The sequence below is a fragment of the Collinsella sp. LCP21S3_A3 genome, from assembly GCF_052118905.1.
Classification (GTDB): Bacteria; Actinomycetota; Coriobacteriia; order Coriobacteriales; family Coriobacteriaceae; genus Collinsella.
Genome location: NZ_JBQKGH010000008.1, coordinates 1 through 57,009 on the forward strand (window position 1 = coordinate 1; position 57,009 = coordinate 57,009).

At 59.8% G+C, this 57,009-nt stretch carries 51 protein-coding genes, 1 pseudogene and 1 riboswitch (1 of these 53 only partly in view); of the genes and pseudogenes, 25 read left to right on the forward strand and 27 right to left on the reverse strand.

All coding sequences use genetic code 11. The annotated features are described in order from the left end of the window. Positions 1 to 208 precede the first annotated feature (208 nt). From ACTQ0H_RS05520 to ACTQ0H_RS05530, 3 genes are all read left to right on the forward strand, one after another. The gene (locus ACTQ0H_RS05520; protein ID WP_441538297.1) at positions 209 to 1,969 is read left to right on the forward strand and encodes a TerB N-terminal domain-containing protein; all 1,761 of its coding nucleotides are present in this window, start codon (positions 209 to 211) and stop codon (positions 1,967 to 1,969) included. Then, positions 1,962 to 3,260 (forward strand): ATP-binding protein, encoded by a 1,299-nt coding sequence (locus ACTQ0H_RS05525; RefSeq protein ID WP_427794933.1) that lies wholly within the window; start codon positions 1,962 to 1,964, stop codon positions 3,258 to 3,260. Before ACTQ0H_RS05520 ends, ACTQ0H_RS05525 begins: the two co-directional genes overlap by 8 nt. A 116-nt stretch (positions 3,261 to 3,376) precedes the next feature. Beyond that, positions 3,377 to 5,821 (forward strand): DEAD/DEAH box helicase, encoded by a 2,445-nt coding sequence (locus ACTQ0H_RS05530; protein ID WP_441538294.1) that lies wholly within the window; start codon positions 3,377 to 3,379, stop codon positions 5,819 to 5,821. Positions 5,822 to 6,025: 204 nt separating this feature from the next. On the opposite strand, the gene ACTQ0H_RS05535 is transcribed toward ACTQ0H_RS05530, so the two are convergent. The 4 genes from ACTQ0H_RS05535 to ACTQ0H_RS05550 all read right to left on the reverse strand — a co-directional run bounded on the left by ACTQ0H_RS05535 (position 6,026) and on the right by ACTQ0H_RS05550 (position 10,519). Next, positions 6,026 to 6,901, reverse strand: a complete 876-nt coding sequence (locus ACTQ0H_RS05535) for a spermidine synthase (RefSeq protein ID WP_441538292.1) — start codon at positions 6,899 to 6,901, stop codon at positions 6,026 to 6,028. Continuing rightward, positions 6,902 to 8,809, reverse strand: coding sequence for an elongator complex protein 3 (locus tag ACTQ0H_RS05540; protein WP_441538290.1), 1,908 nt, complete (start codon positions 8,807 to 8,809; stop codon positions 6,902 to 6,904). 97 nt (positions 8,810 to 8,906) lie between these two features. Continuing rightward, positions 8,907 to 9,803 carry a DUF4097 family beta strand repeat-containing protein gene (locus ACTQ0H_RS05545; protein WP_195838579.1) on the reverse strand — a complete coding sequence of 299 codons (897 nt, stop codon included), beginning with the start codon at positions 9,801 to 9,803 and terminating at the stop codon, positions 8,907 to 8,909. Further along, positions 9,803 to 10,519, reverse strand: a complete 717-nt coding sequence (locus ACTQ0H_RS05550; protein ID WP_441063717.1) for a helix-turn-helix domain-containing protein — start codon at positions 10,517 to 10,519, stop codon at positions 9,803 to 9,805. Before ACTQ0H_RS05550 ends, ACTQ0H_RS05545 begins: the two co-directional genes overlap by 1 nt. A gap of 267 nt (positions 10,520 to 10,786) precedes the next feature. Here ACTQ0H_RS05550 and ACTQ0H_RS05555 point away from each other — a divergent pair, with 267 nt between their 5' ends. The 3 genes from ACTQ0H_RS05555 to ACTQ0H_RS05565 all read left to right on the forward strand — a co-directional run bounded on the left by ACTQ0H_RS05555 (position 10,787) and on the right by ACTQ0H_RS05565 (position 15,609). After that, positions 10,787 to 11,659 (forward strand): class I SAM-dependent methyltransferase, encoded by an 873-nt coding sequence (locus tag ACTQ0H_RS05555; protein WP_441044870.1) that lies wholly within the window; start codon positions 10,787 to 10,789, stop codon positions 11,657 to 11,659. Between the two features lie 119 nt (positions 11,660 to 11,778). Then, entirely contained in the window at positions 11,779 to 12,660 is an 882-nt protein-coding gene (gene trmB / locus ACTQ0H_RS05560; RefSeq protein ID WP_154517108.1) for a tRNA (guanine(46)-N(7))-methyltransferase TrmB, read from the forward strand. Positions 12,661 to 12,927: 267 nt separating this feature from the next. After that, complete coding sequence (locus ACTQ0H_RS05565; RefSeq protein WP_441547891.1) at positions 12,928 to 15,609, forward strand: DEAD/DEAH box helicase; 2,682 nt, start codon at positions 12,928 to 12,930, stop codon at positions 15,607 to 15,609. Between the two features lie 79 nt (positions 15,610 to 15,688). Here ACTQ0H_RS05565 and ACTQ0H_RS05570 read toward each other — a convergent pair whose 3' ends face one another. The 6 genes from ACTQ0H_RS05570 to ACTQ0H_RS05595 all read right to left on the reverse strand — a co-directional run bounded on the left by ACTQ0H_RS05570 (position 15,689) and on the right by ACTQ0H_RS05595 (position 20,812). Then, the gene (locus ACTQ0H_RS05570; RefSeq protein WP_441547892.1) at positions 15,689 to 17,446 is read right to left on the reverse strand and encodes a DUF2130 domain-containing protein; all 1,758 of its coding nucleotides are present in this window, start codon (positions 17,444 to 17,446) and stop codon (positions 15,689 to 15,691) included. 149 nt (positions 17,447 to 17,595) lie between these two features. Further along, positions 17,596 to 18,141, reverse strand: coding sequence for a metallophosphoesterase (locus ACTQ0H_RS05575; protein WP_441547893.1), 546 nt, complete (start codon positions 18,139 to 18,141; stop codon positions 17,596 to 17,598). Positions 18,142 to 18,207: 66 nt separating this feature from the next. Continuing rightward, the gene (locus ACTQ0H_RS05580) at positions 18,208 to 18,387 is read right to left on the reverse strand and encodes a hypothetical protein (RefSeq protein ID WP_441057136.1); all 180 of its coding nucleotides are present in this window, start codon (positions 18,385 to 18,387) and stop codon (positions 18,208 to 18,210) included. A gap of 17 nt (positions 18,388 to 18,404) precedes the next feature. Further along, positions 18,405 to 18,731: an HIRAN domain-containing protein gene (locus ACTQ0H_RS05585; protein ID WP_117655201.1), complete on the reverse strand. Its 327-nt coding sequence runs from the start codon at positions 18,729 to 18,731 to the stop codon at positions 18,405 to 18,407. A gap of 123 nt (positions 18,732 to 18,854) precedes the next feature. Further along, positions 18,855 to 20,234, reverse strand: a complete 1,380-nt coding sequence (locus ACTQ0H_RS05590) for an aldehyde dehydrogenase (RefSeq protein WP_441547894.1) — start codon at positions 20,232 to 20,234, stop codon at positions 18,855 to 18,857. A gap of 8 nt (positions 20,235 to 20,242) precedes the next feature. Further along, positions 20,243 to 20,812 (reverse strand): iron-containing alcohol dehydrogenase, encoded by a 570-nt coding sequence (locus ACTQ0H_RS05595; protein WP_441547895.1) that lies wholly within the window; start codon positions 20,810 to 20,812, stop codon positions 20,243 to 20,245. 353 nt (positions 20,813 to 21,165) lie between these two features. Here ACTQ0H_RS05595 and ACTQ0H_RS05600 point away from each other — a divergent pair, with 353 nt between their 5' ends. Continuing rightward, positions 21,166 to 21,726 carry a ferritin family protein gene (locus tag ACTQ0H_RS05600; RefSeq protein WP_154517090.1) on the forward strand — a complete coding sequence of 187 codons (561 nt, stop codon included), beginning with the start codon at positions 21,166 to 21,168 and terminating at the stop codon, positions 21,724 to 21,726. 250 nt (positions 21,727 to 21,976) lie between these two features. Here ACTQ0H_RS05600 and ACTQ0H_RS05605 read toward each other — a convergent pair whose 3' ends face one another. After that, positions 21,977 to 22,849: a hypothetical protein gene (locus ACTQ0H_RS05605; protein WP_441538281.1), complete on the reverse strand. Its 873-nt coding sequence runs from the start codon at positions 22,847 to 22,849 to the stop codon at positions 21,977 to 21,979. A 547-nt stretch (positions 22,850 to 23,396) separates the two neighbouring features. Continuing rightward, entirely contained in the window at positions 23,397 to 24,827 is a 1,431-nt protein-coding gene (pdxR, locus tag ACTQ0H_RS05610; protein ID WP_441063708.1) for a MocR-like pyridoxine biosynthesis transcription factor PdxR, read from the reverse strand. Positions 24,828 to 24,972: 145 nt separating this feature from the next. Here pdxR and pdxS point away from each other — a divergent pair, with 145 nt between their 5' ends. Both pdxS and pdxT read left to right on the forward strand, forming a co-directional pair. Next, positions 24,973 to 25,863 carry a pyridoxal 5'-phosphate synthase lyase subunit PdxS gene (pdxS, locus tag ACTQ0H_RS05615; protein WP_022094325.1) on the forward strand — a complete coding sequence of 297 codons (891 nt, stop codon included), beginning with the start codon at positions 24,973 to 24,975 and terminating at the stop codon, positions 25,861 to 25,863. 20 nt (positions 25,864 to 25,883) lie between these two features. Beyond that, positions 25,884 to 26,471, forward strand: coding sequence for a pyridoxal 5'-phosphate synthase glutaminase subunit PdxT (gene pdxT, locus ACTQ0H_RS05620; RefSeq protein WP_441048504.1), 588 nt, complete (start codon positions 25,884 to 25,886; stop codon positions 26,469 to 26,471). A 391-nt stretch (positions 26,472 to 26,862) separates the two neighbouring features. Here pdxT and ACTQ0H_RS05625 read toward each other — a convergent pair whose 3' ends face one another. Then, positions 26,863 to 27,762 (reverse strand): hypothetical protein, encoded by a 900-nt coding sequence (locus tag ACTQ0H_RS05625; RefSeq protein WP_427719775.1) that lies wholly within the window; start codon positions 27,760 to 27,762, stop codon positions 26,863 to 26,865. A 214-nt stretch (positions 27,763 to 27,976) separates the two neighbouring features. On the opposite strand from ACTQ0H_RS05625, the gene ACTQ0H_RS05630 reads away from it, so the two are divergent. Continuing rightward, a complete protein-coding gene (locus ACTQ0H_RS05630) occupies positions 27,977 to 28,387 on the forward strand; it encodes a peptide deformylase (RefSeq protein WP_154517072.1) in 411 nt (136 codons plus the stop codon). A 226-nt stretch (positions 28,388 to 28,613) separates the two neighbouring features. Here the strand turns inward: ACTQ0H_RS05630 and ACTQ0H_RS05635 are convergent, their stop codons facing one another. Beyond that, entirely contained in the window at positions 28,614 to 30,095 is a 1,482-nt protein-coding gene (locus ACTQ0H_RS05635; RefSeq protein WP_427747912.1) for an aminotransferase class I/II-fold pyridoxal phosphate-dependent enzyme, read from the reverse strand. 202 nt (positions 30,096 to 30,297) lie between these two features. After that, the gene (locus ACTQ0H_RS05640) at positions 30,298 to 31,155 is read right to left on the reverse strand and encodes a LysR family transcriptional regulator (protein WP_370450624.1); all 858 of its coding nucleotides are present in this window, start codon (positions 31,153 to 31,155) and stop codon (positions 30,298 to 30,300) included. A 118-nt stretch (positions 31,156 to 31,273) separates the two neighbouring features. Here ACTQ0H_RS05640 and ACTQ0H_RS05645 point away from each other — a divergent pair, with 118 nt between their 5' ends. The 3 genes and pseudogenes from ACTQ0H_RS05645 (at position 31,274) to ACTQ0H_RS05655 (ending at position 32,796) form a co-directional block, all read left to right on the forward strand. Further along, on the forward strand, positions 31,274 to 32,185 hold the full coding sequence (locus ACTQ0H_RS05645) for a DMT family transporter (RefSeq protein WP_427747886.1): 912 nt from the start codon (positions 31,274 to 31,276) through the stop codon (positions 32,183 to 32,185). A gap of 267 nt (positions 32,186 to 32,452) precedes the next feature. Then, positions 32,453 to 32,593: pseudogene (locus tag ACTQ0H_RS05650) on the forward strand (KUP/HAK/KT family potassium transporter); the annotation flags it as partial. Positions 32,594 to 32,634: 41 nt separating this feature from the next. Continuing rightward, positions 32,635 to 32,796: a hypothetical protein gene (locus ACTQ0H_RS05655; RefSeq protein ID WP_441069386.1), complete on the forward strand. Its 162-nt coding sequence runs from the start codon at positions 32,635 to 32,637 to the stop codon at positions 32,794 to 32,796. 79 nt (positions 32,797 to 32,875) lie between these two features. Here the strand turns inward: ACTQ0H_RS05655 and bsh are convergent, their stop codons facing one another. Then, a complete protein-coding gene (bsh, locus tag ACTQ0H_RS05660) occupies positions 32,876 to 33,841 on the reverse strand; it encodes a choloylglycine hydrolase (RefSeq protein WP_427719772.1) in 966 nt (321 codons plus the stop codon). Positions 33,842 to 34,085: 244 nt separating this feature from the next. Next, on the reverse strand, positions 34,086 to 34,505 hold the full coding sequence (locus ACTQ0H_RS05665) for a peptide deformylase (protein WP_154517060.1): 420 nt from the start codon (positions 34,503 to 34,505) through the stop codon (positions 34,086 to 34,088). Between the two features lie 193 nt (positions 34,506 to 34,698). Here ACTQ0H_RS05665 and ACTQ0H_RS05670 point away from each other — a divergent pair, with 193 nt between their 5' ends. After that, positions 34,699 to 36,012, forward strand: a complete 1,314-nt coding sequence (locus ACTQ0H_RS05670; RefSeq protein ID WP_441547896.1) for an NCS2 family permease — start codon at positions 34,699 to 34,701, stop codon at positions 36,010 to 36,012. Positions 36,013 to 36,148: 136 nt separating this feature from the next. Next, on the forward strand, positions 36,149 to 36,814 hold the full coding sequence (locus ACTQ0H_RS05675) for an alpha/beta hydrolase (protein WP_427719770.1): 666 nt from the start codon (positions 36,149 to 36,151) through the stop codon (positions 36,812 to 36,814). A gap of 58 nt (positions 36,815 to 36,872) precedes the next feature. Here the strand turns inward: ACTQ0H_RS05675 and ACTQ0H_RS05680 are convergent, their stop codons facing one another. The 4 genes from ACTQ0H_RS05680 to ACTQ0H_RS05695 form a co-directional block, all read right to left on the reverse strand. Then, entirely contained in the window at positions 36,873 to 38,207 is a 1,335-nt protein-coding gene (locus ACTQ0H_RS05680; RefSeq protein WP_441547897.1) for a uracil-xanthine permease family protein, read from the reverse strand. A gap of 122 nt (positions 38,208 to 38,329) precedes the next feature. Further along, entirely contained in the window at positions 38,330 to 39,463 is a 1,134-nt protein-coding gene (locus ACTQ0H_RS05685; protein ID WP_441547898.1) for a 5-methyltetrahydropteroyltriglutamate--homocysteine S-methyltransferase, read from the reverse strand. 148 nt (positions 39,464 to 39,611) lie between these two features. Then, positions 39,612 to 40,508 (reverse strand): LysR family transcriptional regulator, encoded by an 897-nt coding sequence (locus ACTQ0H_RS05690; RefSeq protein ID WP_441547899.1) that lies wholly within the window; start codon positions 40,506 to 40,508, stop codon positions 39,612 to 39,614. A 10-nt stretch (positions 40,509 to 40,518) separates the two neighbouring features. Further along, the gene (locus ACTQ0H_RS05695; protein WP_441547900.1) at positions 40,519 to 41,427 is read right to left on the reverse strand and encodes an HAD-IIB family hydrolase; all 909 of its coding nucleotides are present in this window, start codon (positions 41,425 to 41,427) and stop codon (positions 40,519 to 40,521) included. Between the two features lie 160 nt (positions 41,428 to 41,587). Continuing rightward, positions 41,588 to 41,698: riboswitch (TPP riboswitch) on the forward strand. A gap of 51 nt (positions 41,699 to 41,749) precedes the next feature. Here ACTQ0H_RS05695 and thiM point away from each other — a divergent pair. From thiM to ACTQ0H_RS05710, 3 genes are read left to right on the forward strand one after another with little or no spacing between them, the layout of a single operon-like run. Continuing rightward, positions 41,750 to 42,589, forward strand: a complete 840-nt coding sequence (thiM, locus tag ACTQ0H_RS05700; protein ID WP_370450622.1) for a hydroxyethylthiazole kinase — start codon at positions 41,750 to 41,752, stop codon at positions 42,587 to 42,589. Positions 42,590 to 42,592: 3 nt separating this feature from the next. Then, on the forward strand, positions 42,593 to 42,934 hold the full coding sequence (locus tag ACTQ0H_RS05705) for a thiamine-binding protein (protein WP_427719764.1): 342 nt from the start codon (positions 42,593 to 42,595) through the stop codon (positions 42,932 to 42,934). Further along, complete coding sequence (locus ACTQ0H_RS05710; protein WP_441547901.1) at positions 42,931 to 43,626, forward strand: thiamine phosphate synthase; 696 nt, start codon at positions 42,931 to 42,933, stop codon at positions 43,624 to 43,626. The genes ACTQ0H_RS05705 and ACTQ0H_RS05710 overlap by 4 nt, the downstream gene beginning before the upstream one ends. Before the next feature lie 356 nt (positions 43,627 to 43,982). Here the strand turns inward: ACTQ0H_RS05710 and ACTQ0H_RS05715 are convergent, their stop codons facing one another. Further along, positions 43,983 to 44,852, reverse strand: a complete 870-nt coding sequence (locus ACTQ0H_RS05715) for a patatin-like phospholipase family protein (protein WP_427719865.1) — start codon at positions 44,850 to 44,852, stop codon at positions 43,983 to 43,985. A gap of 258 nt (positions 44,853 to 45,110) precedes the next feature. On the opposite strand from ACTQ0H_RS05715, the gene ACTQ0H_RS05720 reads away from it, so the two are divergent. From ACTQ0H_RS05720 to ACTQ0H_RS05735, 4 genes are all read left to right on the forward strand, one after another. After that, a complete protein-coding gene (locus ACTQ0H_RS05720; protein WP_441547902.1) occupies positions 45,111 to 45,734 on the forward strand; it encodes a flavodoxin family protein in 624 nt (207 codons plus the stop codon). A gap of 185 nt (positions 45,735 to 45,919) precedes the next feature. Further along, positions 45,920 to 46,261: an arsenate reductase family protein gene (locus tag ACTQ0H_RS05725; RefSeq protein WP_055252194.1), complete on the forward strand. Its 342-nt coding sequence runs from the start codon at positions 45,920 to 45,922 to the stop codon at positions 46,259 to 46,261. Positions 46,262 to 46,347: 86 nt separating this feature from the next. Then, the gene (locus tag ACTQ0H_RS05730) at positions 46,348 to 47,478 is read left to right on the forward strand and encodes a GTP-binding protein (protein ID WP_441547903.1); all 1,131 of its coding nucleotides are present in this window, start codon (positions 46,348 to 46,350) and stop codon (positions 47,476 to 47,478) included. A 93-nt stretch (positions 47,479 to 47,571) separates the two neighbouring features. Beyond that, entirely contained in the window at positions 47,572 to 48,171 is a 600-nt protein-coding gene (locus tag ACTQ0H_RS05735) for a tRNA (cytidine(34)-2'-O)-methyltransferase (protein ID WP_441547904.1), read from the forward strand. Between the two features lie 112 nt (positions 48,172 to 48,283). Here the strand turns inward: ACTQ0H_RS05735 and ACTQ0H_RS05740 are convergent, their stop codons facing one another. The 3 genes from ACTQ0H_RS05740 to ACTQ0H_RS05750 form a co-directional block, all read right to left on the reverse strand. Further along, on the reverse strand, positions 48,284 to 50,797 hold the full coding sequence (locus tag ACTQ0H_RS05740) for an excinuclease ABC subunit UvrA (RefSeq protein WP_441547905.1): 2,514 nt from the start codon (positions 50,795 to 50,797) through the stop codon (positions 48,284 to 48,286). 93 nt (positions 50,798 to 50,890) lie between these two features. Then, entirely contained in the window at positions 50,891 to 51,907 is a 1,017-nt protein-coding gene (locus tag ACTQ0H_RS05745; protein ID WP_441547906.1) for an AAA family ATPase, read from the reverse strand. A 93-nt stretch (positions 51,908 to 52,000) separates the two neighbouring features. Further along, positions 52,001 to 54,004 (reverse strand): GTP-binding protein, encoded by a 2,004-nt coding sequence (locus tag ACTQ0H_RS05750; protein ID WP_441547907.1) that lies wholly within the window; start codon positions 54,002 to 54,004, stop codon positions 52,001 to 52,003. Positions 54,005 to 54,249: 245 nt separating this feature from the next. Between ACTQ0H_RS05750 and mscL the strand changes: the two genes are divergently transcribed. Continuing rightward, complete coding sequence (gene mscL, locus ACTQ0H_RS05755) at positions 54,250 to 54,675, forward strand: large conductance mechanosensitive channel protein MscL (RefSeq protein WP_441547908.1); 426 nt, start codon at positions 54,250 to 54,252, stop codon at positions 54,673 to 54,675. A gap of 118 nt (positions 54,676 to 54,793) precedes the next feature. Here the strand turns inward: mscL and ACTQ0H_RS05760 are convergent, their stop codons facing one another. Next, positions 54,794 to 55,282 (reverse strand): N-acetyltransferase, encoded by a 489-nt coding sequence (locus tag ACTQ0H_RS05760; RefSeq protein ID WP_154517003.1) that lies wholly within the window; start codon positions 55,280 to 55,282, stop codon positions 54,794 to 54,796. Positions 55,283 to 55,359: 77 nt separating this feature from the next. Here ACTQ0H_RS05760 and ACTQ0H_RS05765 point away from each other — a divergent pair, with 77 nt between their 5' ends. Further along, positions 55,360 to 55,656: a hypothetical protein gene (locus ACTQ0H_RS05765; protein ID WP_427747514.1), complete on the forward strand. Its 297-nt coding sequence runs from the start codon at positions 55,360 to 55,362 to the stop codon at positions 55,654 to 55,656. Between the two features lie 48 nt (positions 55,657 to 55,704). Here the strand turns inward: ACTQ0H_RS05765 and ACTQ0H_RS05770 are convergent, their stop codons facing one another. Then, a complete protein-coding gene (locus ACTQ0H_RS05770) occupies positions 55,705 to 56,409 on the reverse strand; it encodes a class I SAM-dependent methyltransferase (RefSeq protein WP_441547909.1) in 705 nt (234 codons plus the stop codon). Positions 56,410 to 56,849: 440 nt separating this feature from the next. Here ACTQ0H_RS05770 and ACTQ0H_RS05775 point away from each other — a divergent pair, with 440 nt between their 5' ends. Continuing rightward, on the forward strand, positions 56,850 to 57,009 hold the 5' portion of the coding sequence (locus ACTQ0H_RS05775) for a hypothetical protein (protein WP_427728325.1). Its footprint extends 242 nt past the window's final position; only the first 160 of its 402 coding nucleotides appear in the window; its start codon is at positions 56,850 to 56,852; its stop codon lies off the right edge, out of view.

The window sequence follows — 57,009 nt, forward strand, 5'->3', positions numbered from 1 at the left end:
TCCGATCTCCCGGGGCCGGCCGATCCGGCCCTCAGGGTATCGGGTTCCCACATTCATCCGCACATGTACGGATGAATGTGGGAGGTGTTCGGATGAAGTTGATAATCAAGGTTGTTCTAAATCTATCTACGTAGCGGTTTCTCGAACACCTGTTTGATGCTGTGCTATGATATGAGGTCACCGAAGCTGCGTTAGGAGAGGAGAAGCGGTGGCCGACCGGGACGTCAAGATGCTCATCGAGCGCATTATGGCCGAGGCCCGGACCCATCAGTCCGCCCGCTTCTCAAACGAAATCTATGCTGACGAGCCGATTCTCAAGACCGGTCGACAGATGCAGAACTTCCTCCCCGACCAGTACCGCAAGATGCGCGAGATATCACGCTGGCAAGATGATCCCAAAGGCGGCGCGGGACGTTGGCTATCGGAGGCGGAGCTCTTTTACCGCCAAGGCCTGCTGATGGCCGACTTCGAGGACGATTGTCCCTACAACGGCACCTTTAAGTCGTACTTTCCCACCTACAATGCCATGAGCGATCGACAGTTGCGCGGCTACTTTACCTGGCGTGCCCAAGTGCGCCGCGGAACTGTCGAGGAAACGTCTACGTCCTTTGCCTTCCTGTATCTCTATGAGCTGATCTGCGGCATTGGCGTAGATGACCCACTCGATGGCTTTAGCAAGATCAAGGCCTTTTGGAACGCCTATCGTGCCTTCGAGCCCGGCATCGACCGGTTTGCACGCGTGTGGTTGCAAGATTACGCCGTTTTCCACGGGCTCGACCCCAAACTGCTTCGCGACTCTAAAACCGTCATGTTCGATAACGCCCTTATCGAGCTGCGGCGCGCGGCTCGAGACCTTGCACCTGCACCGACGCCGTCGGACCTGGCGCCTGCGCGTCGCAAGACCTCCGAGCCTACGCTCCCCCTCCCGCCCGACGAGGCGGGCGAGGAGCGACTCATGGCCGCTATCAACGCCCTCTCCACGTATAACCTCGATAACTCTAGACTCGATCGCAGCCACCATCGCGACCTACGCCACGTGGCATGTGCCGTGTACGTCCGCATGGCGCGCTACTATGACACGCATCGAAAGACCGGTATCGTGGCGAGCTTGTTTGGGGAGGAGACGGCCATGCCCTATACCATGTTTGCCTCGGCCGTGTTCTTTGCGCCCGAGCGCCACGAGGACTGCGAATACCGCCTTGACCCCATCCATATCTACCGCTGCCAAAACGGTTTTTGGGAATGCATGCGAATTCACGGCAGCAGGCAAAAGAGCAGCAAGCTTGGTGAGATGATGCGCGCCTGCGACCAACGTCTGCGCCTGGCCCTAGCCCCCGCCCACCCCCTGAAGGAGGAGAAGGTCCCCAAATATCTGGCCAAAATCATCGATGACGAGATCGTGGCATGGCTTTCGTGGGATGCCGCACACCAGCCCATCAAGATCGATATCGATTTGAGCCAGCTGGGGCACATTCGGAGCGCCGCCGCGCAAACGCGTGAAGCGCTTTTGATTGATGAGGAGCGCGAGGACGGCATGCCCGTGGAAGCCGAGGCAACGCTTATCGAGCAGCCGGGCCGCGAGTCTGCGCCCGGCATGACTGCCGAACCTGGCGAGATGACCATTCAGCAAGACGAACCCGACGAGCCGACTGTCTCCGCCGAAGAGTTTGGCGTCATGGCACCGCTCCTCGTGTCTGCGCCCGCACCCGCAACGCCCGCGTCTGCCGAAGCTACGAACAAACTCGCGCCCGCCGAAGATGCCTTTCTTCGCGCGCTCCTCGAGCAAAACACAGCGCAAGCGACATCGGCAGTGGAGAGGTCGGGCCAGAGCGAGGATATGCTCGTCGACAGCATCAACGAGACGCTCTTTGACCTGGTGGGAGACACCGTTATCGAGTTCGGCGCGGCAGGACCGCAAATTATCGAGGATTACGAAGCAGACGTGAGAGGATACCTAGACCATGAGTGATACCGCATCCGCAGCACCCCGCGTGCCCAAGCGCGTCGCTGCCGTCATTCTCAACTCACTCAAGGGCGGTGTGGTCCCGCGCATCGGCCTTCCCTATATCACCGTAGGGCGCGAGGTCGAGATCCGCGCCCTGCTCACCGATTTGAGTCTCATCGCCGACGGTGGCGCGAGCTTCCGGTTTCTGGTCGGTCGCTACGGCGCAGGCAAGAGCTTTTTGCTCCAGACCATCCGCACGCACGCCATGGGCGAGGGGTTCGTCGTCGCCGATGCCGACCTGTCGCCCGAGCGCCGCCTGCAGGGCGGTCAGGGGCAGGGCCTTGCCACCTACCGTGAGCTCATCCGCAACATATCGACCAAGACGCGCCCCGAGGGCGGTGCGCTCAACCTTATTCTGGATCGCTGGGTCGCCTCGTGTGCCGACGTCGACGAGTCGGTCGTCAATGCCCAACTGGCCCCGCTCGAGGAGATGGTCCACGGCTTCGACTTCGCCCGCATGCTCCGCCGCTACCGCACGGCCGTATCCGAGGGCGATGAAGAGGCCATGAGCCGCATAACCAAATGGATCCGCGGCGAATACCGCACCAAGAGCGAGGCTCGCGCCGAACTGGGTTCCTCAACCATCATCAGCGATGACGACTGGTACGACTACGTTAAGCTCATTGCGCGCTTTTTGGTCTGCAGCGGCTACAAGGGCATGCTGGTGCTCATCGACGAACTCGTGAATCTGTATAAGATTCCCAACGCGATCACGCGCCAATACAACTACGAGAAGATCCTGACCATGTACAACGACACGCTCCAGGGCAAGGCGCAGTACCTGGGCATGATCATGGGCGGCACGCCAACCTCCATCGAAGACCGCCGCCGCGGCGTGTTCTCCTACGAGGCCCTGCGCAGCCGACTCGCTCAGGGCCGCTTTGCACGCGAGGACCTTAAAGACATGCTCGCGCCCATCATCCGTCTGCAGCCACTCACCTACGAAGAGTTGCTGGTGCTGATCGAAAAAATCATGCAAATTCACGCCGGCTACTTTGGCTGGACGCCCACGCTTACCGAGAACGACCTGGTGGACTTCCTCAAGATTGAGTTCGGTCGCGTGGGAGCCGACACGCATCTGACGCCGCGCGAAGTCATTCGTGACTTTATCGAGCTGCTCGACATCCTATGCCAAAACCCCAACGCCAACGTGGCCGAGCTGCTGCAAAGCGTCGGCGGTGACGCGCCAGCAGCCGCAACAGACGACACCGGCACCGCAGGCGCCGACCGCAACTTCGCCGAATTCGCCATCTAACCTGCCAAAAAGGGACAGGTTTATTTTGGCAGGTTTTATCTGGGCAAACATTGAAGCAGTCATGCAGTAAGCCACTGCCCGCCGCGTTGAGAGATTCGCTTTTGAAAGGAGGCCCCGTGAACGCCTTTGACCGCTACGCCCCGTTTATCCAAGACTTCATCTACTCCCACGATTGGGAGAGTCTCCGCTCCATTCAGGTTGCGGCGGCAGATGCCATCTTTAACACACAAGACAATGTGCTCCTGACGGCATCCACGGCTTCCGGCAAAACCGAGGCGGCCTTCTTTCCCATCCTGACCGAGTTTTGGGAGAAGCCCCCCGCGAGCGTGGGCGCCCTCTACATCGGCCCCCTCAAGGCGCTCATCAATGATCAGTTCGTCCGCCTTAACGACCTCTGCGAAGAGGCCGATATCCCTGTCTGGCACTGGCATGGCGATGTCTCGCAGTCGCACAAGGCTAAGCTCATCAAAAAGCCGAGCGGCATCTTGCAGATTACGCCCGAGTCACTCGAGGCGCTCCTGATCCATAAGCACATGGCGATCCCGCGCATGTTTTGCGACCTGCGCTATGTGGTCATCGACGAGGTCCACTCGCTCATGCGCGGCGACCGTGGCGGGCAGACGCTCTGCCTTATCGAGCGACTCTCGCGCATGGCCGGCGTGCAGCCTCGACGCATTGGCCTTTCGGCCACCATCGGCGACCCCGAGCGCACGGGCGCTTTTCTCTCACAGGGAACGGGACGTGACTGCGTTATCCCCCGTTTTGAGGAACCGCGCCGCGTGTGGCGCATCTCCATGGAGCACTTCTACAACTCGGGTCCCCAGGCACAGCAGCGGGGATTCGAGAGCATGGGTCCTCAAGAGGCCGAAGTGCTTGCCTCCGAGCGCATTGAGGCAGCGGCACCCACGGCGCTGCCGGCCGACACCCAAGGCACGAGCCACAGCGGACAGCCCACACAGGACAAGCGCCGTCAACGTCGCAAACGGGCACAGGGTAAGGCTAGCTCCGGGAACCGCTGCACTTCCTCGGCCCCCGAGGGCGAAGTCGACATCCCCCGGGCCGCCGAGCAAGCGCTCCTCAACCCCACCGACACCGCACCCGACAACGCCGATCCCGGCATGGGCTATATCTTCGAACACACCCGCGGGCGCAAGTGTCTGGTCTTTGCCAACTCGCGCGAGGAGGCAGAGGCCGTATGTTCCATGCTGCGCAGCTACTGTGAGAGCCGACACGAGCCTGACCGTTTCCTCATCCATCACGGCAATCTTTCGGCATCGTTGCGCGAGACGGCAGAAGAGCTCATGCGCGATGAGGAGCAGGCACAGACGACCGTCACCACCTCTACGCTTGAGCTTGGCATCGATATCGGCCGTCTGGAGCGTGCGTTTCAAATCGATGCGCCATTTACCGTCAGTTCCTTTTTGCAGCGAATGGGCCGCACGGGACGCCGCGACCTTCCGCCCGAGATGTGGTTTGTCATGCGCGAGGAAGAGCCCGAGCCGCGCACGATGATGCCCGAAACCATTCCGTGGAAGCTCCTGCAGGGCATCGCACTCGTACAACTCTATCGCGAGGAAAAGTGGGTCGAGCCGCCCGAGCTCGATCGACTCCCCTACAGTCTGCTCTATCACCAGACTATGTCGACGCTTGCCAGCACCGGAGAGCTCACGCCGGCAGAACTTGCCCAGCGCGTGCTCACGCTCAGTTATTTCCACCGCGTCTCAGCCGATGACTATCGCGTGCTGCTGCGTCACCTCATTAAGATCGACCATATCCAGGTCACCGAGGGCGGCGGGCTCATCGTGGGCCTCGCGGGCGAGCGCATCATCAACAATTTTAAGTTCTACGCCGTGTTCCAGGAAAACGAGGAGTTCACCGTCCGCAGCGAGTCGGCCGAGCTGGGCACGATCGTCAATCCCCCACCGCCCGGTGAACGCATCGCCATCGCCGGGCACTGCTGGATTGTCGAGGAAGTGGACTGGAAGCGCCATACCGTCTTTGCTACGCAGGTCAAGGGCCGTGTGCCGGCTTACTTTGGCGACTGCCCCGGCGACATCAACACGCATGTACTCGAGCGCATGCGTAAAGCGCTCAACGAACATGCCGCGTATCCGTACCTTATGGGCAACGCGCGAGCCCGTCTGGCGCAGGCTCGCCATACGGCCGAGATTTCGGGTGCGGGCACTAGGCCACTCATTAACCTGGGCGGCGACACCTGGGTGCTCTTCCCCTGGTTGGGCAGCTATGCCTTTTTGGCGCTCGAGCGCATGCTCAAGATTAAATGTGCCGCGGAGCTGGGCCTTCGCGGACTCGACCCGTCGCGCCCGTACTTTATGCAGTTTAAGATGAAGGCCGACGAAGAGACGTTCTTTGAGGTACTCGCCGCCGAGGCCGAGAAGGACTTCGATCCCATCGAGCTCGTCTATCCCGGCGAGGTGCCTTACTTTGATCGTTACGATGAGTTCGTTCCCGAAGAGCTCGTGCGTAAGGGCTTTGCCGAAGGCGTGCTCGACATAGATGGCATGAAGCAGCGTGTCCGCAGCTGGCGCGACCACGCATAAAACGGGGCTGACTATATGAGCAGTCAATTTGGGACGGGGCTATTTTAGCTGCCCTTGCAGGTAAAGCGAAAGGTTTGGCCGATTAGTGGCAGGGATAGCTAAAATAGCCCCGTCCCAAATTGACTGCTCCCGATGTGGAGCGAGCCGGCATCCGAAAGCAGCTAAAAAGCCCCGTCCCAGAAAGACTGGTCGCAGAAAGACGCGCTAGTCGTGAAGGACGGCGCCGAGGAAGTCGGCGTCAAAGGGCACGGCTTCGGCAAAGGCATAGTTCCCGTCGCTGGCGATGAGCAGGTAGTTTTCCTCGCCGCCGAACTCTGTATCGCCACAGGGGACCACCCAGGCGTGGGCGAATACCTCGAGTGCCGTGGCAGCGCAGTCGCGCAGGAACGTTACATCGCCCCCCTCGTTTGCGCTCACGATATTGGCGACGTAGATACCCCCGGGGTTCAGGCTGCCCCGCACTAAGCGCAACGCCTCAACCGTCGCCAGCTCGCGTACGGGCTCGGCACCGCCAAAGCAATCGCTCACGACCACGTCGTAGCGACGATGGCCCACACTCGTCACACCCAGATACGAGCGAGCCTCAGCGGTTATCACCCGCAGGCGATCGCCCGCCGCGCGCTCTAGCTCGTCTAGGTAGAACCAGCGGCGCGCCAGGCGCGTAATCTCTCCGTCATACTCGATAACGTCCATGCGCAGGCCCTCGTGCGACATCAGCGCAAATTTGGGATAGGCAAACCCGCCGCCACCTAGCATAAGCATACGGCTGATACCGTGACCATAAACGTCACGCATCGCATCCTCGGCCTCAAACACGTCGTCAAACGCGCGATAATACGCAAAGACGGGCTCCGCCCAGCGCTCGCCGACGTAACTCGCGCTTTGGTAGACACCGCCTTGCACCAATACGCGGACTTCATCGCCGCCCTCATCGTGCACGCGTTTCACACGCGCCAATCCATTGCGGGTTCGCGCGACCTGCAGGCAGGCAGCGCGAACAGCGACGGCAGCCGCGCCCAGCGCCGCGGCTCCCAGAGCAACGCCGGCAACAACGCCGGCAGAAACACTCGGCTTGTTCATCTAGAGCTCCTTTTGCAGATAAAGGCCATGGTCATAAAATCCAAGATGGCGATAGTACTCGCGCGTGCCAATCGCGCTGATCACGTTGATGTGCGTATAACCCGCATCCCGGGCAATCTCGCACGCACGCTCTACGAGCAAACGCCCCAACCCGTGATGCTGCGCCGCCTGGCCCTGGTCGCCCACGCGCGCCGCCATGCCGTACACGTGCACCTCGCGAATCATCGCCTCGTCCGGCGTCGTCGGCAACTCGTCCGAATGCGCGGCAACAAACGAATGGTCGGGCAGCGACAGGCGCAAAAAGCCCGCAATCTTGCCCTGCGGCGTCACCCACTGCAAAAAGCGCTCGTGCGTCACCGGCGTCTCGTACGCTACATCCTCGTCAAGGGTCAGCTCATCCAAGTCGGCACCCGCCGTGCTGATCTCGCGATAGCGAATCTCACGCACCGTCGCACCGTCACCCCGAGCAGCCAGGCGGTTCTCGACGAGCTGACGCAGGTTGGGCTTCTTGTTGCCCACCATAATGTCATCGGAGCTAAAATCGCGGATCATGCGGCTGATACGGCAGAACGGCGGCGTCACCACGATGTCATCGGCTAGCACGTCGAGTAGCTCCTCCTCGGTATAGGGGCGCCACTCGCCGCGCTCGTAACAGCCCACCAGACGCGAGCCCTCGATGAGCGCGCACGGGTAGACCTTGACCTCGTCGGGCATAAAGGCCCCCTCGGTCATAAAGCGCTCGTAGTCGCGCTTGTCCCCCTCGGGTGTGGCGCCCAGCAAGTTGAGCATAAAATGCGCGTGGATCTTAAAGCCAAACAGGCGCGCAAGCGAAAACGCCCGCTCGATTTGCCCCACCGAAATGCGACGCTCGTTGATATCGAGCAGGTACTGGTCGAGGCTCTGGATGCCCATCTGGATCTTGGTGCAGCCCAGGCGGCGGATGAGCGTAAGCGCCTGCGGCGTTATGGCATCGGGGCGCGTCTCGATAACGAGTCCCACCACGCGATGCTTCGCCGTCTCGTTGATGCGCTGCTGACGCTCGAGCTCCTCCATCGTTGCCGTCTGCCACTCGGTGACCTCGCCCCACGGCGTACCAGGGCCGTACAAACGACGCACCGCACGGTTATAGCCGCCCACGACAGCATCCACACGCTCCTGCTCGTCGGCAACGCCGGCAGCGAGCTCGGCCTCGTCTGTCGCAATGCCGGCAGCCCGATAGCGCTCGCGGCGCTCCGCTACCACCGGCGGCAGGGCATCGGCGGGTGCATCGTCGAGCAGACGCCCCGCCTCGGCACGGCTGATGCCCGGACGCGCCAACATGGGGTTGGCCGCCACGCCGGCGACGGCATCGTCATTGAGCGCACGGAAAAGCTCCGACATAAACCATGTCTGATAGCCTTCCGGATAGTCGCTCCAGGTGCCACCGAGCACAATGAGCTCAATCTTATCGGTCGCATGCCCCATCTGCGAAAGCGCGGTCAAACGAGCGCTCACCTGCAGATACGGATCGAAGCAATTTTGCTCCGCACGGGCGCACGCGGGCTCGGCATGCAAATAGCTTTTGGGCATACGCAGGTCGTTGGGGCAAAACAGGCAATCGCCCGAGCACGGCCACGGCTTGGTGATGACGGTAATGGTCGCTACGCCCGAAGCCGTGCGGCGCGGCTTCATGCGTAGCACCTGCAGCAGTTGACGTTCCAGATCGGAATCGACATTCCACGCAGCCCAACGAGCCGGATCCTCACGTTTAACCCGCTGGTAGAACGGCAGCAGACGGCGCTTGGCCAGATCGCGCTTGTCGGCACCCTCACGGCGTGCCTCGGCATGTATCAATTTGACGAGCGCCTTGTCGTCCACGGTCTCGCCGCGACGCAAGGCTTTAAGTATGTTCAAGATAATCTGTTCCATGCCCCCATTGTAAAGGCAAAGGCGCCGGAGCCCGTCACGGCCCCGGCGCCTTCATCAAAGAGCACGCCTATATGTACCGATCTCCGAAAACCGCGTGTCACTCCGGATCAAACGACATGTCACCCGAACCGACCTCAAAACGATACGTGGCAGACTTATCGCCGTTATCGAATTCAAGATTCAAAATGGTCTCGCCGTCGTAGCCAAGCGGAAGGAAATCGCTCTCGAAGTCGCCGCTGCCCAAGGTGACGCTCGCCTTAAAGCCCGTCGAGTTCGGAACCGTCATCTCCACATCGCCCGAGCCCACACTCACGTCCATCGACTTCGCGGGGGCCTGGTAAAGCTCGAACGTCACATCGCCCGAACCGACCTCAGCGCTGAGCGCATCAGTCACGCTGCCCGAAAACTCTACATCTCCCGCACCCAGGAAAAGGTCGAAACCATCACAGATGACACCGGCAATCTGCAGATCACCCGAGCCCACGTGCGCGTTGACTCCCTTCAGATGTTCGGCAACACGGCGTGGCAGCTCAACCGTAACTGAGCGATCGATTGCCTTACCGTCATCACTTCCAAACTGGGAAACCTTGAGCGTCGAGTCCTCGACGGATGCGATGTTTTGCGTCGCGGCCTTGGAGGCATCCATACCCTCGGCAACGCGCCCCCGCTCTATAACGCGAGCCTTGTTGCCATCAACAACCTTGACGTCCACCGAAGCCGCATTGATATCGAAATCGAGGTAGCGGAACTCATCGGCATCAAAAGTCACACTCGAAAGTTGCTGAGGCCGAGCGGAATAGTTACCGCTATTCAAGGAATCGTCCTCGTCAAACATATCGTCAAAATCAGACAAATGGCCAGATAGAATACCGGTCGTACGCACCATATCGGAATGAGCCAATAGCCGCGAAATGCCAAAGACAAGCCCAATGATGAGCACAAACGCTCCGACGCCAACGCCCAAGCGTACCTTGGATTCATGCGAAAGCTTCATCATTCATCACCCTCTTTGGCAATCGGCTCAGCGGTGGTCGCGGTAGCCACGTCAGCATCAACCGCAGCGGAAACATTCCGAGCCCTAGCCGTCACCGGCGCCGGACCAACCTGAATATCACCGCGCGCCCAATCGCCATCGAGCGCACGCGCCACCCAGTGATAGATGGGAATCGTAAAGAAGATCAGCGCGGCAAAGGGGCCGGCGCCAAACGGGAACATCAGCAAAAAGAACAGCAGCCAGCACACGGCCCAATACGGGAACGACTGGAACGGGCCCTTCACCGGAGTCGAGCCAACTGCGCCGCCACTCGTCGCCTGCGCCGTAGCAGCATTGGCGGCCTGCGCACTCCAGCTTGCCGCTTGCGCCGCCTTGGCCGCAGCATCACTCGCCTGTGTTGCCGCCTCGGTGGCACGTGCCGCCGCCTCATGGGTGCGTGCGCGCTCCGCGGCCTCGGCCTCGCGCTGGCGGGCGCGGTCCTCGTTCTCAAACTCGATATCGTCCTCGATCTCATCGCTCGGATTGAGCAGCTCGTCCAGGCTCACGCCATAGAGCTTGGCGAGCGAGATCAGGTTCTCGGTATCGGGCGAGCTCTCCGCGCGTTCCCATTTGCTGACCGCTTGGCGCGACAGTCCCAGCTTTCGTGCCAGCCCTTCTTGACTAAAGCCTTTGCTGCGGCGAAGGTCGGCGAGCCGCTGCGCAGTTTCTACATTCATGGTTCCTCCTATGTGATGCCAGCCGTGCCGCCGGACCGTTTTTGTTCTTAAGGCGCCTTGCACAGTTAAAAATCTATCCGCCACCGCCAAAAGCATGCCACCTATTCTAGTGAGATTTTTGACAACCGGCGGTTGCGGGTGCATGTGAGCTGCGGAAATGTGTCCAAACAAAGCAATGGCACCTAGCCCGGTTGTCCCCGTTGCGGCGTTAACGGTAGTATGGTCGTACTGTTAATTCCGCACCGCCAACGGAGGGAGTCCCGCGCCGTGAACCGCGATTTCGCCTCATCGCTCATCCAGCTCAACAACACGTTCTATCGCGAGCACTCCGCCTCCTTTTCCGATACGCGTCAGGCCCCGTGGCCCGGCTGGGTGCGCACCATGGATATAGCGCTCGGGCAGCTCGACGTCGCCACAATCGAGCATCCCGTCCGCGTCTTCGATCTCGCCTGCGGCAATATGCGATTCGAGAACTTTGCCGCCGGCGGCGCACTTGCCGCCAAGGGCGTCGACGGCGCAAACTCCTCGGCAGATGCCAGCTGCCCGTTTGAGTTCTATGGCGTCGACTCGTGCCAAGACCTGGCTATCGATGCGCACGGTCACGCCCTGCGCATTCCCAACCTGCACTTCCAGGAACTCGACGTGCTCGATGCCCTCATGAAGCTCAACCCCGCCGAGGCGCCCGACGCGCTTTTCGACGCCCCGCTCGCCGACATCTCGGTCTGTTTTGGCTTTATGCACCACGTGCCGTCGTGCGAGTACCGCGTACGCGTGCTCGACGCCCTGGTGCGGCAGACGCGCCCGGGCGGCATCATCGCCATTAGCTTTTGGGAGTTTATGAACGACGAGCGCATGGCGCGCAAGGCCGTTCGCGCCGAGGCCCGCGCCGAGCTCACCCCGCCGTTTGAGGGTTACGATTCAGCGCAGTTTGAAGCCGGCGACCACCTCATTGGCTGGCAAAACGACCGCCACGCCTACCGCTATTGCCATCACTTTGACGATCAGCAGATCACCGACCTGGTGCGCGGCGTTCGCACGTTCTACAAGAGCGGCGAGGTCCCCGTACGCGAGCTTGAGCGCTTCCATGCCGACGGTCGCAGTGGCGAGCTCAACCGCTACGTGATTCTCAAGCGCCTGTAGGCGCCGACGACTCGCCGTCGAGCCGCACCGCGTCTTTCGGGCAAGCTATGCCTACCCTTTTTTCAACCCATTAACGGAACGCGCAGCTATGCGTTCCATACTTATGACCAAGGAGCCTCATGGGAGCCGTCCACGTTCGCACGCCTAAGAACTTTGTGCTCGAAGAGCGCCTGGAGCGCTACGCCGATGCGATTGAGACGAACCCTGAAATCTATGCCGGAGATTGGCGCGAGGCCTGTGCGCCCGCAGGCAGCAAGTCTTTCGAACACCTTCACCTGGATCTTGGCTGCGGCAAGGGAACGTACCTTGTAGAGCGCGCGGCCCACGAGCCAAACACGCTCTTTATCGGCATGGACCAGGAGCCCATCTGCATCGCCTATGCCGCACAGAAAATCTGCGAGCAGGAACTGACCAACGCACTCGTCCTGCCCCGAGGCGCCGCATCGTTGCCGCAGCTGTTTGCCACAGGCGAGCTCGATGCCATCACCATCAACTTTCCCACGCCGCAGCCTAAGGCCAAGTACGCCAAAAAACGACTCGTCCATGTCGACCATCTGATGCTCTACCGTCCGCTTTTTTCAGCCGGCGCCACCGTCACGCTGCGCACCGACAGCAAGCCATTGCGCGACTACGCCCTGGGGCAGTTTGCCGCGGCCGGCTACGACACACTTTGGGTAAGTGACGACGTTCGCCGCGACCATCCCGAGCATCCCGAGACCGAATACGAGCGCCGCACGCGCGAGATGGGTGCCGCCGTCTATGGCATTTGCGCCACTCCCGACGCGCTGCCCAGCGATGAACAGCTCACGGCGGGGCGCGCGCAGGAGCAAAGCCTTGCGTGCTACCTGCCCGACAATCTCGATGAGCTCACCTACGTGCCCCTCGGCATGGAAGAGGCCGTCGAGAACTTTAAAAACCGCGCCCGCAAGGGCAAGAAGCGCTTACCGCAGGAGTCCCAGGGGCCTCTGATGGTCGCGGCTTCGGCAAACAAGCGCAAATAGGCGCCAGCAAACGACCCTCAAATCTAAGTGAGTAGACTTTTTTGCAATAGCCAAGCACAACCCGCATAACCAATACTAAAACCGCAGGTAGAGCCTTTGTGCAAAAGCCATGTGCTCGCGATATTGCAAAAAGTCTACTCACTTAGCTGGCAACTGCACCAAACAGCTGGGCAGAACGCCCATTTCCTGCATTTTCTTGCCTGCGAACGCATCGATGCGACGCTACGCCATAATAGTTGGCGGACAATCGCGAGAGAAAGCAAACACATGGCACAGACCACGACAGATACCGCCGCCAGCACCGTCTCCGGTGCCGGCGCCGCCAGCTCGTTCTCGGGCGGCACGGGAACCGAAGCCGAGTTTGGCTCGCTCGGCGCGCTCTCTCCCACCTGGTGGGAGCCCGAGGACGGCAGCGAGCCCGAACCATGGCTCACGCCCGATCAGGCCTTCGAACGCTTCTTTGAATGGACGAGCGACCGTGGCATTGAGCTGTGGGATCACCAAGAAGAGGCCCTCATGGACCTGGCCGCCGGCGATCACGTCATTTTAGGCACACCGACCGGATCGGGTAAATCGCTCGTCGCGCTGGGCATGCTCTTTATGGGCATGGCTCAGGGCAAGCGCTGCTATTACACGGCCCCCATCAAAGCCCTGGTCAGCGAGAAGTTCTTCGACCTGGTACAGGTACTCGGCCGCGATAACGTCGGCATGATCACCGGCGATACGCATATCAATACCAAGGCGCCCGTCATCTGCTGCACGGCCGAAATCCTTGCCAACGATGCGCTGCGCGAGGGCGAAGATGCCGATGTTGGCTGCGTCGCCATGGACGAGTTCCACTACTTTGCCGACCCCGACCGCGGCTGGGCCTGGCAGGTACCGCTGCTCACCCTGCCCCACACGCAGTTTATGCTCATGAGCGCCACGCTCGGCGATGTCACCGCCATCGCCGCCTCGCTCGAGGAGCACACCGGCGCTGCTTGCGACTTGGTTGTCGATGCCCCGCGTCCTGTTCCGCTGAGCTACGACTATGTGACGACCTCCCTCGAGGGCACGGTCGAGCTCGCCATGCGCCGTGGCGAGGCCCCGCTCTATATCGTGCACTTTAGCCAGGATGCCGCCCTTGCGACGGCACAATCGCTCGCCAATTTTGGCATCGCCAGCAAGGAGCAGCGCGAGGCCATCAAAGAAGCGGCAAAGGGAACGAGCTTCTCCACGGCCTTTGGCAAGATTCTCAAGCGCCTGCTTGGATGCGGCGTCGGCGTGCACCATGCTGGCATGTTGCCGCGCTATCGCCTGCTGGTCGAGCGATTGGCGCAGCAGGGCCTGCTGCCCGTCATTTGCGGCACCGACACACTCGGCGTCGGCATCAACGTACCCATCCACACCGTGGTGCTCACCGCGCTCACCAAGTTCGATGGTTACAAAATGCGTCGTCTGCGCGCCCGCGAGTTCCATCAAATTGCCGGTCGCGCCGGTCGCTCGGGCTTCGATACCGAGGGCATGGTAATCGCCGAGGCACCCGAGCACGAGATCGAGAATGCCAAGCTTATGGCCAAGGCGGGCGACGACCCCAAAAAACTCCGTAAGATTAAAAAGAAAAAGCCCCCCGAGGGCTTTGTCTCCTGGAACAAGCAAACTTTTGAGCGCCTGATCGAGACGCAACCCGAAACACTCAAGCCACGCCTGCGCATCACGCACTCTATGGTGATTAGTGTGGTCGAGCAGGGCGGCAATGCCCGAGCCCGCGTACACGACCTCATCGAGACAAGCCTGCAGACCCCCGAAGAAAAGGCCAAGCTCGAGGTTCGCGCCGACGAGATCTTCGCCACGCTCATCGACTCCGGCGTCGTCGTGCGCACCGAGGTGCCGCCCGCACCCGACGCTCCGGCTGACGCCGCGCCGGACATCGACTACGCGCTGACGGTCGACCTGCCCGAGGACTTTGCGCTCGACCAGCCGCTCTCGCCGTTTTTGCTTGCCGCGCTGGAGCTGCTCGACCCCGAAAGTGAGACCTATACCATGGACCTCATCTCGATGGTCGAGGCCACGCTCGAGGACCCCAAGCAGGTATTGCGTGCACAGGAGCGCGCCGCACGCGATCGCGCTATGGCCGAGATGAAGGCCGACGGCATCGAGTATGAGGAACGCTTGGAGCGCATTCAAGACGTCACGTACGAAAAGCCGCTCGAGGATTTGCTCGACGCCGCTTTTGACAAGTACTGCCAGGAAGTGCCCTGGGCAAACGACTACCAGCTCTCTCCCAAGAGTGTCCTGCGCGATATGCTGGAAAGCGCGAGCGATTTTAAGGGTTACATTCAAAAGCTCGGCATCGCCCGCTCCGAGGGCATTTTGCTTCGCTACCTGGCAGAGGCCTACCGTTCGCTCGACCGCACCGTACCCATCGAGAAGCGCGACGAGCGCCTGCGCGACATTATCTCGTGGCTGGGCTTTGTGGTGCGCTCGGTGGACTCGAGCCTGGTGGATGAGTGGGAGAACGCCGGCAACCCGGCAGCCCTCGATGCCGCGCCGCCACAGGGCATCGACGAGGTCGTGGCGGACCGCCGCGGCTGCACGCTGCTGGTGCGCAATGCGCTCTTCCGCCGCGTGACCCTTGCCGCCCGTGAGCACGTTCGCGACCTGGGCGAGCTCGACGACGACTGGGGCATGAGCGAGATCCGCTGGCAAAAGGCCCTCGATGCCTACCATGAGCAGCACGAGGAAATCCTCACCGACGGAGATGCCCGCAGCGCCGCGATGTTTTCCATCGATGAGTCCGACGAGAAGACCACGCACGTATGGCACGTGCACCAGATCTTTGCCGACGAGGACGGCGACCACGACTTTGGCATCATGGGCGATGTCGATCTGGACGCCACGCAAGACGGCGGTGAAGTCATCTTCAAAAACTACCGCGTCGGCTTTATCGAAGACCTGCTCGAGGACTAGTCGAACATATTGGAACGAAACGAAGCGGGGCCGTTGGCAATATCGCCAGCGGCCCCGTTTTTGCACTATACGCTATGCCTTACTCGGTATCCTCGACCTCATACGAATCCGCCTCGGCTGGCTCATCGTTTGTCTCTGGCGCAGCCCCGCGCGCCTCGTCAAACGCCGCCTTCATGGTCTTGTTGCCCCACGTGAGCTTGCGAATGGTAAGATCGTCGGCCTTCTTGTTGGCTAGGCGCAGATTGTTCTCGGAGGATAGCAATGCCTCCTTGGTTTTCTGCAGATGGCTAATCGTCTTGTCAATCTCATCGATTGCCGTTTGGAACTTGCGGCTCGCGATCTCGTAGTTGCGACCGAAATCATTCTTGAACTTCTCCATCTTGGCTTCGAAGTTCGTGACGTCGATATTCTGCTGTTTGTACTCCGCTAGCTCCTGCTTATAGCGCAGTGAGCCCATGGCGGCGTTGCGAAGGAGCGTGATCATGGGAATGAAAAACTGCGGGCGAATCACGTACATCTTCTCGTAGCGATAGCTCACGTCGACTATCCCTACGTTATAGAGCTCGCTCTCGGGCTCGAGCAGCGTGCAGAGCACCGCGTACTCACAGCCTTTCTGGCGACGGTCGTGATCGAGTTTCTTAAAGAAGTCCTCGTTTTTATGCTTGGTCGCGGTCTCGTCGTTTTCGTTTTTCATCTCGAACATAATCGAAATGACCTCGTTGCCGCTCGCGTCGCACTCGCGGAAGATAAAGTCGCCCTTGGTACCCTCGGACGCATCGTTATCCTTCTCGAAGTACGCGTTGGGAAATGCCGTCATGCGCAGACGGTTAAACTCGGTTTCGCAATGCTGCTCGAGCGACTCGCCCACCATCTTGGTGGACAGGCGGACCTTCATGTCCTTAAGGCGCTCGATCTCTTCATCCTTGTAGCGAATCAGGTCATCGCTCGCGCGCTTGGCCTGCGCAAGCTCGAGCTCGTGTGCCGCCTTGGCCTGTTCCTCGCGAGAATCGCGCACCGCCAGCTCGCTCGTCAGTTTGGCACGCGCCTCATCGCGCTCTCGCTCCGCCGCGGCGACCGCCTTCGACAGCTCCATTTTTGCAGAAAGTTCTTGCTCACGAAGCTGTGCACGAAGGCCCTCGGCCTCGCGCTCAGACTGAGCCTTTGCGGCGGAAAACTTCTCTTGTACCTTCGCACGATAGTCAGCAAGCGCGCGCTCGGCCTCGCTGCGAGCGGCATCGAGCTCACGCTGCGACTCTGCCGCAGCAGCGGCAAGCGCCATCTCCTGGGCCTTGTCCGCCGCGGCAAGCCTGGCCTGCAGCTCGGCAATCTGAGCATCACGTGCAGCTAAATCGTTTTGAGCGGCATTGCGCGCCGCCGACTCGACGAGCTTGGCTTCGTCATCTTTGCGCTCCAGCTGCGCACGCAAATTGTCAATCTCGCGCTGGAGTTCGGCATTCTCCTTTTGAGCGTTGGCTCGTGCCTCTACCGCCGCGCGCTGGCTTGCACTCTCGCGCTCTGCGGCAGCGCCCTCGAGCTTGGCGCGCAGCTCGGCGAGCTCGGCATCGCGCTTGGCAACCTCTTGTGCCAGCTGTTGAGCTGCAGCGTTCTTCTGCTCGGTAAGCTGAGCGTTGCGCTGGGACTCTGCCTCTTGCAAGGCAGCCATCGAACGCGAGCGCTCAAGCTCCAGCGCTTGCTCGCCCTCGCGCTGGACCGCCTTCACACGCTCATCCAGGTCGCGCGAAAACTCGGCATCGCGCACTTGCTTGACGATATCCGCATAGCCGGATGCATCGACCTTAAATACTTCGCCACAATGTGGGCACTTGATCTCGTTCATAGCAGCTCCTCGAAGGACGCAAATTTCAACCGCCTACACTCTACCGCGCCGCACGGACAAAAAGGTGCCGCCACCATAATGGCAACGGCGCCAGAACCGCCACAAAGGTGCCCGTCCCCTTTGTGGCGGTTTGTGTGACGGTTCGAGAATTACAGTCCAAAGAAGCCTAGGATTTGGTCACGGCTTACGGGCTTGTACTCGTTGGCATCGAGGCCGACATCGTAGCGAAAGATAGGACGTTCGCGATCGCGGTTGCGCGTATTGGTGCGGTCTCCCCTGCTGTGGATATGCCCGTGCAGCATAATGGCGCCACGCGCCTTGCCGTTCCAGCTGAGCATGGGGTAATGGCTCATAACCAGACGATGGCCCTTGGCATAGCCGGGAGCAATCTCCAGGTAATCACGCACGTCTTCCCAAATCTGCGGCACGTCGGGATCTTCCCAGTCGCCGTCATGGTTACCACGGATGAGCGTCACGTTCTGGCATTCGATGCCCTCGCGCAGGCGCACGGCATCCGCTAGGGGCAGACGATAGGTAAAGTCACCCAGAATATAGAGGCGGTCGTCCGCAGCCACGCACTCATTGATGACATCGATGACCTTGCGGTTCATCTCCTCAACCGAGCCAAACGGTCGGTCCATGTCGTGCAAGATATTCGTATCGCCCAGGTGCAGGTCGGCGGTAAACCACATCATCGTCTCAGTCCTCATTTCGCAACGCGTCCAACTCGTGCTAAGTATACAGACGCAGCGATGCGGCAGTTACCCAAAGAGCCCGCCAAACAGTCCGCGACGGCGCTTGTCTTTCTTTTTCGACGCATCACCCTGAGTTTTCTTGTCCTGTCGCATCTTACGGTCCTGCTCCAGCTCATCGTCATCGAGTAGCGTATCCCACTCAAACGGATCGTCCGTCAGATCGAACAGGTCGTCGTCATCAAACATGGCCGCCCCATTGCCGACTAGCGAGCATCCACCACATAGAGCCCAACGCGCACCTGATGCCAAGGGCTGCGCTCGGGGGCAACCTGTTGCACGCGGGCCTCAAATACGTCCTCGTGGCCGTAATACATCATCAAGGACAGCGGACCGACCTCGTTTCCCGGAACATAGCCAAGCTTGGTGTTGCCGTAGTAGATCGCAACCGCCTCGGGATCATGGGGATTATCGCGCTCGGCGCACAGCGTCAGTTTATCGCCCGCTTTAAGATCGCCCAGGACCAAAGCGCCGTCGGCATACTGAAATCCCGCAATGTGAAACGACAGAAGAACACGTGAAGGCTCGTACATAGCAACTCCCCTAACGGCCGGATAAACCGGCGCTTAACCTTACCGAGAAGTCTACGGGTCCGTGCGGACACAAATTCATCCTGCCTGCGTCTTTTCGACCGTTTGTCCCTACGCCATCTGATTCTAATGCACAAACATGCGCACAAATTTGTGCTTCCAGTTTGCGTAAGGGGCATAGCGAAATGGCACGTCCAGCCACGTTGCCTTGTTCACGATGCTCTTCTTGTGGCTAAACGTATTGAAGCTCTCGCGTCCATGGTACTGCCCCATACCGCTCGCTCCCATGCCGCCAAAGCCCATATGGCTCGTAGCCAGGTGCATGATCGTGTCGTTGACGCAACCGCCACCAAAGGGCACGTAACGCACAAAGCGCTGCTGAACCTCACGGTCCTGGCTAAAGATATACAGGGCCAGCGGCGTCGGACGATCCGTAATAAACGTCTCGGCCTCGTCTAGGCTCTCAAACGTCAGCACCGGCAAGATGGGACCGAAAATCTCCTCCTGCATCACGGCGTCATCGGGGGCCACGCCGTCCAAAATTGTCGGCTCAATCTTGAGCGAAGCCTCGCGCGCAGCACCTCCAAGCACGACCTTATCGGAATCGATTAGCCCATGCACGCGCGCAAAATGCTTGGCATTGACGATATGCCCGTAATCCTCGTTGTCGAGCGGATGCTCGCCAAACATACGGCGCGCCTCTTCCTTGATGAGGCCCAGCAACTCGTCGTGCACACGCGTATCGACCAGCAGGTAGTCGGGCGCCACACAGGTCTGCCCCACGTTGAGCCATTTACCAAAGGCGATACGCCGTGCCGCAACCTTCAAGTTTGCCGTCGCATCCACGATGCAGGGACTCTTTCCACCCAGCTCAAGCGTCACGGGCGTAAGGTTTTTACTTGCGCGCTCCATGACGAGCTTGCCGACCGGAACGCTACCGGTAAAGAAGATCTTGTCCCAGCACTCATCGAGCAGCGCTTCGTTCTCGGCGCGCCCGCCCTCGACAACTGTCACCAGGCACGGATCAAATGCCTCTTCGCAGATCTGCTTGAGCACCGCACACGATGCCGGAGCATAGGCGCTCGGCTTGATGACCACAGTATTGCCCGCGGCAAGGGCGCCGGCGAGCGGCTCGAGCGTTAGCAAAAACGGGTAGTTCCACGGGGCCATGATGAGCGTGACGCCATAGGGCACGGCTTGCGTTTTGCACACACTCACGGCGTTGGCAAGGTCGCACGGACGCAGGCGCGGACGACTCCATCGAGCCACATGCGCGATCTGATGACGAATCTCGGAAAGCGACGTGCCGATCTCGCACATATACGCCTCGTCATGCGATTTTCCCAAATCGGTCTTGAGCGCATGGGCAATATCGGCCTCGTGGGCCCGCACCGCATCGCGTAAACTCACGAGCGCACGACGTCGAGCATCGACATCAAACGTGGCGTGCGTCTTAAAGTAGACGCGCTGGTCTCCGACGATGCGCGCAATTTCCTCGGTGTTCATGGACCCTCCTAGTTCTCGCCCTCAAACATATCACCCGCGACGACCTCGTACATGCGCATCAGCTCCAAACGGTCCATCAAAAGTGGAACGGGGTACAGCGGATTGGCCTCGGCATCGGCATGCGCCGCCATCTCGGGAATGTCGGAGCGGCGAATGCCCGTCACATATTTGGGAATGTCCAAGGCGGCGTTCATTCGATCGACCCAATCGATAAAGGCCTCGACGGCATGCGTCAGGGCGCCCATGCCCGTCTGCCCCGTAATGGAGGCGGGCAGACCGCGCGTGAACTCGGGGTCGTGCACCGCAAAGCGCGGGAGAAGCACAAAGTCGTTAATGGGGTACTTGTGGTGCGTCTCGTCATCGGTGATAACCGCCGCGAGCGTGACTTCGCTTCCCGTACCGGCGGTATTGGGAACCGCAATAAGCAGCGGCAGGAGACGGTGGACGCGCAGCAGGCCGCGCATCTTGTTGATGGGCTTGTTTGGCTGCGCGATGCGTGCTCCCACGCCCTTGGCACAGTCCATGGCCGAGCCACCGCCAAAGCCGATAATGGCCTGGCAGGCGCTCTCTCTCAGCATGCTCCAGAATGCGTGGCTCGGTATAGGGCAGCACCGGCAATGCGATGCGAAAAACCGTTTGATACGTTCGGCACCAGGCGCAGCGGGCTAGATGCATAAAGGAAACTCCCTCATTTGTTGATTGGTCAACATTTGTTCGACCGATTGTACTCATCAGAGCTCGCGGGCGGCCTGCCAATCGTTAATCAATCAACATCTTCATCTCTCAAAATTGTTTTATCAAAAATCATTCCTAATAGGCTTCACATTTTGTTGCATTTATGGATAATAGAACTCGTCAAGACGCACGTCCGGAGAGGGCCCTTACGGGATCGGACAAGCGCCCCATCGCCATCCATCGAAAGGATCGAATCATGAAATTTGTTTGCCCCGTTTGCGGTTATGTGGAAGAGTTCGACGGCGACCAGCTGCCCGAGGATTTTAAGTGCCCCCAGTGCGGCGTTCCCGGTTCTCGTTTCCTGAAGCAGGAGGAGGGCAAGCTCGAGTGGGCTGCCGAGCACGTCGTGGGCGTCGCCAAGATGGAGGGCGTCTCCGAGGACATTGTTGCCGACCTGCGCGCCAACTTTGAGGGCGAGTGCTCTGAGGTCGGTATGTACCTGGCCATGGCTCGCGTCGCCCATCGCGAGGGCTATCCCGAGATCGGCCTATACTGGGAGAAGGCTGCCCACGAGGAGGCCGAGCACGCCGCCAAGTTCGCCGAGCTCCTGGGCGAGGTCGTGACCGACTCCACCAAGAAGAACCTCGAGATGCGCGTTGAGGCCGAGAACGGCGCCACCGCCGGCAAGACCGATCTTGCCAAGCGCGCCAAGGCCGCTGGCCTCGATGCCATCCACGATACCGTGCACGAGATGGCTCGCGACGAGGCCCGCCACGGCAAGGCCTTCGCCGGCCTGCTCAAGCGCTACTTTGGCTAAGCCAACCGCCTGAGAGATAATCTCTAACTTTAAAGGGCCCGAACCGCATGGTTCGGGCCTTTTTTCGTGTCTCATGAACTCGTTAACGCCCTGAAATAGGGCCACCTTCGGCATCGACTTCTCGTCAAAAACTAAGTGAGTAGACTTTTTGGAACTTGCCGAGCAGACCATCCATATTGCTCTATAAAGCAGCAGGTAAATGACTTGTTGCAAAACGGCCTGGTCGCCATCACGCCAAAAGTCTACTCACTTAGATCCGCGCTGTCCACGATCGAGCTGTTTTGTGTCCAATGGACATCTTTCCGTCGATTACTCCCAATTTTGTCCAGTCAACGAATAGTTCAGACCGGAGTAATGCCTCAGCCCTTTGCTCATCCGAGCTTTTATCGCGATATTCAACATCGAGCATCCTGCATACAGCCTTAACGATCGCACGGAATCTATCCTCATCGGATATCTGTCCGTGTGTCAGGAGAAGCACGTCGTAGCCCATGGCTTGAAGCGCCGTCATGCGGTCAGCGTCACGCAAGCCATCCCCCGCGCGCCCGTGCGAGGCCTTTCCCTGACATTCAATGGCCACCTGTCGCCTCCCGTCCGGCGAGGAAAGAAGTAGGTCGATATATACGCGGGTCTTTCCTACAATCGCTCGAGCACTTGTGCTTAGCACCACTTTGACATTGAGCTCTATGCCGCAAAACCCTTCACCTCCCAGGGCTCGCGGCAGTCCAAGCAACAAATACGCCTCGACCTCAAAAGGCGAAGCGGCACCCAATGGAACGAGATGCGATACCGCCATAAATCGATTGCCGTAACGCATCCCGCAAACATCTGAACAAAAACGGTCAAGGTCCCCATCCAAAACCAAAGCGTCGCGACGCCATAAATTTGAGGCGGTGCCGCCCTCGGACGGGCAGCGCACCCAACCCAACGTTGTCAAAATCGTACCCGAATCAATTGCACGCGAAAGCTCCACCTCAAGTGCCGCCGGCAGGGCGCATACCGCAAACAAGCCGCACATCTCCGCCAATACCAGCAGAAGTTGGAGATCCGTCAGATGTCGAGACATGATAAATGCCGTCAGTAGAGGAGACGTGACCAAAAATCCATGCTCCGTTTCCAGCACGGATTCCCTGGGGAGTTCACCAAGAAACAGCCGCTGCCTAATGTTGGCAGGGCAAGTCCGTTTGTTTCTCGTCCGAACCAATGTATACAACGGAAAACCGAGCGCGACCGCAGCCGTCGGGTTGCGGACGAGGTCATATCGCTGCCGGTCTTCATCCGGCCGCGGAAGCGGAGGACACAAAGCGCGGACTTGAGGGGGCAAACGCCAGTACCTAAAAGCCGATATGTCACAAAGTAAATCCTTCATAGGCACAGGAAAGCACGAATTTCAACCCAGTCGGTCTCTCATTGGGGCGAACGCACCAAAAATGGCTCCGAACGAACTGCAAAGTTTTCAACAGCCCTCCCCAACTGGCCAAAAGCTTACCGAGAACTGGACGAAGCCCTGTTGGAAACCCCACTTTTTTTCTCATGCGGAAGCTTTGCGCGGCAAGTGAGTAGACTTTTTGGAACATCCCGAGCAGACCGATGATCCCACTTCTCAAAACCACAGGTAGATAGCTTGTTACAAAACTGTCTGGTCGCCAAAGTGCCAAAAGTCTACTCACTTAGGTTACAGAGTGCCCCATTAGCTGCGATTCCAGGGTATTAAGCACCTCCGGACTCAGGTCGTCATACTGGACAAGAATTTGAGTTGAGTTTTCAGGGACAGATGCGCCATCGGCGCACCAATAACAGTTACTGATGTCGATAAAAGGGATGCTCGAGCGCGTGAGGGCCTGCGCAAAAGAGCTTCCGCCCGTTCCCCGCTCCGCAACCACGGTGCAGTAAAGGCCTGCGTCTGCATGCTCGATCGAAACCTCTCCTGCTGGAAACGCATCCCGTACAAGCGCCGCCAGGCCATCACGCGCCTCACGAGCACGAACGCGCATGCGGTTCACATGTCGCTCGTAATCACCCGATTCCAGCAAACGAGCCAAAGCGACCTGGTCGACAGAGCTCACCGACGAGGCGTAGAAACCAAGGTTGCACCTAAACCGCTTCATCAGCTTATCGGGCAACACCATGTACGCTAGACGCAACGCCGATGAAAGGCTCTTCGAAAACGTGTTGGTGTAGATAACCGATTGAGCGGCATCGATCGAAGCAAGCGCGGGAATCGGCTTGCCGGCCAGACGAAACTCGCAATCAAAGTCATCTTCGATGAGATATCGACCTGGTCGCTCGGCGGCCCAGCTCAGCAGCGCATAACGACGCGCAATGCTCGTCACCAGGCCGGTCGGATACTGATGGGACGGCATCAGGTGAAGGACATCGGTCCCAGTTTTCTGCAGAGCGCTCAAGTCTACACCCTCATCATCCAACGGGATATGTCGAACTTTGCAACCCATAGCCTGATAGATGCGCGTCAAGCGCAAATAGCCCGGGTCCTCAACAGCATACACCTTGTCGGCTCCAAGCAACTGAACCAACATGGTATCGAGCAGCTGGGCGCCTGCGCCGATAACAACGTTGTTGGGGTCGACATTCATGCCCCTTGTCCCGCGCAGATGGTGGGCAATTGCGCGTCGTAGCCGAGTGGTGCCCTGTGCCGGCGCGGTCGAAAAGATTTCGCTCTCGTCTTCGGATGCCAGCGTCGCCCGCAGCGCGCTTTGCCAAAGCCGCGCCGCCTCCAAAGCAGAAGGAGAAAGTGCATCGAATCGCTCGACCTGTCCGTTGACATCATGCGCGCCGGAACCCGCAGAGACGGCATCCCGGTCGATGCCCTCTACAGCCGAAGCCAAAACCGGTGCATCCGGAAGCTTGCAAGCGTAGTAACCACGACGCGGCATTGAGCAAATATAGCCCTCGGCAAGTAACTGGCTATATGCATTCTCGATGGTAATGACACTGATTCCCAGATGATTGGCAAAGGCGCGCTTAGACGGAAGATGCTCCCCCGCCGCAATGCGTCCAGCAACGATATCATCTCGAATTTGCTGGTAAATATACTCATAGAGCGATGCTTCGCCGCGTTTTTCCAAATTGTAGTCAAGCATGAGTTTATCACCTGACCTTATTGAGTCATTCAATCTGGTATTAGTCTGGCCTTATTATTATCTCGAAAACTGAGTATTTCGCCATACCCAGCTCCCCGATAGGATGTTCCGTCAAGCAATGCACATGCCAACCAAGGGAGCAACCATGGCAGAACAGACCAGCAAGGCAGATCGCGTCAAACTCAATCGCGAGCTCGCGCAGATGCTCAAGGGCGGCGTCATCATGGACGTCACCACGCCCGAGCAGGCACGCATCGCCGAAGAGGCGGGCGCCTGCGCCGTCATGGCACTCGAGCGCATCCCGGCCGACATCCGTGCCGCAGGCGGCGTCTCACGCATGAGCGACCCCAAGATGATCAAGGGCATCCAAGAGGCCGTCTCCATCCCCGTTATGGCCAAGTGCCGCATCGGCCACATTGTCGAGGCGCAGGTCCTGCAGGCCATCGAGATCGATTACATCGACGAGTCCGAGGTTCTCTCCCCTGCCGACGACGTCTATCACATCGACAAGACCCAGTTTGACGTGCCGTTTGTCTGCGGCGCCCGCGATCTGGGCGAGGCGCTGCGCCGTGTTGCCGAGGGCGCCACGATGATTCGCACCAAGGGTGAGCCGGGTACGGGCGATGTCGTCCAGGCCGTGCGTCACATGCGCAAGATCCAAAAGCAGATCCGCGACGTTGTTGCCCTGCGCGATGACGAGCTCTTTGAGGCAGCCAAGCAACTGCAGGTTCCGGTCGAGCTGGTGCGCGAGGTCCATGCCACGGGCAAGCTTCCCGTCGTGAACTTTGCCGCCGGCGGCGTAGCGACTCCCGCCGACGCCGCGCTGATGATGCAGCTGGGCGCCGAGGGCGTCTTTGTGGGCTCGGGCATCTTTAAGAGCGGCGACCCGGCCAAGCGCGCCGCCGCCATCGTCAAGGCCGTGGCAAACTTCACCGATGCCAAACTCATCGCCGAGCTTTCGGAGGACCTGGGCGAGGCCATGGTGGGCATCAACGCCGACGAGATCGAGATTATCATGGAGGAGCGCGGGCGCTAGTCCGGCAGAAAGGATCGCCCATGAGCGATTATGCAGACCAAACGGTCGCCGTGCTGGCGGTCCAAGGCGCTTTTGCCGAGCACGAAGCAAGACTATCCGAGCTGGGCGCACACTGTATTGAGCTGAGGCAGGCGGCCGATTTGCAGCAGAACTTTGACCGTCTGGTACTTCCCGGCGGCGAGTCCACCGTTCAGGGCAAGCTACTTGCCGAACTCGATATGCTCGAGGATCTTCGTACCCGCATTGTTGAAGGCATGCCTGTACTGGGAACTTGTGCCGGTCTGATTCTGTTGGCGCGCGACCTTGCCGCCCACGATGACAAGGGGACACCGCGCTTGGCAACCATGGATATACTCGTTGAGCGCAATGCCTATGGCAGGCAGCTCGGCAGTTTTCGCACCAAGGGGCAGGTAGGCGGTATCGACGGTGAAGTGCCGTTAACGTTTATCCGTGCACCCCGCATCGTCGAGGTGCACGGCAATGCCAAGGCCCTAGCCGAAGTCGATGGCCGCATCGTCGCCGCCCGTCAAGACAATCAGCTCGGCGTTACCTTCCACCCCGAGCTCGACGACGACACCCGCCTCCACGAGCTCTTCCTCCAAATGTAGGCAGAAAACAAACGAACGTGGATTTTCGGACGCATAGCAAATGAGAGTGGAAATCTCGCACTTTGAGCTTGGATGCAGGCTCAAACCGGGAGATTATCCACTCTCATACTATGTAGTCGTTGGGGACGTTCTCAACGACTAGTCAAACAAGAACGTCCCCAACGACTAGTCATTTAAGAACGTCCCCAATGACTACCTTTTTGGCAAGTTTGAATCAAGGCGACGCCGATGTTTTGACACCGACAGCGAGCGCCCACCAGAGCGAATAAATTGGCATGAAAAGAGGACGGCATAGACCTTCTGGTCATGCCGTCCTCTTTGAATGACAAGTTGTCGCTCTGGTGGGCGCGCAGCGTCAACTAGTTACGCGGTTCGTAGAACCGCGTAACCCCTAAAAACGGTTGCCGCGGAAGCCACCGCCGTTGCGGCCGCCACGGTCGCCGCCTCGACCGCCGCGGTCGCCGCCACGGTTGCCGCCGAAGCCGCCGCGGTTGCCACCGCGGTCGCCATAGCCACCACGGTTGCCGCCAAAGCCGCCGCGACCGCCACGATCGCCGCCACGGTCACCAAAGCCGCCACGGCCACCGCGACCACCACGGTCGCCGCCACGGCCACCGCGGTCGCCAAAGCCGCCGCGACCGCCACGGTCGCCGCCACGGCCACCACGGTCGTCACGGCCGCCGCGAGGACCGCGATCCTCGTCCAGACCCATGGCGACGAGCGGAGCGATAACCTTATCGAGCGCGGCCATCAGCTCGGTGGCCTCCTCGTAAGAAAGCTCGGGCAGGAGCTTCTCCTTCTTGTTGGCAAGCTCGACCAGGCCCTCAGCGGCATCCTCGGCAGCGAAGACGACGATCTTGCGCATATCGCCCTCGGCGTTGTCGATGCGGCCGACCAGATCGGCAGCCTCGGCCTCGGCCATCAGGCCATCGAGCTCACGAAGGCGCATGCCCAGCAGATCGGACATTTCCTTCTGCTCCATCTTGGGCTTGAGGTCAAGGAGCTTGATGGCGCGCTCGATGTTCGCCATACGCTCGGCCTTAGCCTCCTCCTCCTTGGAAATAGCAAAGCGACGGCTACGCAGCAGGCGGGCGGCCTTCTGCATCTTGTCCATCAGCTCTTCGTCATCGTAATCAACGGCGGCCTCGACAACCTCGGCCTCCTCCTCGGCGGAAACCTCGTCAGCAGCCTCAACCTCGGTAGCTTCGGTCTCCACGGTCTCGACTGCCTCGACCTCGGCAGCCATGGTCTCGTTCTCGGTCTCGTTCATGATCTCTTCGTTCTCGGACATGAGACTCCTTCTTGGCCCTCTCGGGCATCATCGCCCCATTCGCGGGGCCCGTCGCGCACTCTTTGCGCTTTAAACATTCATGCCTCTCGGCAAAACGTCCCTTAGTTTATGGTGTCGCCATCCAATCTAGCTGCAGAATCTATGTGCACACATTAATGCGACATGTCGCGGTATCATGGCCTGAACCAAACGTGTCCACCTTAAGGAGCCCGCCATGATTAAGCCCATCATGAAATCCGAGTTCTTTTTGCGCCTGCCTTCCGAAGACGCAGGGCCCGACGATGCCGTGATCGGGCAGGACCTCCTGGATACGCTCCACGAGCATGAGCACGAGTGCGTGGGGCTCGCCGCCAACATGATCGGCGTGCGCAAACGCATCATCTGCGTAAAGGACGGCAACAGGACGCTCCTGATGTACAACCCTCAAATTCTTGAGCAGGTCAATGCCTATCAGACCAGCGAAGGATGCCTCTCGCTGATCGGCGAGCGTCCCTGCACCCGCTATCGTCGCATTAAGGTGGAGTATTTGGACGAGAACTTCGTCCACCGCATCAAAAACTTCTCGGGCTACACCGCCGAGATCATCCAGCACGAAATCGACCACTGCAACGGCGTCGTTATATAGTTCCGCGAGTCAAGGAAAATGATCTGTTTTCCTCCGTCCCCTTTGGATCATGGTAACGACGCAGGCTGAGCACACGACAGCGAGCGAGCCGCATTTGCGCCAAGGTGACGTGAAATGAGAGGGCGCTGACCTTCTGGTCGCGCCCTCGAAATTGAACGTCAGATTGGCGTGAATGCGGCTCGTGTAGCGTCAAGCGGTCCGCCGTTCGGTAGAACGGCGGAACCAATTAGGACTGACGGTAATGATCAAAGAAATCGGCGAGGTCTTCGAGCGACTCTTTGAGCACTTCCATGCGCGGCAGGTACACGATGCGGAAGTGATCGGGCTCAGCCCAGTTGAAGCCGCCGCCACGCGTGATGAGGATCTTCTTCTCGTGCAGCAGGTCGAGGGCAAACTGCTCGTCATCGGTGATGTTGAACTTTTTAACATCCATCTTGGGGAAGATATAAAACGCCGCACGCGGCTTGACCACCGAGATGCCGTCGATCTTGCTGAGCGCCTCATACACAAAGTTGCGCTGCTCGTAGACACGACCGCCGGGGCGGATGTAGTCGTTAACCGACTGATGGCCGCCAAGCGCCGTCTGGACGATCGACTGGGCCGGCACGTTGGAGCACAGGCGCATGTTGGAGAGCATGTTGATGCCCATGATGAAGTCGCTCATGCAGCGCTGGTTGCCCGAAAGCACCATCCAGCCAATGCGATAGCCCGCGATCATATGCGACTTGGACAGGCCGCTAAACGTAATGCAGGGCAGGTCGGGGGCGAGCGATGCAATGGAGACGTGCTCGTAGCCGTCCATGCACAGGCGGTCATAGATCTCGTCGGCAAAAATCATGAGCTGGTGCCTGCGCGCGATCTCAACGATGCCCTCGAGCACCTCGCGCGGATAGACAGAGCCCGTGGGGTTGTTGGGGTTGATGATGACGAGGGCCTTGGTCGCGCTCGTGATCTTGGACTCCATATCCTGCAGATCGGGATACCAATCGGCCTGCTCATCACACAGATAGTGCACGGGATGTCCACCGGCAAGAGTTGCGCACGCCGTCCACAGCGGATAATCGGGGCTGGGAATCAGAATCTCGTCGCCATTGTCGAGCAGCGCGTTCATCGAAAGCTGAATGAGCTCGGACACGCCGTTGCCCGTGTAGATATGTTCCATCTGAACATTGGGCAGGCCCTTGATCTGCGAATACTGCATGATCGCCTTGCGCGCAGAGAACAGACCGCGCGAGTTGGAATAGCCTTCGCAGTCAGGCAGCTGCTGGCGCATGTCCTTAATGACCTCATCGGGCGTGCGGAAACCAAAGGGCGCCGGATTACCGATGTTGAGCTTGAGGATGCACTCGCCTTCGTCCTCCATACGGGCTGCCTCGTCGACAACGGGGCCGCGCACGTCATACAGAACGTTCTCGAGTTTGGTGGATTTAGAAAAAGTACGCATGGTGGTGCTCCTTGCAATTTGATCTGAGGGATGGGGTTCGGGCTTGGAAACGTTGTGGGTCGATGATGTCTCGCCTTGATCGGCGTCACCGGCGAGCAGCCAGGTAACATCGACCTCCAAAATGCGGGCAAGCAGCTCTGCCACATCGCGCCGCGGAATCGTCTTGCCGCTCACATATTGGCTCATCTGACTCTTGCCGAGTTTTTTGCCGAGCATCTCCGATGCGCGGATTACGTCCGACTGGCGAACGTCGCGATCGGACATAGCCTGTCGCAGACGATCGCTAAACGTCTCTTGGGTCACAGGAACCTCCTTGCTGGCAAAGTTCAATTTATAGAACACGAATTGAACCAAGGTTCAATTTAGCAAGCAGTATAGCGCCGTGCTATTTCTAAAAGTTCAATTTCAAAAATAACATGACCCAAACCTCATGATTTATCCCAAGGCGGTAACGACGTGCGCCCATTTAGAGGTATTCGAGAAAACGGGCGGCGGCAAGCGAAACATCGGCCGTTCGATATATGGCGTTGATCTGCCGATGGGGATGCCCTTCGAGCGGACGCACGGCAACATCGAACTGACAGCGGCGCATGATGAGCGCGGGAAGAATGCTCACACCCAGGCCGTCCTCGACCATAGCCATAATCGCATAGTCATCCCAGGTCGACAGTTTTGAGTGCACTGCCAGTCCCGCCCGACGAAACAGCGGCGTAATCTCGTCATCGGTGCCGCGTTCTAGCAGAATAAACTGCTCGTTGGCCAAGTCGGCAAGAGAGACGACCTCCGCCGTAGCAAACAACGAGCCTGACGGCACTACCGCCATTAACTCGTCACGCACCAAAGGCAGCGATGTCATGCCGTTTTCTCGGGGCTCACGAGGGATAAAGCCCAGATCGCAGCGACCCTCTGCCACCCATTGTTCAATCTCTGAATAGTCGCCCATCAGCAACTCGTAATCGACGTCTGGATGATCAGCACGAAAACGCGCAATCACCGGCGGCAGCACGTGGGTCGCCACGCTCGAAAACGTACCGATGCAGATTTTGCCGCGCATGAGCCCGCGCATCTCATCCACCCGTCGCTGCAAGCGAACGAATTCCTCGCAGAGCGCCTCGACAGCCGGCATGACCTGCCGCCCGTCGGCAGAAAGAGCAACACCTTCACGACTGCGGTCGAGTACCTTAAAGCCCCAATCGGCCTCAAGATCGGCCACCATGCGGCTCACGCCCGATTGCGAGTAGCTCAGGCGCTCGGCAGCACGCGTAAAGCTTCCAGCGCGCACGGTCTCCAGCAGCACCTGCATCTTTTGAATATTCGTTTCCACGACATGCCTCCACCCTTGCATGAGTTTTTTTCATGTTTTCCATGCATTATATTCGCTTTTCTTCTAAAGCCAGTTCACCCATAGTGAGCATGCACAGATATAGAGGGGACGGCAGCGCATGAACAACGGATTGATTACGTATTTAGCAGCATTGTTGTTGTTTGGCTCCAACGGCATCATCGCTGCGGCCATCGCACTCCCGAGCTCCGATATCGTGCTGCTACGCACTTTTCTGGGAGCCCTTTCGCTTGTCGCCATCCTCGCCATTACCCAGCGCCATAAGCTGCAGGCGCCTTCTCGCCCCCGCGAAGCCGCAGCCCTCCTCCTCTCGGGAGCCGCGCTGGGCGCCAGCTGGATTTTTCTGTTCCGCGCTTATCAGACGATCGGCGTCGGCGTTTCTTCGCTGCTGTACTACTGCGGCCCCATCATCGTCATGGCCCTCTCGCCGTTTATCTTTGGCGAAAAACTAACCGGTGGCAAAATCGCCGGGTTTATCGCAGTCGCCTGCGGCGCTTTTCTCATTGCAGCGCAAGGTCTAGGCGGCAATATGCCCATTGCGGGCATCGTCTGCGGAATCGCCTCGGCCTTCTGTTATGCATTGATGGTCATCGCCAGCAAGGGCGCGCCGCACATCGAAGGCCTCGAGAACTCCGCGCTCCAGGTGAGCGCCGCCTTTGTGACCGCGCTGGTCCTTACGCTCGTCACCCAAGGCACCCCCTCATTCCTGTCCGCCAGTATCGCCGCAACCATCGATTGGCGCGCCGTCGCTATGCTCGGCGTCGTCAACACCGGCATCGGTTGCCTGCTCTACTTTAGCGCCGTCGCCAAACTGCCCGTGCAGACCGTCGCTGTCGTCGGCTACCTCGAGCCGCTTTCGGCCGTCGTGTTCTCGTCCGCCCTTTTGGGCGAAGTCATAACACCGGTCCGCCTGATGGGCGCCGTGCTTATCATCGGCGGCGCGATCTTTTGCGAACTCGCCGGTAAACGCTCAGGCGCCAAGACCGGTATCGCTCAGGCAGCACGCGTCTAAAAGTTCCCTCTTCAGTTTCAAGGCAGGAGCGCGTCCGCAGTTATTACATTGCAGCAAAGCCATACAGCGGATGCGCCCCTGTTTTGAAATGCTACCTGCGTACATAAATAATCCCCAGCTGGGGATTATTGTCTAAAATTACCCGATGTGCCAAACAGCTCTTGTATGTATAAAGACGGCATAAAAGTTATCTGTCCAAGACAGATAACCGGATGTCCAAGGGAGTCCACGTGGCGCACGCCAAACTGGAAGCAAACCTCCAAGACCAGCACGGTCAAGTACGTGGTAATCGCCATGAAGGCCGACAACCACAACGAGGGCGGCATCTTCGCCCTGTTTAGCCTGGTGCGCAAAGTGGCGCCGTGGCTGATCCTACCTGCCATGATCGGCGGCGCGGCGCTGCTCGCCCATAACTCCAGCTCGAAGTTCAGATCGAGAAAGCCGAGAAAATGGATGTCGATATCTTCTCGGACGAGCTTGGCAACGGCAACGAAGCCGGTAGGGACATGAACGTCGACCCCACCGAGCTGCTCGGGAGCGTCGCCGATACGCCCGAACAGCAACAGCTCGACGGCCTCGAGAGCGAACAACTCAACGACGCCAACTTCTAACGACGTCGCGCGTCGACGACAGCGGCCCTGCGCCTCACAGGAGGCGCAGGGCCGCTTTGCATTGCAGTAAAACCGCCGGCTACGAACGACGCGGCTCGGGAACCACGAGCCTATCGGGGCTCGCGCCCTCGGCATCCATCAGGCTCACGTAGCGAATCGACGGATCCTCATACGTTGAGTAATAGTAATTGCCCGTGCGCGCGCTAAAGCATCCGGTGTAGATAGTCTTCTCGAACTTGCCGTCACCCATCTTGGACGCACCCTCGATCATCGCCACCCCCTCGAGCGAGCGGAACATGCGAATGACGTTCTCGGCCTCGCTGTCTTTTTGCGGGTAATTGGCATTGAGGTATGCCGCCTTTACAAAACGGCTCGGCGAATAGCAGTCACCCGGAATACCGCGCATGCCGGCACCCGCGCCATAGGGCTTGAGCTCGGCGCCACGCCATGTCGCCGTCTGAGGAAAATCGCTTGTGGCGGTGATATAGGTGCGCAGGTTTTCCATGTGCCACGGGAAGGTCGGCTGATTGGCAAGGGTGTCGACCGGATCGTCGTATACATGCAGACCGTCAGCCATCATCTCGACCACGATGCTGCGCCGGCTGTCGCCGATAATCCAATGGAGCAGCGACACACCCAGCCCCTCTCCGGCAGATTTGGCAACAATCACCGTGTCGCGCAGCGCAGCCTCGACCTCGTCGACCGTCGAGAACGTCGCTGCCACCCACAGGGGAAACTCATAGGCCGCGATATTGGTCTTGCCATCAACCGGGTCCTCGGCATACTCGGCATAACCGGGAAAGTTGAGCCCTGCCACAGCCAGACCCGCATCGTTACCACAGTCGAAAAACATAGGATAGTTCTTGTAATCGATGCACATGCCGATTACCGCGTGTGCCGCCGACGCATCGTCGATAAACGAATACGGGATATGGAACCCGCGGGGCATCACGCGAACCTGTTGGCCGTAGCTAAAGCTCCAGTCGAGGTTGCGACCCAGATACATGTTGCCGGAATTATCGGTAAATCGAATGCTCGTGCACATGGCGCCTCCTAGCCATACGTCCTTGTTAAGCTCATTGTTACCAAACAAATAGGCGCTAAACACAAAAGCCCGGACATGACAATAACGTCACGCCCGGACCACACAAGCAAGATAAACTCAACCAAGTCAACCTCGCAGGTCGTCTAAGGGGTCAAAGTACCGCAGATTGCCACGAAAGAGGAGCGAAGCGTACTTAAGGTACGCGAGCGACGATTGAGCGGCAAGGTGCGGTACTTTGGTCCCCTTAGACCAACTTTCCAAGACAGTGATCGATCATATGCTGGATCATCTGTGCCTCAAAGCCCGTGTAGTCGCGGCGGCACTCCTTCATCTTGCCGTCGACGATCTGGTCAAAGGCAACCTTGCACTTGATATAGCGCGTGGACTTGGTGATTTCGTCGTGCGTCAGGCAGCTCTCCTCCATCTTGCTGGCGCCCAGGCCAAACACCAGACGGGGGTTGTAGAGCACGTGGGGCTCGCCGGCGTCGTCCAGATAGACGCAGACCTTCTTGGTGACGCCAATCTGGTTGGCGGCAAGGCAGCCGGCGTCCTCGAGCGACTTGATGGTATCGATCAGGTCCTGTGCGACCGACTCGTCCTCGACAGTCGCAACCTCGCAACGCTGGGACAGGATAGCCTCGTCGCGGCAGAGCTCTTTAATCATACGTTCCTCCAAAGAGTTTAATGTAACTGTTTAAGTATACGGTACCTACACATTTTCATGCGAAAAATACCGTCCGCCTGTTACAAAGCGCCGAACTTCAACATGCGAGAAACATCGACCTTCCAAAGGCGATATAGTAGATAAGTTCGTGTCAATCGGCCTAAACTCGGGGCCGAACAAGGAAAGGGTATGCATGGACGAACTTTTTCACGTCAGTGAGCGCAAGTCCACAATCGGGACCGAACTTCGCGCTGGACTGACAACATTCCTGGCGATGGCCTACATCATCGCCGTCAACCCTGCGGTGCTCTCGGGCGCCGGCATCGATGCGGGAGCGCTCGCCTGCGCCACCTGTCTGGGCGCCGGCATCATGACCATCTGCATGGGCATCTTCGCCAACCGCCCGCTCGCCTGTGCGTCGGGCCTGGGCATCAACGCCATGATTGCGGGCATCACCGCCACCATGTGCGGCGGTGACTGGCACGTTGCCATGAGTGTTATCTTCCTCGAAGGTATCATCATCTTGCTGCTCGTCCTTTGCGGTCTGCGCGAGGCCATCATGGACGCCATCCCCGTGGTCCTGCGCCACGCCATCTCGGTGGGTCTGGGCCTGTTTATCGCCATGATCGGCCTGTGCGACGCCGGCATCATCACCGCTGGCACCGGTACGCTCGTCGGCCTGGGCGACATCGCCTCCCCCACCTTTATCGTCGGCATCATCTCCATCGTCGTGACGGTTGCCCTTGCTTCCCGCAACGTGCCGGGCTCGCTGCTCATCGGCATCATCGTCGCCGTTATCGCCGGTATCCCGCTGGGCGTCACCCATGCGCCCGAGGGTCTCATCGCACCGCTCGACTTCTCGACCTTTGGCGCCCCGTTTGCCAGCACTGCTGATGGCAACATGGCCATCGTGAAGGTCCTGACCGACCCGATGCTGCTCGTCGTTGCCTTCTCGCTGCTCATGAGTGACTTCTTCGACACCATGGGCACTGCGATGGCCGTCGCCAAGCAGGGCGAGTTCTTGACCGAGGACGGCAATGTCGAGGACATCCGTCCCATCCTGGTCGTCGACTCCGTGGCCGCCGCTGCCGGTGGCTTTATGGGCGTCTCCTCCATCACCACCTTCGTCGAGTCCACCTCTGGTGCTGCCGACGGTGGCCGCACGGGCCTCACCTCCGTCACCACCGGCGTGCTGTTCATTCTCGCCGCGTTCTTCTCCCCCATCGTCACCATCGTTTCCAGCGCCGCCACCTGTGGTGCTCTGGTCTACGTCGGCTACCTCATGATGAGCGAGGCCTCCGAGATCGACTGGTCCGACGTGTCGCAGGGTTTCCCAGCGTTCATGATTGTCGCCGGCGTGCCCTTCACCTACTCCATCTCTGCCGGCATCGGTCTGGGCTTTATCGCCTTCGTGGTCGTCGCGCTCTTTAAGGGCGAGGCCTCCAAGATCAAGCCGCTCATGTGGATCGCAGCACTCGCCTTCCTCGTCTACTTCTTTGTAGCGTAAGGGCAAAGCTGCCAAAGCAAAACCTCAAGGCGCAGAGTCGTATCAAGCGGCTCTGCGCCTTTCTTTTAGCGACGGTCCCTACGCCGACGTGCGACAATCGTATTTGTAGATGTCGAAATGCAGAGAGAAGCTTGTCATGGAAGCGCGTCAAAAGCAGATAACCATTCATTCAAAGCATGTCGAAAGCGCGCCCGTCATTTACCTTCCCGCGGTCATGGGTGACGGCACCGAGGTCTATAGCCGTTGTCTTGAGCTTGATTGCCCGCCATTCACCCTGGTCGCCATTGGCGGGCTCAATTGGAATCGCGAGCTGAGCCCTTGGGAATGCGACGGAACCGTGCGCGATGCCGAGCCCTTTGGTGGACAGGCGTCCGAGTTTCTCGATGAACTGCTGAATCGGATAATCCCAGAGGTCGAGCCATCACTTCCCTGCCCGCCTACCTGGCGCGGCATTGCCGGTTACTCATTGGCGGGCCTCTTTTCGCTTTGGTCGCTCTGGCAGACCGATGCCTTTGACCGGGCCGCAAGCGCATCGGGGTCCCTATGGTTTCCCGGATTTCTCGATTACGCACACGGGCACACGATGCCAGCCGCGCCCAACGCCGTCTATCTATCACTCGGCAAAAAGGAGACCAAGACGCCCAACCGCATGATGCGGCACGTACTCGACGACACACGCGCAATGGAAAAACTACTCGGCGACCGAGGCATCCCCGCGACCTTCGAGCTCAACCCCGGTAACCACTTTGCCCAAACCGGTCTGCGCATGGCCCGCGGCATACACTGGATACTGACGCATTAAAAATGGCGCCCACGCGTACGCACGGGCGCCATTTTTTTGATTTAGCTGAACACAACTACTACTCGACAGCCTCCTCGAGTTCAGAAACGGCGAACTCAAAGTCGTTGCCAGGCAGAATCGCGTTGAGCACGATGCCCACCAGCGAGCCCACGGCAAGGCCCGAAAGCGAAATCGTCACGCCGCCCAGCTCCAGCACGATGGCACCGGCGGCGCTGTAGGCAATGCCGAGTGAAAGCACGAGCACCAGAGCGGCCACCAGCACGTTGCGGTTGTTCTGGAAATCGACCTGGTTCTCGATGAGGTTACGGACGCCCACGGCGCTGATCATGCCATAGAGCACGAGCGACACGCCGCCGATAACGCATGCCGGCATGGCGGCGATCACGGCAGCGAACTTGGGGCAGAACGAAAGCACGATGGCGCAGCACGCGGCAATGCGAATCACGCGCGGGTCAAACACGCGCGTCAGGGCGAGCACGCCGGTGTTCTCGCCATACGTGGTGTTGGCCGGAGCGCCAAAGAGCGAAGCCAGAATCGTGGCAAGACCATCACCGAGCAGCGTGCGATGCAGGCCGGGATCGGCGATGTAGTTGCGCTCGCAGGTGGAGCCAATAGCGGATATATCGCCGATATGCTCAATCATGGTTGCAAAGGCCAGCGGCATGATGGTGATGATGGCCGTCGTGGCAAGGCCGCTATCGAACTGCGGCCCAAAGAGTGCAAACACCGTGTTGTCCCACACGACGGGCAAGCCAAGCCAGGGAGCGGCTGCGACGCCGGAGAAATCGACCTCGCCCAGCGCAGCCGCAACGGCATAGCTCACCACGACGCCCAGTAAAATCGGCACGATCTTGACCATGCCGCGACCCCAAATATTGCAGATGACGATTACGGCGACGGCAACCACGGCAACGAGCCAGTTAGTCTGGCAGTTGGCAATAGCGGAACTCGCCAGGATCAGACCGATCGAAATGACAATGGGGCCAGTCACCACCGGCGGGAAGAAGCGCATGACGCGCTTGGCGCCAAACGCGCGGAAGAGCGCCGCAAGCACCGGGTAGAGCAAACCGGCGCAGGCAACGCCCAGGCAAGCGTAGGGCAATAGCTCGGCCTCGCCGTTGGGCGCGATTGCGGCATAGCCGGCAATAAAGGCAAACGATGAGCCCAAAAATGCGGGGACCTTACCGCGTGACAGGAAGTGGAATAGCAGCGTGCCCAAGCCGGCAAACAAAAGCGTTGCCGATACCGAAAGGCCGGTGAGCACGGGCACCAGCACCGTGGCACCAAACATGGCAAACAGGTGCTGCAGACCGAGCAGGAACATGCGCGGGCGGCCGAGCGACGAAGCGTCGTAGATGGCATCGGTGACGGCGGGCGTCGAGGACTGGGACATGGATGTCCTTTCGAATGGAAGGGCGCTCGGGCATAGCGGATAACCTGCCCGAACGATACGGTCCGAACCATTGTACGCGATACGCCATGTCTCGCACGCGCCGTCACTTGCAAACGGTACCGCTATTTCCAAACACGCTCGGCAATACGCTTGACCAGCGCGATCTTTGCCCACTGCTCGCCTTCGGTCAGCTTGTTGCCAATCTCGCAGCTGGCAAAGCCACACTGCGGAGACAGATACAGATTCTCAAGCGGCACGTACTTTGCTGCCTCATGAATACGCTCGACGGTCGCGTCCTCGTCCTCGAGCTCGGCTGCCTTGGTGGTCACCAGGCCCAACACGACCTTCTTACCGGGCGCAACGTGCCTAAGCGGCTCAAAACCACCGGCGCGCGGCGTGTCGAACTCCAGATAGAACGCGTCGACGTCCTCATGCGCAAACAGGTACGGGGCGATGGGATCATAGCCGCCCTCAAAGGCATAAGTAGAGTGGTAGTTGCCACGGCATACATGCGTATTGATCACCAAGTCGTCAGGCTTGCCCGCGATGGCAGCATTGTTGAGCGCCACGCCCAGCTCGCTCACCTTTTGCAGGTCAACCGGGCTCATGCCGGTCTTGGACACAAAGTTAGTATCGCAATAGATGCCCCAGGTGCAGTCATCAAATTGGATGTTGCGGCAACCCGCGGCATACAGATCGGCAATCACGGTGCGGTATGCTGCGGTGATGGCATCGGCGAGCTCTTCGTCGGTCTTGTAGACGGCGCGCAGGCTCTCCTGCTGGCCATCGCAGCGGTCGAGCGTGACTTCGGAGAACGTCTGGATCGGCGCCGGAATGGTTTGCCGCGCAACCTGGCCCTCACCCTCAAGCGCCTTGACAAACTTGAAGTGCTCGACGAACGGATGGTTCTCGCCGCTAATAGGCCCGGTCACCACGGCGGTGTCGGCGGTAGTCTCCTCATCGTGGAACATATAGCCCGTACGCGAGGTGCGGCGCTCGATGCCGTTGAGACCCCACATAAAATCGAGGTGCCAGTAGCTGCGGCGGAACTCGCCGTCGGTGATGACCTGCAGACCGGCGGCCTTTTGCTTTGCCACCAAATCGCGAATGGCCTCGTCCTCGACTGCCTTAAGTCCCTCGGCATCAAGCGCGCCTGCCGCATAGGCAGCGCGGGCGTCCTTTACGGCCTGCGGACGAAGAAAACTGCCGACGATATCGGCGCGAAACGGCGCTTTGAGCTGGGTGGAATTGCTCATAGGAATCTCCTTTTGCATGGAATACTTTGGCGAGAAAGAGTATGAGCGCACTCCTGGTTATCGTAAAATATGCGTTTATATATGTTTGCCATATAGTTTTCCTATAGCCATTTCGACAGCCCAAGACAGCAACATCAAACGCTACCGGTTAGATATGCCTCCGGATGGCCTCGACATAAGCCTGTCCATAGCGCGTGAGCGTCGTATTCTTGCGCGTGATAATGCCGATCTCCATGTATTCATCCACATCGAGCGGAATCGAGATAATACCGGGGCCATTAAGCTCGTGGCTAATCACGCCCGAACACACCGTGTAGCCGTTGAGACCCATGGCTAGGTTGAACAACGTCGCACGGTCGCGCACGCGGATATTCTTGCGGCGCTCAAACGTCGAGGTCAGTTCCTCGGAATAGTAAAACGAGTTGTAGCTGCCTTGCTCGTAGGATAGGAACGGATAGTCTTCCAAGTCCTCGAGCGTCACGCTGGCGTGGTCCGCCAGTGGATGGTCGGCGCATACAAAGACGTGCGGCGTGGCGCAGAAGAGTCCTTCGAATACGAGCTCGTTGGCCGCCAGCATGCGCTCGATAACCTCGCGGTTATGTTCGGATAAGTACAGAATGCCCAGTTCACTCTTCATGTGCGCGACATCTTCGATGATCTCGTGAGTCTGTTCCTCGCGCAGGGTAAAGTCGTAGCGCGCGGCATCGAACTCACGGATCACGTCGACAAACGCATTAACGGCAAAGGAATAATGCTGACAGCTCACACTAAAGTGCGGCACTTGCTCGGATGCGCCCTTGTACTTATCCTCGAGCAGATCGGCCTGATCGAGTACCTGGCGCGCGTAGCCCAAGAATGTCTCGCCTTCCTCGGACACAATGACGCCCTTGTTGGTGCGCTCAAAGATGTGCACACCCATCTCGTTTTCGAGATCGCGAATCGAGGCGGTAATCGAAGGCTGCGACACAAAGAGCCGGCGCGCGGCCTCGGTGATGCTGCCGCATTCGGCAACCTTAACAACATACCTGAGCTGCTGAAGCTTCATGACTTTCTCCCTAGACGTTCATGACGCCAAGACCCGTCGCGTCCATCTGGCGCATAAACGACGGCATCTCCCCCGTCGCGGCGCAGGCGGCAATCTGATGCAGAGCCCCGGCAACCGCATCGTCTGCCGCAGCGCCGATATGCCAACGCGCGGCAGCCGTGACGGCCTCATTGGCATTGGCGACTGCAACGGAGTTGGGAACGGCATTAATCATGGGCAGATCGTTATCGGAATCGCCGAACACCGCCACCTCGTCGGGCGTCAGGCCCAAAGCACGCGCCAGCTCCAGCGTGGCACAGCCCTTGTCCCAACCAGCCGGCAAGATATCGAAAAGGCGCACGCGGCCGTTGGGAAACACGAGCGAGAGTTCCGGCACCTCGGCGGCAACGCGCTCGCGTAGCTCCGCGAGCCCCTCACGCGAACGGGCACTCCAGATATTCGCCTTGAACACCGGCGCGTCACCGACAACGGGACGGCACGGGGCTTCTTCGCCTTTGAGCCACGCGTTGCCGCCCGACTCCATAGCGCGACGCACGCGCTCGGGGTCGCTCGTCACGCAATAGGCGTCATTGTCCCAAAAGTCATCACCCAAGCTGTAGACCTTCAGATAGGTATCATCGGTCTCTTGCTCCAAGTAGTCAGCCAAGCGAATAAGGGCGGCGTTATCGGTCGCATGCGAGGCTACCACCTCGCCGTCGACAAACATGACCTGGCCGTTGCAGAACGCACCGGTCGAGAAGCACTCGGAACGATTACGAAACATCCAGCCCATCGCGGAAGGCTGACGGCCCGAAACCGGGCCAAAGTGCAGGCCCGCCGCCTGCATGGCATGAATGCCCTCGATGGCGTAGTCGCTGGCGCCGTCATGCCCGGCTGGAATCAACGTATCGTCCATATCGGTCAGCACAAGTTTAATCATAAGGCCCCCAGTCATTTTCACCGTATCCATTGTAGCGACCTGCCAATAAGGGACAGGTTTATTTTGGCAGGTTTTATCTGGGAAAATGCAACGCCCCAGTTGCCACCTACCAAAATAAACCTGTCCCTTTTTGGCAGGTGCGCTAGTATAGGGAACAACAGATTCGATGCGGGAGTGCCGGCGGTGCAAACCACAAGGCTGAGAGGGCATGGGGCCCAATCCTTTGAACCTGTCAGTTAATGCTGGCGTAGGGAGCATGCCGCCTTTACAGGGGCGCTGTCTATGCACAGCGCCCCTTTTCTATGCCAAGGAGGCATGTGCAGTGATTGATTCGAAACAGCTTAAACAAAATGTGGTCAAGGCCGTGGAGGAGATTCGCGCCACCAACCCGATGGCCGGCTCCATCACCAACACGGTGACGATCGACTTTGTCGCCAACGCGCAGCTCGCCGTAGGCGGTTCGGCCGCCATGGTCTATCTGCCCGACGAGGGCGAGGCGCTCGTTGCCGGCGGCGGCGCCATCTATCTCAACATGGGCACACTCTTCCCCATCTACGAGCAGACGATTCCCCGTGCAGCCAAAGCGGCGCACGACGCCGGCAAACCCTGGGTGCTCGATCCGGTGGGCCTGGGCATCGGTAGCCTGCGCACCCAGCTGGTAAACGAGCTCAAGCAGTACAAGCCTGCCATCGTGCGCGGCAACGCCTCCGAGATCATCGCGCTCGCCGGCCTGTGGGGTCTTGAAGGCGAGGCGGCTGACCTGAGCCGCGTGCGCGGTGTCGATACTACCGATACGGTCGACGCCGCCCGCGGCGCTGCCGTGGCACTCGCCCGCTACACCGGCGGCGCCGTAGTGGTCTCGGGCGAAGTCGACTTGATTACCGACGGCACGACCGTGGCCAAGTCCCACGGCGGCAGCCCGCTCATGTCCAAGATTACCGGCTGTGGCTGCTCGCAGGGCGGCGTCCTGGCCGTGTACGCTTGCGCCGCCGATCCGTTTACGGCAGCCATCTGCGGTACCGCTGTCTACAACGTTGCCGGCACGCGTGCCGCCGCTGTCGCTGATGCCCCGGCAAGCTTTAAGGTCGCCTTTATCGACGAACTCTACCGCGCGACCGCTCAGGATATTGCGAATAACCACCTCGAGCTCGAGGAGGCATAAGCCATGTCCGAACCCGCAACCGCTGCCGACATGAACACGCTCGTCGCCGTAGCCATCGCCCCGTGCGGCACAGGCGACGAGCTGTCCGCCGAGGTCGCCGAGGTCGTGCGCGTCATTCGCGAGAGCGGCCTTCCCAACCGCACCACCTCGATGTTCACCGAGATCGAGGGCGACTGGGACGAGGTCATGCAGGTCGTACGCGATGCAACCTTTGTGTTGGCAAGTAAGGGCATCCGCACCGAAGTCGTGCTCAAAGCCGATATTCGACCCGGTTTTACCGACACCATGACCGGCAAACTCGAGCGCATGGAAGCGCAGATCAAAAAGCAGGAGGAAGCACGATGAGCATCCGCGACAACCTTGATATCTCGGCCTATCTGGTACTCGGCCCCGAAAACACGCTGGGACGTCCCGTGGGCGATGTGGTAGCGCAGGCGCTCGATGCCGGCTTTACCTGCATCCAGGTGCGCTCCAAGGTGGCAAGTGCCCGCGAGATCATCGCGCTGACGGGCGACGCCGCGCAGGCTATCGCTCGCGCCGGCAAGACCGGCAAGGTCGCCCTGCTTATCGACGACCGTCTGGACTGCGTACTCGCCGCACGCGAACAGGGTATCTCCGTCGACGGCGTGCATGTGGGCCAGAGCGATATTCCCGTCGAGGTCTGCCGCAAGCTTCTGGGCCCCGATGCCATCGTGGGCCTTTCGGCCCGTTGCGAGGAAATGCTCGAGTACGTCAAGACCGCCGACATGAGCCTAGTCGACTACCTGGGCATCGGCCCGCTCCACGAGACCGAGACCAAGCGCGACTGTGGACGCGCGGCAGATGGCTCCATCATCACCAAGAGCTTTGAGGACCTGGCCGCGCTCCATGAGGCAAGCCCCGTTCCCATCGTGGTCGGCGGCGGCGTCAAAAAAGCCGATCTGCCGCAGCTCAAGGCCACCGGCGTCGACGGCTTCTTTGTGGTGAGCGCCGTCTGCAGCGCTGACGACCCCCGTGTCGCAGCCAAGGAGCTTGTCGACACCTGGCAGCAGGCATAGGCATAGGCCGAGCAGCTGATTCGCAGCCTCATATCTTCAATAGCGCAAAGCGCATCCCAGTTTGGACCTCCATTCTGGGATGCGCTTTCCATATAGAGAGTCAGCGGGAAACTGTGTCCCAGTCTAGACGTAGATTCCGGGATGCACTTTCCGGAATCCGCCGTCTGGGAAACTGTATCCCGTTCTGGGCGCAAATTCTGGGACACGCTTTCCGAAATCCGCCCAACGGGAAACTGTGTCCCAAACTACGGCCGAAAAGTGGGGCACGCTTTCCCGAGCGGTCTCCATGGGAAACTATGCCCCATTTCGAAGGCTCATTCTGAGATGCACTTTCCGCCGAGTCAGCGACCGTGGCTCTACCCTGCCAGATACACCTCTAGTGCGGGCAACGTGGCCTCCGCATCACGCCGACCGACCTGGTAGATACGTTCGAGCTCCTCTGGCTCACGACACAGCGATGGCACCTTCACCGATTCGCTCGGACGCACCACAAAAACCTCGTCGCCGGCCTCGCGACGCGTCAGGTCATCGAGCGTGGCGTTATAAACCTCGTGCCGGTGCTCAAGCGCCGCGACAAACTCTGGATAGCGGCGAAATACGCGGCGCAGCATAGGCATCAAGCTATTGGGTTGTTTCACAAAGCCCGCCGGCTGCGTCAGCACCACGATGTTACGGTCATACCCCTGCGCAAACAGCCATGCGCTGGGAATAGAATCGGCCACACCGCCATCCAGATATCGATGTCCATCAATCCAGACGGGCTTGGTCGCCACGGGAATCGCCGACGATGCCCGAATCCACTCGATATCGCGCTCGTCGCCATACGGCAGATCGTGATAGACGGCCTTGCCCGTCTCGATATCGGTACACACGCACGTAAATCGCATGGGGCAGGCGCGATACGCCTCCAAGTCGATGGGATCGCGCTCGATAGGCACCTCGTGATAGGCAAAATCGGCATTGAACATATCGCCGGTTCGCAGCCAGCTGGTCACGCTCGCATAGCGCTTGTCGGCACAATAGGCTTTGTTGTAGCGAATGGCGCGGCCGATCTGGCGCGATTTAAAGTTGTAGCCAAACGCCGCGCCCGCCGAGACACCCACCATATGATCGCAGGTCAAACCGTGCTCCATCCAAACGTCGAGCACGCCCGCCGTATACATACCGCGGTAGCCGCCTCCCTCGAGCGCAAGCCCCACTGTGTGTGATGTCTCCGGCTGTGCCATGCAACCATCTCCGTTCCCATGCTTTTGAACTCAACAAGTATATCTGTCAACGTATGCCGTCAAAAACGTGTTTATAAGCATTTATCGAACGTTTCCCAATGCATTCCCCATGCCGTACCGCAATGCCCCTAGATGGCCTTAGGCATGAACGCCCTTAAGAACGTTGCGGGATAAACATCGCCCGCACCATGCCAACGTCATCGCACGCAACGTGAGATAATCCTCCGCAGAAGTCACCGACAGCAGAGGGAGTTTGTGATGAAGGTTCTTTTGGTCAATGGCAGTCCCAAGGCAAACGGCAACACCGCCCGCGCACTCGCCGAAGTCGCCGAGCAGCTCAATGCCGAAGGCATTGATACCGAGGTGTTTCAGCTGGGCGCCAAGCCCATTCGCGATTGTATCGGTTGCGGCCAGTGCGGCAAGCTTGGCGGTCGCTGCACCTTTGACGACGACGTGGTGAACGAGCTCATCGCTGCCGCTGAGCAGGCAGACGGCTTTGTCTTTGGCTCACCCGTCTACTATGCGCACCCCAGCGGACGCATCCTTTCGGCCCTCGATCGCGCCTTCTATGCGGGCGGGCACGCCTTTGCGCACAAGCCCGGCGCCGCGGTCGCTGTCGCCCGTCGCGGTGGCACGTCGACCACCTTCGATGTGCTCAACAAGTACTTCACCATCAACCAGATGCCCGTAGTCGCCTCCACGTACTGGAACAACGTCTTTGGTCGCGTGCCCGGCGACGCCGATGGGGATGCCGAGGGCCTTGCCACCATGCGCAACATCGGCAAGAACATGGCCTGGCTCCTGCAATGTATCGAAGCAGGACAGGCCGCCGGCATCAGCGCGCCCGAAGTCGATCGCGAGCGCACCAACTTCATTCGATAAGTCCAGCGGTGGTCACCTCGATGTTCTATCAATGTCAGCGAAAAGCCAGCTGATGAGGCAAGGTGCCTTGAAAGAGGAGGGCGCTGGGCTGTTGCCCGCGCCCGACGATTGAAAGGCAGATTGCCCATCAGATGGCTTTGCAGCGTCGAGGTGACCGCCGTTCGTTAGAACGGCGGAACAGATACATGAACGTGCAAATCTTCGGCACCAAAAAGTCCTTCGATACCAAGAAGGCCCAGCGCTATTTTAAGGAGCGCCGCATTAAGGTGCAGTTTATTGACCTTAAGGAAAAGGAGATGAGCAAAGGCGAGCTCACGAGCGTGATGCAGGCGGTCGGCGGCATCGACAAGCTGCTCAACCCCAAAGCCAAGGACGAGGAGACACTCGCACTTATCCAGCACCTCACTCCCAGCCAGCGCTTTGATAAGCTGCTCGAGAATCAGCAGGTACTGGCCGAGCCCATCGTGCGCAACGGCAAAAAGGCCACCGTCGGTTATTGCCCCGATGTATGGGGAGCCTGGGAGTAGCCTGTGTTATTTGCCGGCGCGTGGGTATAAGAGCAGGCGTTTGGCATAAGATTCAGCTGTAAGCCATATCTAACAAAGGAGGGCACATGCCCAACAAGCCCGTGAAGATCATCATGCTTACCGGATACCTCGGTGCCGGCAAGACCACGCTGCTCAACCATATCCTCGCCAACGACGGCGGTATCCGCGCCGCCGTGATCGTCAACGATATCGGCGAGATCAACGTCGACGCCAGCCTTATCGCCGACGGTGGCCTTTCCGAGACCGACGACCTCATCCCGCTCACCAACGGCTGCATCTGCTGCACGCTTTCGGACGACCTGGCCAACCAGCTGCAGGGCATTGCCGATTCGGGCAAGTTCGACTACATCATCATCGAGGCCTCCGGTATTTGCGAGCCTATCCCCATCGCCTACACCATCTCGAGCTTCTGCGACGAGGCCAAAGTGGGCGGCGAACCCAAGCTCGCGCTCGACAACATCGTTGCCGTGGTCGACTGCGCCCGCATGTACGACGAGTTCAACGGCGGTCGCGACCTGCTGGCCGAGGATATCGACGAGGACGACATCGAGAGCCTGCTCATCCAGCAGATCGAGTTTTGCTCCACGCTGATCCTCAACAAGACCGATACCGTGAGCCCTGAGCAGATCGCCGAGCTCAAGGCCATCGTGCGCAGTCTGCAGAAGGACGCCGTGATTGTCGAGGCTCAAAACGGCGAGGTCCCCATGGAGGAGCTGCTCGATACCGATCGCTTCGACTTTATGCGCGCCTACAACTCCGCCGCCTGGATCGAGGCCATGGAGCATCCCGAGGAGCACGACGACCCCGAGGTGCTCGAGTACGACATCGAGACCTTTGTGTACTCGCGCCGTAAGCCGTTTGACCTGCAGAAGTTCACCGATTTTGTTGAGCAGGAGTGGCCCGACGAGGTCATTCGCGTCAAGGGTCCGCTGTGGCAGACCGGCGATCCGGACATGTGCTACATGTTCGAGCAGGCCGGACGCCATATGCGCCTGATGGAGAACGGCTTGTTCGTTGACTCGGCGCCCGAGGGCGAAAAGCAGAAGATCATCGACGAGAACCCCGAGATCATGCAGATTTGGGACGACGAGACGGGCGACCGCATGACGAGCCTGTGCATCATTGGCCGTCACATGGACAAGGATGCGCTCATCGCCGCCCTCGATGCCTGCCTGACCGACTGGCACCGCGCTTAGGTTATCCAAGTGGGCGTTTTCCGCCCACGTAACCGCCAAACCACCACGAAGGTACCCTTCGTGGTGGTTTTTCGTTCTATGCCAAGGAGATTCATGTTCAATATCGTGCTGTATGCGCCCGAGATTCCGGCCAATACGGGTAATATCGGCCGTACCTGCGTGGTCACCGGCGCCCGCCTGCATCTGGTGGAGCCACTGGGCTTTTCGCTCGACGACAAAACGGTGCGTCGCGCCGGCCTGGGCTACTGGCAAAACTTGGACGTGACGACCTATGCCAGCTGGGAGGATTTCCTTGCGCGCAATGACCTCTCCCCCGCCGACGACCGCTTGCATCTGCTGACCAAAAAGGCACGCCGAACCTATGCGCAAAGCACTTACCGTGACGGCGACTATTTGGTCTTTGGCAGCGAGAGCTCGGGCATTCCCGAGGAGCTGCTCGCCGCGGCGCCCGAGCGCTGCGAGCGCATCCCCATGCTGCGCGATTGCGATTCGCTTGGCAACGCCGAGGCATGGGAAGCCCACGAGGAATCACTCGGACATACCGAGGACGGCCATGAGGCCATCCTTCGGCAGGATATCTGCGGCAACTTCGTCAATCCGGACGACTACCGCATCAGCGCACTCAACCTCTCCAACAGCGCCGCCATCGTCCTCTACGAAGCCCTGCGCCAGACAGGCTTTGCCGGCATGTAGCAAACCTGCCATTTGGAGACGGGGTAGAAATGGTAGATTTTCAAACCCTCTAACCCTTGAGAAATTGGTTTTGGCATCAAAGCGACAAAGGGCTGCCCCTTTGTCGCTTTGCCTATAGGTAGCGGCCGGTAATGCTCTTGGAGCAAGCAGCGATATCCGCCGGAGTGCCGGCGCAGACGACTTGCCCGCCCGCATCGCCACCGCCCGGCCCCATGTCGATCACATAATCGGCATTGCGGATAAGGTCGAGATCGTGCTCGATCACGATAACCGTGGCGCCCTTGGCGACGAGGCCGTCAAACACGTTCAGCAGCACCTGAACATCGAGCGGATGCAGGCCGATCGTGGGCTCGTCGAATACGAATACGGCATCGTCCTGCACGCGGCCCATCTCGCTCGCAAGCTTTAAACGCTGCGCCTCGCCGCCCGAAAGCGCCGGCGTGGGCTCACCGAGTGTAAGATAGCCCAAGCCCAGGTCGTGCAAGGTCAGCAAGCGCGCCTGAACCTTCTTGAGCCCCACCGTGGCGTCGAGAGCCTCGTCCACGCTCATGTCCATGAGCTGCGGCAACGTAAGCTTGCTCCCGTCCTTGCCCTCGCGATGGATATGCGAAGCCGCGTCTGCATAACGCGAGCCTCGACATGCTGGGCAGATGATCTCGACGTCGGGCAAAAATTGCACGTCGAGCGATATCGAGCCCGTGCCGTCACACGTAGGGCAGCGCAAGGCGCCAGTGTTGTAGCTAAAGGCACCCGCTTTGTAGCCGGCTGCCTTGGCCTCGGGCGTACGGGCGAAAGCGCGACGCAGCTCATCATGGATGTCGGCATAGGTCGCTACCGTCGAGCGCACGTTGGCGCCGATAGGTGTAGCGTCAATCAGGTTTGCGTGTGCGATGCCCTCGGCGTCGACCCAGCGCACATGGCTTGGCAGGCGCTCGCCAGCTGCCTGGGCCTTAAGCGCCGGGATGAGTGTCTCGAGCACCAACGTCGTCTTACCCGAACCCGAAACGCCCGTCACCGCGACAAGGCGACCGCGCGGTATATCGACTTCGAGCGGTTTGACGGTATGGATGGCATCGGTTGCCATGCGGATGTGGCCCTGATCGAACAGTTCGTCGTCAGTCACCTGCGGGCGCATACGCTTGGGGTCTGCGCGCAAAAACGGGGCGATGCGGCTGCCCTGCGATTGTTCGACCTCGTCCACCGTGCCAGCGGCAATCACATTACCGCCGCCTGCTCCGGCAACGGGGCCCATCTCGACCAGATAGTCGGCTTCCACCAGCACACGTGTATCGTGGTCGACAACAACCACGGTGTTGCCGTCATCAACCAGATCGCGCATCACGCCTACCAGACCATCAACATTGGCAGGATGCAAGCCAATCGAAGGCTCGTCCAACACATAGAGCACGCCCGTCGATCGGTTGCGCACCACGCGGGCGAGCTGCACGCGCTGACGCTCGCCCGTGGAGAGCGTGGCGCCGGCGCGATCGAGCGAAAGATAGTCGAGACCCAGATCGACCAGGCGACGGGCCGCGCTCAAAAACGAATCGCAGATATCCGCCGCCATGGGCCGCATCTCGGCCGGCAAGGATGCGGGCACCCCGCGCACCCACTCAATCGCCTCGCCCAGCGTCATGGCCGCGGCCTGCGCCAGATTGATACCGCGCATCTGGGGCTGGCGCGCAGCCTCGGAGAGGCGCGTGCCGCCACAGTCACGACATGGCCCCTCGCGCAAAAAGCGCGCCACGCGTTTTAAGCCCTTATCGTCTTTGACCTTGGCGAGCGCGTTCTCGACGGTATAGACGGCATTGTAATAGGTAAAGTCGAGCGGCGTGGCGCCCTCGCCGTTTTTGGGAACGTAGAGAATGTGCTTCTTAACCGCCGGACCGTGAAACACACTGTCGCGCTCTTGAGGCGTGAGCTGGTTAAACGGCACGTCGGTGCGCACACCCATCTCGCCTGCCACCTGCTTCATCAGATCCCACATGAGCGTGCCCCAAGGAAGCACCGCGCCTTCGTTGATGGTCTTGGACTCGTCGGGCACCAGGCTCGCCTCGTCCACCTCGCGCATGACACCGGTGCCGCCGCAGGTGGGACACGCGCCGCCGCTGTTAAAGGCAAGGTCCTCGGCACCCGGCGCGTAGAACTCACGGCCGCACTCGGGGCACGTGAGCGACAGGCCCGCGGCCACGTTAAGGCTCGGCTCCACGCGCGCCCCGCAGTGCGGGCACACGTGATGGGCGCAACGGCTAAAGAGCAGACGCAGGCTATTGTTGAGCTCGGTCATGGTACCAAAGGTCGAGCGCACACCCGGCACGCTGGGGCGCTGATGCAATGCGAGCGCCGCCGGTACGTGCAGCACCTCGTCCACCTGGGCATGTTCGGCCTGCGTCAGACGACGGCGAGTATAGGTGCTAAGCGCCTCCAGGTAGCGACGCGAGCCCTCGGCGTAAAGAACGCCCAGTGCCAGCGAACTCTTGCCCGAACCCGATACGCCAGCAATACCCACGAGCTTTCTCAGCGGAATATCGATATCGATGTCCTTGAGGTTGTGCACACGCGCGCCACGTACCTCTATAGCCTGCGGGCTCATCTTCTGTTCCGTCACCTTTATCACCCTACTCATGCCATAAAACGCGGTCGCGGATGCACTCGCCCAGCATGGGCACGGTAAACCGGACGAGACCGTATCCGGCAGCCTCGATGACGCGCTCGCGAATCAGGCTTGCGCGATATTTGCTCGCTCAGCTTTGGGTGGGTCGCAGCGCTCAATGATGGCCGCCATGCGCGTCGGCTTGCCCCCATCAGCCGCCATGACCTCGGTAAAGAGGCGCTGCGGACTGCGCAACCCGTAATACAAGGGAGCGTCCACTGCTTCATAGAACTCGGAGATGGCATCCGCGTAGCCAGCCTCGACATCGCACACTTCAATGACCCGCGAGTCACGCCGGACAGCAGACCTCCACATGTAATATCCCACCAGCTGAACCATATAGGGATGCCCCATGCTCTTGTGCGCCGCAAGGTCCGCCGTCTCCGCATCAACGAAAAGACCAGTGCCTTTGACCGTCTGGATATATGAATCGCGCACTTTGGGCAAAGAAATCGCACCCAGCGTACGCTGCTGGGCGCGGCGCAAAAACGTTACGATCGGCTCTTCGAGCAAGTCATCAACCATGCTGGGCAAGCCGGCAAAAACCAGCGCAAGACCGTGCTGGTCGCTATCGGGCAAGCCCGTAGCATCCTGGTCTCCGAGCACCTGCTGATAGAGAACGGCCAGCGCCGCCAGCTCCTCGATAGATGCCGATTGGGCCTCGTCAATCGCAAACAGTAAGCCCTTTCCCGGCCCGAGTTTCTTGAGGCGTTCGTTGACTAACCCGCGCAACGTCTCGCCTTTTGCCCGCGCCGCCTCGACCGACATCCGGCCAAGTGACGGCCCGAACTCCATTGACGTCGCAACCGACATATTCGAGCGAAGCGCATCGGCCAGGCGGTCGCATAGGCCAAGCGAGGCGGAATCAGAGACAACCGCCCATCCGCGCTCGCTAGCTAAACGCTGCAGCTCCCGCAAGAGAACCGTTTTGCCATAGCCGCGGTTTCCCGTAATGAGCATGAGCCTGCCCGGAGCTCCGGCGCCGTTATCGAGCCCTTCCTCGAAATCTTCGATGACCGACTCGCGGCCGATGAGTATCGGAGGCCGCTTGCCAGCCGTGGGCTTAAAGGGATTTGGATTCATGTCGGCCTCCTCGGATTGGCAAACCCTGGTAACAGTTATACCAACTTATACCGAGTTATACCAACAGGATGCGACAAAGAGACTGACCCTCCATCACCTATGGCCGAAAAACTCGACGTCCGCCGCTCGCCAGGGGCGGAAGGTGGCGGGATCGACCTTTACGTGCGCCGCGGCGGGCACGTCGTACCATTTGACCGTGTAGCCGGCGCCGTGAGAGCAAAAGACCGAGTCGGGCGTGTTGGGTAGATCGGCCTCGGGCTCATAGGCGGCCGTCTCGATGACGCGCTCGGCATCATGGCATGCCGCATAACCGGCGAACTCCAGGTACAGATGCCCGCGACCGCTCGTGTAGGCGGCCACCTCCAGCGCATAATCCTGCGCCTCGGATGCCGGCACGCGACCCACAAGCTTCGCCCGTTCGCCCGCCATCGTCGGCGGCTCGTACTCGGCACCCATGCGCGTGGCGTCTGACAACGCCCTGCCCACACACTCCCCCGGCACCTCGAGCTCAAAGCGATACCACGGCTCCAACAGCACCGCCGCGCCGGCCTCACGCGCCTGCATGAGCCCCTGGCGAATCGCGCGGTACGTGGCCTGGCGAAAGTCGCCGCCCTCGGTGTGTTTGGCATGCGCACGGCCACCTGTGAGCGTAATGCGCACATCGGTGATAGGCGAGCCGGTCAGCACGCCCAGGTGATCGCGCTCCATGGCGTTGGTGAGCGCCAGACGCTGCCAGTTAAGATCGAGCTCGTCGGTCGAAGTCACGGTGCCAAACTGCACGCCCGAACCCGCCGGCAACGGCTCTAGGCGCAGATGCACCTCGGCATAGTGGCGCAGCGGCTCAAAGTGGCCCACGCCCTCGACCGGCTGCGAAATGGTCTCCTTATAGAGAATGCCGCCGGGCTCAAACGAAATCGAAAGGCCAAAGCGATCGGCCAACACCCGCTGCACGACCTCGAGTTGCACGGCGCCCATCAGCTGCAGGTGAATCTGCTCCAGATGAGTATTCCAGCTTACGCCGAGCATGGGATCTTCGTCCGCCAACTCAGTCAGCGCTTTAAACACCGCATGGACATCGTGTTCACCCGGAAGCACCGTATAGGTGAGGACCGGAGCGATGACGGGCGCATCACACACGGGCTCCGCACCCAAGGCGTCCCCTGGGCGAACGTGCGCAAGACCCGTCACGGCACAAATACCGCCAGCAGCAACTTCTTGGGCAAGCTCATACTTTTCGCCGTTATAGATGCGCACCTGATCTACCTTCTGCTCCCATACCTCGGCACCGGAACGTCCGCTGATCATCTGTTTTGCACACAGCGTGCCGCCGGTCACTTTAACCCATGCCAAACGCTCGCCGCGATCCCCGCGGCTGACACGATAGACGCGCGCGGCAAACTCCGGAATCCATATCTGTTCGCGCATCAGCGCGCATATGCCATCCAGCAGCTCGCTCACGCCCTGGTCCTTGAGCGCCGAGCCGGCAAAGCAGGGAAAGAGCTTGCGCTCGGCAACCATGCGCGACAGCGTTGCGACGGAAAGCTCACCTGCCTCAAGAAACTCCTCGAGCGCCGCCTCGTCCAACGCTGCAGCGTCCTCCTGAACGGCGCCGCCCTCCAGCAGTTCGTTGGCATCCAGGCAGCCTTCGGAAAGACGCCGCCCAAGTTGTGCCAGCAAAACATCGCGGCCGGGATTCTCCAAATCGATTTTGTTGATATAGATGAACGTCGGAATGTCATAGCGTGCAAGCAGGCGCCACAGGGTTTCGGTGTGCCCCTGCACGCCGTCGTTGGCGCCCACAACTAAAATCGCGTAGTCGAGTGCGCGCAGCGTGCGCTCCGCCTCGGCAGAAAAATCGACATGCCCCGGTGCATCCACGAGCATGACGCGGGTATCACCGTGGTCGAGCACGGCCTGCGACGAGAAAATCGTAATGCCGCGCTCGCGCTCGATCGCGTTAGTGTCCAGATGCGAATCGCCATCGTCCACGCGGCCGCGCTTACGAATGCGACCCGCATTGAACAGCATGGCCTCGGCCAGCGTGGTCTTGCCAGCATCGACATGCGCCAAGATTCCAACGACCGCTTGCTTCGACATGGCTCTCCTCTTATTGCAAGCCCGTCGCACGCGGAAACGGGCGCTCTCATTCCACACTGGATGATACAATTTACGGGCCGGCGGGCGAAGCGGGCCCTATCCCCCGACCGAGCTCATCGCCCCGCGTTGCCGTGCGGCGATTTTCGTAGGTTCGCGCCTTGCGAAAGCCGGCACCTCCCCTTTTTGCCTGCCCGAGCTCATCCGGGGCGGCAACAACGCGAACCCCACAACAGCGAGGAGTCACCATGAAGACATTGCTCAACGAGTTCAAGGAATTCATCAATCGCGGCAACGTGATGGACATGGCCGTCGGCGTGATTATCGGCGGCGCATTCACCGCCATCGTGACCTCACTTACCGATAACATCATCAACCCGCTTATCTCCGTGATTGCCGGCGGTAGCGCTACCGAGATCTCGGGGCTGGTGGTGCCGGGCACTAATATCGACTTTGGCGCCTTTATCGGCTCGTGCATCAATTTTTTGATTGTGGCGGCAATCGTCTTTGCCATCGTCAAGGCATTCAACAAGGCGCAGGAAATCGGCGACAGGCTCGCCGGTGCCACCGCCGAGGAAGCCGCACCGGCGCCCGTCTGTCCGTATTGCCTGGAAGAGGTGCACGAAGGCGCGACCAAGTGTTGGCACTGCGGAAGCGAGCTGCCCCGAGCGTAGGTGCCTTAGAGCCGACAGCGAGCGACATCTACCACCTTGCAAAACAGCGCAGCGATCAAAAATGGCCCCACCCGGGGCCATTTTCGCTTACATGGAGCGTAGATACGCGCCCCCGCTCTTATGCCTCGCGCAGCCAGTCAAACGCAACACGCGGCGTGCCGTCCGACACATATACGACGCCGGCACGCTCAAACCCCGCTTTAATACTCGCGCCCTGCATGGGCAGGTTGTCCCGATGCGTATCGATACGCAGATGGTCGGCACGCTCTTTGGCAAAGGCGAACATCGCAGCCGCGATACCGTGCACGGTGCCGTCGGACGCCACACGGTGCAGCACGGCGTACGGAGTGTCGCTGCGCCATTGCCCGTCCTCAATTACGTCATAGCACTCGTCCGGGCCCGGTAAAAAGGCAAACGTCGCCACCACGCGGCCGTCGACTTCGAACACATAGCTACCACCGGCGGCGATATCGGCAGCCAGCTGCTCGGCAGAAGGCGTGCCCTCGGGCCACTGCGTGGCGTTGCCATGCGCGCGCATAAAGGCACGGGCCGCGTCATAGATAGCCATGACGGCGGGAATGTCGGTATCGAGGGTTTTTCTGATCATCACGCGGCGACCTCACGTTTATTGGTATCACTTTGATTGAGCAATGATACCAGCGTTTGAAGAGGGACGAGAAGCAGATGGGAAGCAAAAAGCGAGCCGCCTGGTCAAAGGCCAAAAGCGAGTTTTTGGGCGCTGCCACCGGTGGCGCTATGAGCGACCTGTTTGCGCGCGAGGACGAGCGCCGCGACGCCCTGAACGCCGAGCGCGATGAAGCCTGGCGCTACAAGTCGTGCGAGCGCAAAAACCGTTACGACACACGCGCCGAGGCCGAGGCCGTTATGGCCGACTGCGAAAACCGCGGGCGGCGTGGTTTGGCCTGCTACAAATGCGAATACTGCGGCGGCTGGCACCTGACGTCGCACCCTTGGAAATAGACCCCGCATCGGCACGACACTGACGGAGCGCCAACCATCGCACGCAAGCTACGGGCGCGGCGGCACCAAAACATCGTAACGAACGGCCTTGCCCGCAAGTTGATAGCTCGGCTTAACGCCGGCAAGCAACGGCCCCTTCACCGGCCGCTTGATAACGACCTTGCGCGGGCGCACCGCAAGCGCAGCTTCGACCAGCGTCTCCTCATCGGCACACGGCTGTTCCAGATGATGCAAGAGTTGGAACTTCTTTTTAACCGCCGCGCTCTTTGTGCGCTCGGGAAACATGGGGTCCAGATACACCACGTCGGGAGCGGTGAGCTCGCCCTGCCCGATCAACTCAGTTATATGGTGAAGGCCGGCAATGCTGTCCTCGCCCGCATGTAAGCGCATGCGGGCCACGGCAGTCGCAAGCGCCGGATTATCTGCCGCGCGATCCAAGGCATCCTTGAGGAGCGCCGCGATCACGCAATCCTGCTCATACAGATCGACGGTAAAGCCCGCAGCCGCCAGCAGCAGCGAATCCTCGCCAAAGCCTGCCGTGGCATCAATCGCCCATGGGCACTCGACGCCTTTTGCGCGCGCAGCCTTTACCAACAGCTCTTGCTGCAGACGGCCCTGTTTGAGCCGTGGCAGCATGCGGCCAAAATCGGCACGCAACTCCATCGTGCCGTCGGTGAGCGTGAGGCCCGCGGACTTCCCGATCAGCTCAAGCCCCGCGGCCCGAGCAACAGAAAAGGGATCGACGACGCCCATGGGTACTCCTTAACAAGCAAAATGAATACGTGAGCGCCGTTTATGCCAGCACCCAACCGTCCGCTATTGTCCCACATGCGACATGGCCCACAGCATCCCAATGCAAAGCACCGCCATCAATCCCGTGCACACGGCAGCGATCACAGAATCGCCCATGCGCCTTCCCAACGACCGCGGCTCATGCACTCGCCCTGCTCCGTACATCATGGCTCCTCCTTAAGAACAGCTCCTTGTTACGGTCTCATCATCGCAGCGCCGCACATGAGCTGCCATCGATTTGGCTTACGTCCAGCTTTCCTTTTTGAAAGGTCGAATTGGGCTGCGCGGGCTCAAAGCGCTTTCAGGCGCACGCATCGCTGCGTTGAACTACAATGTGCTTCACCATATGTGCAGCACATGGGCTACGCCAGATCGGCGTACTCGTATCGAAAGGACCAGCCATGAGCTCCGCTCGCAAGACTCTCAAAATCCTTGCCCTCATCTACTTTGTTTTGGGCATCGCCAGCCTCGTCATCGCCGGCATCGGTATCGCCAGGGGCAGCCTCGATTCCACGTACGGGTCGAACGCCATGCTCGCCGCGGTCGTGCTTGTCGTCAAGG

Bases quoted from the DNA above. Each gene is read 5' to 3' on its own strand.
- ACTQ0H_RS05525 (WP_427794933.1), top strand. From the start codon at position 1,962: ATGAGTGATACCGCATCCGCAGCACCCCGCGTGCCCAAGCGCGTCGCT.
- ACTQ0H_RS05535 (WP_441538292.1), bottom strand. From the start codon at position 6,901: ATGAACAAGCCGAGTGTTTCTGCCGGCGTTGTTGCCGGCGTTGCTCTG.
- ACTQ0H_RS05540 (WP_441538290.1), bottom strand. From the start codon at position 8,809: ATGGAACAGATTATCTTGAACATACTTAAAGCCTTGCGTCGCGGCGAG.
- ACTQ0H_RS05545 (WP_195838579.1), bottom strand. From the start codon at position 9,803: ATGAAGCTTTCGCATGAATCCAAGGTACGCTTGGGCGTTGGCGTCGGA.
- ACTQ0H_RS05550 (WP_441063717.1), bottom strand. From the start codon at position 10,519: ATGAATGTAGAAACTGCGCAGCGGCTCGCCGACCTTCGCCGCAGCAAA.
- trmB (WP_154517108.1), top strand. From the start codon at position 11,779: ATGGGAGCCGTCCACGTTCGCACGCCTAAGAACTTTGTGCTCGAAGAG.
- ACTQ0H_RS05565 (WP_441547891.1), top strand. From the start codon at position 12,928: ATGGCACAGACCACGACAGATACCGCCGCCAGCACCGTCTCCGGTGCC.
- ACTQ0H_RS05570 (WP_441547892.1), bottom strand. From the start codon at position 17,446: ATGAACGAGATCAAGTGCCCACATTGTGGCGAAGTATTTAAGGTCGAT.
- ACTQ0H_RS05575 (WP_441547893.1), bottom strand. From the start codon at position 18,141: ATGATGTGGTTTACCGCCGACCTGCACCTGGGCGATACGAATATCTTG.
- ACTQ0H_RS05580 (WP_441057136.1), bottom strand. From the start codon at position 18,387: ATGTTTGATGACGACGACCTGTTCGATCTGACGGACGATCCGTTTGAG.
- ACTQ0H_RS05585 (WP_117655201.1), bottom strand. From the start codon at position 18,731: ATGTACGAGCCTTCACGTGTTCTTCTGTCGTTTCACATTGCGGGATTT.
- ACTQ0H_RS05590 (WP_441547894.1), bottom strand. From the start codon at position 20,234: ATGAACACCGAGGAAATTGCGCGCATCGTCGGAGACCAGCGCGTCTAC.
- ACTQ0H_RS05595 (WP_441547895.1), bottom strand. From the start codon at position 20,812: ATGCTGAGAGAGAGCGCCTGCCAGGCCATTATCGGCTTTGGCGGTGGC.
- ACTQ0H_RS05600 (WP_154517090.1), top strand. From the start codon at position 21,166: ATGAAATTTGTTTGCCCCGTTTGCGGTTATGTGGAAGAGTTCGACGGC.
- pdxR (WP_441063708.1), bottom strand. From the start codon at position 24,827: ATGCTTGACTACAATTTGGAAAAACGCGGCGAAGCATCGCTCTATGAG.
- pdxS (WP_022094325.1), top strand. From the start codon at position 24,973: ATGGCAGAACAGACCAGCAAGGCAGATCGCGTCAAACTCAATCGCGAG.
- pdxT (WP_441048504.1), top strand. From the start codon at position 25,884: ATGAGCGATTATGCAGACCAAACGGTCGCCGTGCTGGCGGTCCAAGGC.
- ACTQ0H_RS05625 (WP_427719775.1), bottom strand. From the start codon at position 27,762: ATGTCCGAGAACGAAGAGATCATGAACGAGACCGAGAACGAGACCATG.
- ACTQ0H_RS05630 (WP_154517072.1), top strand. From the start codon at position 27,977: ATGATTAAGCCCATCATGAAATCCGAGTTCTTTTTGCGCCTGCCTTCC.
- ACTQ0H_RS05635 (WP_427747912.1), bottom strand. From the start codon at position 30,095: ATGTCCGATCGCGACGTTCGCCAGTCGGACGTAATCCGCGCATCGGAG.
- ACTQ0H_RS05645 (WP_427747886.1), top strand. From the start codon at position 31,274: ATGAACAACGGATTGATTACGTATTTAGCAGCATTGTTGTTGTTTGGC.
- ACTQ0H_RS05655 (WP_441069386.1), top strand. From the start codon at position 32,635: ATGGATGTCGATATCTTCTCGGACGAGCTTGGCAACGGCAACGAAGCC.
- bsh (WP_427719772.1), bottom strand. From the start codon at position 33,841: ATGTGCACGAGCATTCGATTTACCGATAATTCCGGCAACATGTATCTG.
- ACTQ0H_RS05665 (WP_154517060.1), bottom strand. From the start codon at position 34,505: ATGATTAAAGAGCTCTGCCGCGACGAGGCTATCCTGTCCCAGCGTTGC.
- ACTQ0H_RS05670 (WP_441547896.1), top strand. From the start codon at position 34,699: ATGGACGAACTTTTTCACGTCAGTGAGCGCAAGTCCACAATCGGGACC.
- ACTQ0H_RS05675 (WP_427719770.1), top strand. From the start codon at position 36,149: ATGGAAGCGCGTCAAAAGCAGATAACCATTCATTCAAAGCATGTCGAA.
- ACTQ0H_RS05680 (WP_441547897.1), bottom strand. From the start codon at position 38,207: ATGTCCCAGTCCTCGACGCCCGCCGTCACCGATGCCATCTACGACGCT.
- ACTQ0H_RS05685 (WP_441547898.1), bottom strand. From the start codon at position 39,463: ATGAGCAATTCCACCCAGCTCAAAGCGCCGTTTCGCGCCGATATCGTC.
- ACTQ0H_RS05690 (WP_441547899.1), bottom strand. From the start codon at position 40,508: ATGAAGCTTCAGCAGCTCAGGTATGTTGTTAAGGTTGCCGAATGCGGC.
- ACTQ0H_RS05695 (WP_441547900.1), bottom strand. From the start codon at position 41,427: ATGATTAAACTTGTGCTGACCGATATGGACGATACGTTGATTCCAGCC.
- ACTQ0H_RS05705 (WP_427719764.1), top strand. From the start codon at position 42,593: ATGTCCGAACCCGCAACCGCTGCCGACATGAACACGCTCGTCGCCGTA.
- ACTQ0H_RS05710 (WP_441547901.1), top strand. From the start codon at position 42,931: ATGAGCATCCGCGACAACCTTGATATCTCGGCCTATCTGGTACTCGGC.
- ACTQ0H_RS05715 (WP_427719865.1), bottom strand. From the start codon at position 44,852: ATGGCACAGCCGGAGACATCACACACAGTGGGGCTTGCGCTCGAGGGA.
- ACTQ0H_RS05720 (WP_441547902.1), top strand. From the start codon at position 45,111: ATGAAGGTTCTTTTGGTCAATGGCAGTCCCAAGGCAAACGGCAACACC.
- ACTQ0H_RS05725 (WP_055252194.1), top strand. From the start codon at position 45,920: ATGAACGTGCAAATCTTCGGCACCAAAAAGTCCTTCGATACCAAGAAG.
- ACTQ0H_RS05730 (WP_441547903.1), top strand. From the start codon at position 46,348: ATGCCCAACAAGCCCGTGAAGATCATCATGCTTACCGGATACCTCGGT.
- ACTQ0H_RS05735 (WP_441547904.1), top strand. From the start codon at position 47,572: ATGTTCAATATCGTGCTGTATGCGCCCGAGATTCCGGCCAATACGGGT.
- ACTQ0H_RS05740 (WP_441547905.1), bottom strand. From the start codon at position 50,797: ATGAGTAGGGTGATAAAGGTGACGGAACAGAAGATGAGCCCGCAGGCT.
- ACTQ0H_RS05745 (WP_441547906.1), bottom strand. From the start codon at position 51,907: ATGAATCCAAATCCCTTTAAGCCCACGGCTGGCAAGCGGCCTCCGATA.
- ACTQ0H_RS05750 (WP_441547907.1), bottom strand. From the start codon at position 54,004: ATGTCGAAGCAAGCGGTCGTTGGAATCTTGGCGCATGTCGATGCTGGC.
- mscL (WP_441547908.1), top strand. From the start codon at position 54,250: ATGAAGACATTGCTCAACGAGTTCAAGGAATTCATCAATCGCGGCAAC.
- ACTQ0H_RS05760 (WP_154517003.1), bottom strand. From the start codon at position 55,282: ATGATCAGAAAAACCCTCGATACCGACATTCCCGCCGTCATGGCTATC.
- ACTQ0H_RS05765 (WP_427747514.1), top strand. From the start codon at position 55,360: ATGGGAAGCAAAAAGCGAGCCGCCTGGTCAAAGGCCAAAAGCGAGTTT.
- ACTQ0H_RS05770 (WP_441547909.1), bottom strand. From the start codon at position 56,409: ATGGGCGTCGTCGATCCCTTTTCTGTTGCTCGGGCCGCGGGGCTTGAG.